This window comes from Brevundimonas sp. Soil_N_31, assembly GCF_057655995.1.
In genome coordinates, this window is record NZ_JBDGLE010000009.1 from 54,640 (window position 1) to 109,971 (window position 55,332).

At 66.7% G+C, this 55,332-nt stretch carries 58 protein-coding genes and 3 tRNA genes (1 of these 61 only partly in view); 35 read left to right on the top strand and 26 right to left on the bottom strand.

Annotated elements, in window-relative coordinates; genetic code table 11:
- Positions 1-104 precede the first annotated feature (104 nt).
- The gene (locus tag AC3A3G_RS14380) at positions 105-1,520 is read left to right on the top strand and encodes an amino acid permease (RefSeq protein WP_200165760.1); all 1,416 of its coding nucleotides are present in this window, start codon (positions 105-107) and stop codon (positions 1,518-1,520) included.
- Positions 1,520-1,873, top strand: a complete 354-nt coding sequence (locus AC3A3G_RS14385; protein WP_487488508.1) for an Hpt domain-containing protein — start codon at positions 1,520-1,522, stop codon at positions 1,871-1,873. Before AC3A3G_RS14380 ends, AC3A3G_RS14385 begins: the two co-directional genes overlap by 1 nt.
- Before the next feature lie 7 nt (positions 1,874-1,880).
- Here AC3A3G_RS14385 and AC3A3G_RS14390 read toward each other — a convergent pair whose 3' ends face one another.
- Both AC3A3G_RS14390 and AC3A3G_RS14395 read right to left on the bottom strand, forming a co-directional pair.
- On the bottom strand, positions 1,881-2,213 hold the full coding sequence (locus tag AC3A3G_RS14390) for a chorismate mutase (protein ID WP_368924608.1): 333 nt from the start codon (positions 2,211-2,213) through the stop codon (positions 1,881-1,883).
- A 4-nt stretch (positions 2,214-2,217) separates the two neighbouring features.
- Positions 2,218-3,033 carry a ferredoxin--NADP reductase gene (locus tag AC3A3G_RS14395; protein WP_368924607.1) on the bottom strand — a complete coding sequence of 272 codons (816 nt, stop codon included), beginning with the start codon at positions 3,031-3,033 and terminating at the stop codon, positions 2,218-2,220.
- A 263-nt stretch (positions 3,034-3,296) separates the two neighbouring features.
- On the opposite strand from AC3A3G_RS14395, the gene AC3A3G_RS14400 reads away from it, so the two are divergent.
- Together AC3A3G_RS14400 and AC3A3G_RS14405 are read left to right on the top strand one after the other, a co-directional pair.
- Complete coding sequence (locus tag AC3A3G_RS14400) at positions 3,297-5,579, top strand: S9 family peptidase (RefSeq protein ID WP_487488549.1); 2,283 nt, start codon at positions 3,297-3,299, stop codon at positions 5,577-5,579.
- A 51-nt stretch (positions 5,580-5,630) separates the two neighbouring features.
- Positions 5,631-6,047, top strand: a complete 417-nt coding sequence (locus AC3A3G_RS14405; protein WP_487488509.1) for a low affinity iron permease family protein — start codon at positions 5,631-5,633, stop codon at positions 6,045-6,047.
- A gap of 201 nt (positions 6,048-6,248) precedes the next feature.
- Here the strand turns inward: AC3A3G_RS14405 and AC3A3G_RS14410 are convergent, their stop codons facing one another.
- The 11 genes from AC3A3G_RS14410 to AC3A3G_RS14460 all read right to left on the bottom strand — a co-directional run bounded on the left by AC3A3G_RS14410 (position 6,249) and on the right by AC3A3G_RS14460 (position 17,196).
- Positions 6,249-7,373 (bottom strand): P1 family peptidase, encoded by a 1,125-nt coding sequence (locus AC3A3G_RS14410; protein WP_412875962.1) that lies wholly within the window; start codon positions 7,371-7,373, stop codon positions 6,249-6,251.
- A complete protein-coding gene (locus AC3A3G_RS14415; protein WP_487488510.1) occupies positions 7,370-8,986 on the bottom strand; it encodes an ABC transporter ATP-binding protein in 1,617 nt (538 codons plus the stop codon). The genes AC3A3G_RS14410 and AC3A3G_RS14415 overlap by 4 nt, the downstream gene beginning before the upstream one ends.
- A 2-nt stretch (positions 8,987-8,988) precedes the next feature.
- A complete protein-coding gene (locus AC3A3G_RS14420) occupies positions 8,989-9,846 on the bottom strand; it encodes an ABC transporter permease (protein ID WP_487488511.1) in 858 nt (285 codons plus the stop codon).
- The gene (locus AC3A3G_RS14425; protein WP_487488512.1) at positions 9,843-12,413 is read right to left on the bottom strand and encodes an ABC transporter substrate-binding protein; all 2,571 of its coding nucleotides are present in this window, start codon (positions 12,411-12,413) and stop codon (positions 9,843-9,845) included. The genes AC3A3G_RS14420 and AC3A3G_RS14425 overlap by 4 nt, the downstream gene beginning before the upstream one ends.
- A gap of 329 nt (positions 12,414-12,742) precedes the next feature.
- Positions 12,743-12,832 (bottom strand) — tRNA-Ser (locus AC3A3G_RS14430).
- A gap of 97 nt (positions 12,833-12,929) precedes the next feature.
- Complete coding sequence (locus AC3A3G_RS14435; protein ID WP_487488513.1) at positions 12,930-13,883, bottom strand: NUDIX hydrolase; 954 nt, start codon at positions 13,881-13,883, stop codon at positions 12,930-12,932.
- 7 nt (positions 13,884-13,890) lie between these two features.
- Positions 13,891-14,484 carry a YfbR-like 5'-deoxynucleotidase gene (locus AC3A3G_RS14440; RefSeq protein WP_125902101.1) on the bottom strand — a complete coding sequence of 198 codons (594 nt, stop codon included), beginning with the start codon at positions 14,482-14,484 and terminating at the stop codon, positions 13,891-13,893.
- A gap of 154 nt (positions 14,485-14,638) precedes the next feature.
- On the bottom strand, positions 14,639-15,520 hold the full coding sequence (locus tag AC3A3G_RS14445) for a methyltransferase type 11 (RefSeq protein ID WP_487488514.1): 882 nt from the start codon (positions 15,518-15,520) through the stop codon (positions 14,639-14,641).
- Between the two features lie 104 nt (positions 15,521-15,624).
- A complete protein-coding gene (locus AC3A3G_RS14450; protein ID WP_487488515.1) occupies positions 15,625-16,488 on the bottom strand; it encodes an AAA family ATPase in 864 nt (287 codons plus the stop codon).
- A gap of 70 nt (positions 16,489-16,558) precedes the next feature.
- Positions 16,559-16,765 carry a hypothetical protein gene (locus AC3A3G_RS14455; RefSeq protein ID WP_164918008.1) on the bottom strand — a complete coding sequence of 69 codons (207 nt, stop codon included), beginning with the start codon at positions 16,763-16,765 and terminating at the stop codon, positions 16,559-16,561.
- 8 nt (positions 16,766-16,773) lie between these two features.
- Positions 16,774-17,196, bottom strand: coding sequence for a hypothetical protein (locus tag AC3A3G_RS14460; protein WP_341023903.1), 423 nt, complete (start codon positions 17,194-17,196; stop codon positions 16,774-16,776).
- Between the two features lie 167 nt (positions 17,197-17,363).
- Between AC3A3G_RS14460 and flbT the strand changes: the two genes are divergently transcribed.
- On the top strand, positions 17,364-17,789 hold the full coding sequence (gene flbT, locus AC3A3G_RS14465) for a flagellar biosynthesis repressor FlbT (protein ID WP_087141383.1): 426 nt from the start codon (positions 17,364-17,366) through the stop codon (positions 17,787-17,789).
- A complete protein-coding gene (gene flaF / locus AC3A3G_RS14470) occupies positions 17,749-18,111 on the top strand; it encodes a flagellar biosynthesis regulator FlaF (RefSeq protein ID WP_368924599.1) in 363 nt (120 codons plus the stop codon). Before flbT ends, flaF begins: the two co-directional genes overlap by 41 nt.
- Positions 18,112-18,113: 2 nt before the next feature.
- On the opposite strand, the gene AC3A3G_RS14475 is transcribed toward flaF, so the two are convergent.
- The 8 genes from AC3A3G_RS14475 to AC3A3G_RS14510 form a co-directional block, all read right to left on the bottom strand.
- The gene (locus AC3A3G_RS14475) at positions 18,114-18,752 is read right to left on the bottom strand and encodes an exopolysaccharide biosynthesis protein (RefSeq protein ID WP_368924598.1); all 639 of its coding nucleotides are present in this window, start codon (positions 18,750-18,752) and stop codon (positions 18,114-18,116) included.
- An 82-nt stretch (positions 18,753-18,834) separates the two neighbouring features.
- The gene (locus AC3A3G_RS14480; protein ID WP_487488516.1) at positions 18,835-19,023 is read right to left on the bottom strand and encodes a DUF3008 family protein; all 189 of its coding nucleotides are present in this window, start codon (positions 19,021-19,023) and stop codon (positions 18,835-18,837) included.
- Positions 19,024-19,065: 42 nt separating this feature from the next.
- Positions 19,066-20,484 (bottom strand): hypothetical protein, encoded by a 1,419-nt coding sequence (locus AC3A3G_RS14485; RefSeq protein WP_487488517.1) that lies wholly within the window; start codon positions 20,482-20,484, stop codon positions 19,066-19,068.
- A gap of 1 nt (position 20,485) precedes the next feature.
- Positions 20,486-21,649, bottom strand: coding sequence for an isovaleryl-CoA dehydrogenase (locus AC3A3G_RS14490; RefSeq protein WP_125902088.1), 1,164 nt, complete (start codon positions 21,647-21,649; stop codon positions 20,486-20,488).
- 44 nt (positions 21,650-21,693) lie between these two features.
- Complete coding sequence (locus AC3A3G_RS14495; protein WP_487488518.1) at positions 21,694-22,566, bottom strand: lysozyme; 873 nt, start codon at positions 22,564-22,566, stop codon at positions 21,694-21,696.
- Positions 22,567-22,605: 39 nt separating this feature from the next.
- The gene (gene mgtE, locus AC3A3G_RS14500) at positions 22,606-24,024 is read right to left on the bottom strand and encodes a magnesium transporter (protein WP_200215769.1); all 1,419 of its coding nucleotides are present in this window, start codon (positions 24,022-24,024) and stop codon (positions 22,606-22,608) included.
- A gap of 62 nt (positions 24,025-24,086) precedes the next feature.
- Positions 24,087-24,171, bottom strand: a tRNA-Leu gene (locus AC3A3G_RS14505).
- Positions 24,172-24,278: 107 nt separating this feature from the next.
- Positions 24,279-24,530: a FliM/FliN family flagellar motor switch protein gene (locus AC3A3G_RS14510; protein ID WP_003164329.1), complete on the bottom strand. Its 252-nt coding sequence runs from the start codon at positions 24,528-24,530 to the stop codon at positions 24,279-24,281.
- A 65-nt stretch (positions 24,531-24,595) separates the two neighbouring features.
- Here AC3A3G_RS14510 and lipB point away from each other — a divergent pair, with 65 nt between their 5' ends.
- Complete coding sequence (gene lipB, locus AC3A3G_RS14515) at positions 24,596-25,312, top strand: lipoyl(octanoyl) transferase LipB (protein WP_487488519.1); 717 nt, start codon at positions 24,596-24,598, stop codon at positions 25,310-25,312.
- On the opposite strand, the gene AC3A3G_RS14520 is transcribed toward lipB, so the two are convergent.
- Positions 25,288-25,692: a DUF805 domain-containing protein gene (locus AC3A3G_RS14520; protein WP_368924591.1), complete on the bottom strand. Its 405-nt coding sequence runs from the start codon at positions 25,690-25,692 to the stop codon at positions 25,288-25,290. The two genes, lipB and AC3A3G_RS14520, sit on opposite strands and share 25 nt — an antisense overlap.
- Before the next feature lie 182 nt (positions 25,693-25,874).
- Here AC3A3G_RS14520 and AC3A3G_RS14525 point away from each other — a divergent pair, with 182 nt between their 5' ends.
- The 4 genes from AC3A3G_RS14525 to AC3A3G_RS14540 all read left to right on the top strand — a co-directional run bounded on the left by AC3A3G_RS14525 (position 25,875) and on the right by AC3A3G_RS14540 (position 29,392).
- The gene (locus AC3A3G_RS14525) at positions 25,875-27,359 is read left to right on the top strand and encodes a hypothetical protein (RefSeq protein ID WP_368924590.1); all 1,485 of its coding nucleotides are present in this window, start codon (positions 25,875-25,877) and stop codon (positions 27,357-27,359) included.
- Positions 27,360-27,431: 72 nt separating this feature from the next.
- Entirely contained in the window at positions 27,432-27,923 is a 492-nt protein-coding gene (msrB, locus tag AC3A3G_RS14530) for a peptide-methionine (R)-S-oxide reductase MsrB (RefSeq protein WP_046653013.1), read from the top strand.
- Between the two features lie 43 nt (positions 27,924-27,966).
- Positions 27,967-28,602 carry a hypothetical protein gene (locus tag AC3A3G_RS14535; protein ID WP_200165728.1) on the top strand — a complete coding sequence of 212 codons (636 nt, stop codon included), beginning with the start codon at positions 27,967-27,969 and terminating at the stop codon, positions 28,600-28,602.
- Positions 28,603-28,723: 121 nt separating this feature from the next.
- Positions 28,724-29,392, top strand: a complete 669-nt coding sequence (locus AC3A3G_RS14540) for a DedA family protein (RefSeq protein ID WP_200165726.1) — start codon at positions 28,724-28,726, stop codon at positions 29,390-29,392.
- Between the two features lie 185 nt (positions 29,393-29,577).
- On the opposite strand, the gene AC3A3G_RS14545 is transcribed toward AC3A3G_RS14540, so the two are convergent.
- Entirely contained in the window at positions 29,578-32,850 is a 3,273-nt protein-coding gene (locus tag AC3A3G_RS14545; protein WP_289647878.1) for an amidohydrolase family protein, read from the bottom strand.
- 225 nt (positions 32,851-33,075) lie between these two features.
- Between AC3A3G_RS14545 and AC3A3G_RS14550 the strand changes: the two genes are divergently transcribed.
- From AC3A3G_RS14550 to AC3A3G_RS14600, 11 genes are all read left to right on the top strand, one after another.
- Positions 33,076-33,624 (top strand): GNAT family N-acetyltransferase, encoded by a 549-nt coding sequence (locus AC3A3G_RS14550; protein WP_487488520.1) that lies wholly within the window; start codon positions 33,076-33,078, stop codon positions 33,622-33,624.
- Positions 33,625-34,059: 435 nt separating this feature from the next.
- Positions 34,060-36,741 (top strand): TonB-dependent receptor domain-containing protein, encoded by a 2,682-nt coding sequence (locus AC3A3G_RS14555; RefSeq protein ID WP_487488521.1) that lies wholly within the window; start codon positions 34,060-34,062, stop codon positions 36,739-36,741.
- Between the two features lie 78 nt (positions 36,742-36,819).
- The gene (locus AC3A3G_RS14560; protein ID WP_487488522.1) at positions 36,820-37,533 is read left to right on the top strand and encodes a hypothetical protein; all 714 of its coding nucleotides are present in this window, start codon (positions 36,820-36,822) and stop codon (positions 37,531-37,533) included.
- 9 nt (positions 37,534-37,542) lie between these two features.
- Positions 37,543-38,268, top strand: a complete 726-nt coding sequence (locus tag AC3A3G_RS14565) for a PepSY domain-containing protein (protein WP_487488523.1) — start codon at positions 37,543-37,545, stop codon at positions 38,266-38,268.
- 89 nt (positions 38,269-38,357) lie between these two features.
- Complete coding sequence (hutC, locus tag AC3A3G_RS14570) at positions 38,358-39,092, top strand: histidine utilization transcriptional repressor HutC (RefSeq protein ID WP_487488524.1); 735 nt, start codon at positions 38,358-38,360, stop codon at positions 39,090-39,092.
- A gap of 38 nt (positions 39,093-39,130) precedes the next feature.
- Positions 39,131-40,372 carry an NAD(P)/FAD-dependent oxidoreductase gene (locus AC3A3G_RS14575; RefSeq protein ID WP_487488525.1) on the top strand — a complete coding sequence of 414 codons (1,242 nt, stop codon included), beginning with the start codon at positions 39,131-39,133 and terminating at the stop codon, positions 40,370-40,372.
- A gap of 397 nt (positions 40,373-40,769) precedes the next feature.
- Positions 40,770-42,194 carry a tyrosine-type recombinase/integrase gene (locus AC3A3G_RS14580; RefSeq protein WP_487488526.1) on the top strand — a complete coding sequence of 475 codons (1,425 nt, stop codon included), beginning with the start codon at positions 40,770-40,772 and terminating at the stop codon, positions 42,192-42,194.
- Complete coding sequence (locus AC3A3G_RS14585; RefSeq protein WP_487488527.1) at positions 42,185-42,805, top strand: hypothetical protein; 621 nt, start codon at positions 42,185-42,187, stop codon at positions 42,803-42,805. The genes AC3A3G_RS14580 and AC3A3G_RS14585 overlap by 10 nt, the downstream gene beginning before the upstream one ends.
- An 87-nt stretch (positions 42,806-42,892) precedes the next feature.
- On the top strand, positions 42,893-43,060 hold the full coding sequence (locus AC3A3G_RS14590; protein ID WP_487488528.1) for a helix-turn-helix transcriptional regulator: 168 nt from the start codon (positions 42,893-42,895) through the stop codon (positions 43,058-43,060).
- A 177-nt stretch (positions 43,061-43,237) separates the two neighbouring features.
- A complete protein-coding gene (locus AC3A3G_RS14595) occupies positions 43,238-45,649 on the top strand; it encodes a phage/plasmid primase, P4 family (protein ID WP_487488529.1) in 2,412 nt (803 codons plus the stop codon).
- Positions 45,650-46,153: 504 nt separating this feature from the next.
- Positions 46,154-46,474: a hypothetical protein gene (locus tag AC3A3G_RS14600; protein WP_487488530.1), complete on the top strand. Its 321-nt coding sequence runs from the start codon at positions 46,154-46,156 to the stop codon at positions 46,472-46,474.
- Between the two features lie 47 nt (positions 46,475-46,521).
- On the opposite strand, the gene AC3A3G_RS14605 is transcribed toward AC3A3G_RS14600, so the two are convergent.
- The gene (locus AC3A3G_RS14605; RefSeq protein WP_487488531.1) at positions 46,522-47,544 is read right to left on the bottom strand and encodes a hypothetical protein; all 1,023 of its coding nucleotides are present in this window, start codon (positions 47,542-47,544) and stop codon (positions 46,522-46,524) included.
- Positions 47,545-47,593: 49 nt separating this feature from the next.
- Positions 47,594-47,809: a hypothetical protein gene (locus tag AC3A3G_RS14610; RefSeq protein ID WP_487488532.1), complete on the bottom strand. Its 216-nt coding sequence runs from the start codon at positions 47,807-47,809 to the stop codon at positions 47,594-47,596.
- 123 nt (positions 47,810-47,932) lie between these two features.
- Between AC3A3G_RS14610 and AC3A3G_RS14615 the strand changes: the two genes are divergently transcribed.
- The 6 genes from AC3A3G_RS14615 (at position 47,933) to AC3A3G_RS14640 (ending at position 50,768) form a co-directional block, all read left to right on the top strand.
- Positions 47,933-48,256 (top strand): helix-turn-helix domain-containing protein, encoded by a 324-nt coding sequence (locus AC3A3G_RS14615; RefSeq protein ID WP_487488533.1) that lies wholly within the window; start codon positions 47,933-47,935, stop codon positions 48,254-48,256.
- 67 nt (positions 48,257-48,323) lie between these two features.
- Positions 48,324-49,088, top strand: a complete 765-nt coding sequence (locus tag AC3A3G_RS14620; protein WP_487488534.1) for an ImmA/IrrE family metallo-endopeptidase — start codon at positions 48,324-48,326, stop codon at positions 49,086-49,088.
- Between the two features lie 50 nt (positions 49,089-49,138).
- A complete protein-coding gene (locus AC3A3G_RS14625) occupies positions 49,139-49,645 on the top strand; it encodes a hypothetical protein (RefSeq protein ID WP_487488535.1) in 507 nt (168 codons plus the stop codon).
- Positions 49,635-50,033: a hypothetical protein gene (locus AC3A3G_RS14630; protein WP_487488536.1), complete on the top strand. Its 399-nt coding sequence runs from the start codon at positions 49,635-49,637 to the stop codon at positions 50,031-50,033. The genes AC3A3G_RS14625 and AC3A3G_RS14630 overlap by 11 nt, the downstream gene beginning before the upstream one ends.
- A gap of 13 nt (positions 50,034-50,046) precedes the next feature.
- Positions 50,047-50,391: a hypothetical protein gene (locus AC3A3G_RS14635; protein WP_306003590.1), complete on the top strand. Its 345-nt coding sequence runs from the start codon at positions 50,047-50,049 to the stop codon at positions 50,389-50,391.
- Positions 50,388-50,768 carry a hypothetical protein gene (locus tag AC3A3G_RS14640; protein ID WP_487488537.1) on the top strand — a complete coding sequence of 127 codons (381 nt, stop codon included), beginning with the start codon at positions 50,388-50,390 and terminating at the stop codon, positions 50,766-50,768. Before AC3A3G_RS14635 ends, AC3A3G_RS14640 begins: the two co-directional genes overlap by 4 nt.
- 644 nt (positions 50,769-51,412) lie before the next feature.
- Here AC3A3G_RS14640 and AC3A3G_RS14645 read toward each other — a convergent pair.
- Positions 51,413-51,487, bottom strand: a tRNA-Thr gene (locus tag AC3A3G_RS14645).
- 98 nt (positions 51,488-51,585) lie between these two features.
- Between AC3A3G_RS14645 and AC3A3G_RS14650 the strand changes: the two genes are divergently transcribed.
- The 7 genes from AC3A3G_RS14650 to AC3A3G_RS14680 form a co-directional block, all read left to right on the top strand.
- Positions 51,586-51,771 (top strand): hypothetical protein, encoded by a 186-nt coding sequence (locus AC3A3G_RS14650; RefSeq protein ID WP_487488538.1) that lies wholly within the window; start codon positions 51,586-51,588, stop codon positions 51,769-51,771.
- A 111-nt stretch (positions 51,772-51,882) separates the two neighbouring features.
- Complete coding sequence (murA, locus tag AC3A3G_RS14655; protein WP_487488539.1) at positions 51,883-53,172, top strand: UDP-N-acetylglucosamine 1-carboxyvinyltransferase; 1,290 nt, start codon at positions 51,883-51,885, stop codon at positions 53,170-53,172.
- Complete coding sequence (locus tag AC3A3G_RS14660; protein WP_487488540.1) at positions 53,162-53,665, top strand: DUF2948 family protein; 504 nt, start codon at positions 53,162-53,164, stop codon at positions 53,663-53,665. The genes murA and AC3A3G_RS14660 overlap by 11 nt, the downstream gene beginning before the upstream one ends.
- On the top strand, positions 53,662-54,129 hold the full coding sequence (locus tag AC3A3G_RS14665) for a UPF0262 family protein (RefSeq protein ID WP_368925446.1): 468 nt from the start codon (positions 53,662-53,664) through the stop codon (positions 54,127-54,129). Before AC3A3G_RS14660 ends, AC3A3G_RS14665 begins: the two co-directional genes overlap by 4 nt.
- A 105-nt stretch (positions 54,130-54,234) precedes the next feature.
- A complete protein-coding gene (infA, locus tag AC3A3G_RS14670) occupies positions 54,235-54,453 on the top strand; it encodes a translation initiation factor IF-1 (RefSeq protein ID WP_003164348.1) in 219 nt (72 codons plus the stop codon).
- Between the two features lie 8 nt (positions 54,454-54,461).
- Entirely contained in the window at positions 54,462-55,061 is a 600-nt protein-coding gene (locus AC3A3G_RS14675; protein WP_487488541.1) for a Maf family protein, read from the top strand.
- Positions 55,061-55,332, top strand: partial view of a ribonuclease E/G gene (locus AC3A3G_RS14680; protein WP_487488542.1) — the beginning only. Its footprint extends 739 nt past the window's final position; 272 of the gene's 1,011 nt are visible here — the first part of the coding sequence; it begins with the start codon at positions 55,061-55,063; the stop codon falls past the right edge of the window. Before AC3A3G_RS14675 ends, AC3A3G_RS14680 begins: the two co-directional genes overlap by 1 nt.

Sequence of the window (55,332 nt, forward strand, 5' to 3'; positions counted from 1 at the left end):
TCGGGTGCAAGCGCCAAATGCGTCTTTTATCGCGATTGTATCGCGCGCTAAGGTCGCGCCTTGAATCAGCCGCCGAGAAGACGCGGCGAGGGGGAGTAAAGATTATGGCGTTCTGGAACCGTCGGCGCTCGATCGACGCGATGCTGGCCCCGCATTCGGGGCCGGGGCTCAAGAAAACCCTGGGGTGGCCGCATCTTATGGCGCTGGGCGTCGGCGCCATCGTCGGCACCGGCATCCTGACGCTGATCGGCGTCGGGGCGGGTCTGGCGGGTCCGGCGGTGCTGATCAGCTTCGCCCTGGCCGGTCTGGTGTGCGCCTGTGCGGCGCTGGCCTATGCCGAACTTTCGACGATCATGCCCGCTTCGGGCAGCGCCTATACCTATTCCTACGCCGCGCTGGGCGAGATCTTCGCCTGGGTCGTGGGGTGGAGCCTGATCCTGGAATATTCGCTGGTGGTGTCGACGGTGGCCGTCGGCTGGTCCGGCTACGCCGTGCCCTTCCTGGCGGGGCTGGGCATCGACCTGCCGTTCGCCCTGACCGTGGGACCGCACGTCGAGGGCGGGCTGATCAACCTGCCGGCCATCTTCATCATCGCCATCGTGACCGGCCTGCTGCTGCTGGGCACGAAGGAAAGCGCCACGCTGAACGCCGTGCTGGTGTTCGTGAAGATCGCCGCCCTGGTGGTGTTCGTGGCCATCGCCATGCCGCACTTCGATACGGCCAACTTCACCCCCTTCATGCCGCACGGCTTCGGCGCGCCCTTCGTGCAGACAGGGGTTATGGCCGCGGCCGCCATCATCTTCTTCGCCTTCTACGGCTTCGACGCCATCGCCACGGCGGCGGAAGAGACCAAGAAGCCCGAGCGTGACTTGGCCATCGGCATCGTCGGCTCGATGGTGGTCTGCACCGTGCTCTATATCGCCGTCGCGGCCGCTGCGATCGGCGCCGCCCCGGTCGCCAGCTTCGCCGACAGTCCCGAGCCGCTGGCGCACATCATGCGCGGCCTGGGCCAGGGCGTCGCCGCCCAATGGATCGCCGCCGCCGCCGTGATCGCCCTGCCGACCGTGCTGTTGGCCTTCCTGTTCGGCCAGAGCCGCATCTTCCTGGGCATGTCGCGCGACGGCCTGCTGCCCAACCGCCTAGCCAAGATATCCAAGCGCGGCGTTCCGGCCGTGGTGACGATCTTCACCGCCATTGTCGTGGCCTTCCTGGCCGGCATCATGCGTCTGGACGAACTGGCCTCGCTGGCCAACGCCGGCACCCTGATGGCCTTCATGGCCGTGGGCGTCAGCCTGATCGTGCTGCGCGTGCGCGAGCCGAACCGCGAGCGCAAGTTCAAGGCGCCGCTGTGGTGGCTGGTCGGCGGCATCGCCATCATCGGCTGCATCGTCTTCTTCTTCAGCCTGAAGAGCTCGACGCAGCTCTACTTCCTGCTGTGGAACCTGTTCGGCCTGGCTCTCTACCTGCTGTGGTCGTCGCGCAACTCGCGCCTGGCCAAGGGCGAAGAGGCCGAGGCCTGATGGCGAGACGCGACCTGTCGGGGGCGGTGGATTTCACCGTCCTCGAAGCCATGACGGCGGGCATGGATGATGTGACGGAAGAAGTGCTGGGCCTGTTCGCAGAACAGGCCCGCATGTGGTCGGCCATGCTGGACGCCTCCAGCGAGGGCTGGCGCGACGCCGTTCACACCATCCGCGGCGCCGGGGCGGGCATCGGGGCGAAGGCCCTGGCCCAGGTCTGCGAAGAGGTGGAGTTCGGAGAACAGGCCGCCGCGGCCGCCGGGCTGGAGCGGGTGAAGACGGCGCTGGACGCGGCCCTGGCCGATGTGGCGGCCTATCGCCATGAACTGGCGTTGAAGAGCCTGAAGGGCTGAAAGGTCGTCAGACCCGCGTCTTGTCCCAGGTTCCGAACTCGTGGGCGATGCAGCGGTCGATCAGCAGGCGCCAGACCGGCTCGGCGATGTCGGGCGACAGGCCGGCGGGCGCGGCCGCCTTCAGCACCTTGGCCACCACGTCGTCGATACGGGCCTGATCGAAGACGGCGTCGCGGTTCGGCTTGATGCGCGCGGCGGCGTCCATGTAGCGCTGGCGCTCGGCCAGCAGAGTCACAAGAGCGCGGTCAAGGGCATCCACGCCCTGACGCACGTCGAGCATGGTGGCGCAGTCTTCAGGCGCTTTGCGCGCGTCGATGGCGACAGCGGCGGGAGAGGTCATCAGGTCAGCCGACAAAGGCGCGCTCCAGAACATAGTCGCCGGGTTCGGCGTTCGAGCCTTCTTTCAGGCCGTAGGATTCCAGCAGTTCGCCGGTCTCCTTGATCATGGCCATCGAGCCGCACAGCATGACGCGGTCGCTGTTGGGCGAAAAGCCGATGGGGAGTTGCAGGTCGGCGAAGACGTCGCCCGACTTGATGCGGTCGGTGATGCGGCCCGGCGTCTCGAAGCGCTCGCGCGTCACGGTCGGATAATAGGTCAGCTGGGCCTTCGCCTCGTCGCCGATCAGGGGATCGTCGTGGATCTCGTGGCTGAAGAAGTCGCGGTAGGCCAGGTCGGCGACGTTGCGCACCGTGTGGCAGACGATGACCTGCTTGAAGCGCGAATAGGTCTCGGGGTCGCGCGCCACCGACAGCCAGGGCGCCAGGCCCGTGCCCGTGCCGATCAGCCACAGGCGTTCGCCGCCGGTCAGGGCGTCCAGCACCAGGGTGCCGGTGGGCTTCTTGCCCATCAGGACGCTGTCGCCCGCGACGATCTTCTGCAGGCGCGAGGTCAGGGGGCCGTCCTCGACCTTGATGGAGAAGAACTCCAGCTCCTCGGCCCAGAAGGGCGACGCGATGGAATAGGCGCGCAGGATGGGTTTGGCCCCGTCCAGGCCAGGCAGGCCGATCATGACGAACTCGCCCGAGCGGAAGCGGAAGTCCTCGGGCCGTTTGACGCCGAAGCTGAACAACTGGTCGTTCCAGTGGCGGACCCACAGGACTTCCAACTCATGAAACGGACTGGCCTTGACGGGCGGCGCGGAGAGGGAGGCGTCAGACATGGCGACTACCTAGGCCGTCGCGGGCGGTTGCGAAAGGTGGTGCGGCGATCCTTCTCCCCTTGCGGGAGAAGGTGGCAGGCGGAGCCTGACGGATGAGGGGGGCTGGCGCGACCTGATCAGCGATGAGGCCGGGCGGTCGCTTCGATCTTCAACCGTCACTGCGCCCCCTCATCCGGCCCTCTACGCGGGCCACCTTCTCCCACAAGGGGAGAAGGGAGAAAGAAGGGATGACGACGGAAGATTCCGTCTCTAGCTTCACCGGCATGCGCACTTTTCTTCTCGCCTCGACGATCCTGATGGCTGCGACCTCGGCCTTCGCCCAATCCTCGCCGCAGCCAGCGGCTCCGCCCGCCGCCACGGCGCCCGCGTCCTCGATCCTGACGGTCGAGCGGGTGTTCGCCAATCCGTCCCTGGCCGGGCCGGTGGCCAAGGGGGTCAGCCTGTCGCCCGACGGCGAGTTGGTCGCCTTCCTGCGCTCGCGCGAGGATGACGTGGACGTGCTGGACCTGTGGGCCGCGCCGGTGAAGGGGGGCGAGCCGTTCAAGCTGATCGACGCCCGCGCCCTGGTCCCCGATGCCGGCGAACTGTCCGAGGCCGAGAAGGCGCGGCGCGAGCGGATGCGGATTTCCCAGCGCGGCGTGGTTGAATATTCGTGGGACGAACAGGGCCGCTACATCCTGGCGCCGCTGGAAGGCGACGTCTTTCTGGCCAACCGCGCCGACGGCTCGGTGCGGCGTCTGACCGAGACGGCGGCCGATGAGATCGACGCCAAGGTGTCGCCCAAGGGGGGCTTCGTCAGCTTCGTGCGCGATCAGAACCTGTTCCTGGTCAATCTGGAGACGGGCGCCGAACAGGCCATCACCACGGACGGCAAGGATCTGATCACCTGGGCCACGGCCGAGTTCATCGCCCAGGAAGAGCTGGACCGCGACACCGGCTATTGGTGGAGCCCGAACGAACGCTACATCGCCCTGCAACGCACGGACGAGAGCACGGTCGACGTCATTCCGCGCCTGGACATCACGGGCGGCGGGGCCTCGGTCATCTCGCAGCGCTACCCCCGCGCCGGACGGCCCAACGCGGTGGTCGAGCTTTATGTGCAGGACGTGCAGAGCGGTCAGCGGGTCAATGTCGATCTGGGCGCCGACAACGACATCTATCTGGGCCGGGTGAACTGGGCGGCGGACGGTTCGGTCGCTTATGTCCAACGCCTGTCGCGCGATCAGAAGCGGCTGGACCTGCTCAGCGTCGATCCGGCCACGGGCGCCAGCCGGGTGATCGCCAGCCAGACCTCGAACGCCTGGGTCAACGTCACTCATGATTTCAAGGCGCTGAAGGACGGCAACTTCATCTGGTCCAGCGAGGAGAGCGGGTGGCGTCACCTGTATCTCCATAACAAGGACGGCCGTCGCCTGCGGCCGATCACGCGCGGCGACTACCCGGTCAAGGCGCTGGACGGCGTCAATCAGGAGACGGGCGAGGTCTTCTTCACCGCCTCCATGCGCGACGGCAGGGAATACCCGATCGAGCAGCAACTGTTCCGCGCCAGCTACAAGCGGACGTTGAGCCCCACGGAAGTCACCCCGCGCGGCGGCTGGTGGAGCGCGTCGGTCAACAACACCGGCACGGCCTATGTCGGCAACTACAGCGACGTGAACACCCCGGCGCAGTCGGCGCTGTACTCGATCGACGGACAGCGCGTGCGCTGGATCGAGGAGAACCAGCTTCAGCCCGGCCATCCCTTCTGGCCCTATGCCGAGCGCCAGCAGAAGCCGACCTTCGGAACCCTTCAGAGCCACGGCGAGACGCTGATGTGGCAGATGACGACGCCGCCGGGCTTTGATCCGTCGAAGACCTATCCAGTGGTGATGGAAGTCTATGGCGGGCCGTCGGGCGGCGGGGTGAAGAACGCCTGGCAGCCGGCCAAGACCCAGTTGCTGACCGAGGCTGGCTATATCGTCTTCCGCCTGGACAACCGGGGCGAAGGCGACCGTTCGGCGGCCTTCAAACAGGCCCTCTATCTGAAGATGGGTCAGCCGGAGATTGCGGATCAGGTCATCGGGGCGGACTATCTGCGCTCGCTGCCTTACGTCGACGACAGCCGCATCGCTATGATGGGCTGGTCCTATGGCGGGTTCATGAGCCTGATGGCCCTGACCGAGCCGAAGATGGGGCTGGCCGCCGCCCTGGCGGGCGCGCCGCCGACGGAGTGGGGCCTGTACGACACCGCCTATACCGAGCGGTACATGTCGACGCCGCAGGCCAATGTGGACGGCTACGCCGCCTCGGACGTGGTGAACCGGCTCGACAATCTGACGGGGCGTCTGCTGCTGATGCACGGCATGGCCGACGACAACGTCATCTTCGAGAACACCACGCGGGTTCTGAACGCCCTTCAGGAAAAGAGCATCCCCTTCGAGACCATGCTCTATCCGGGCCAGCGCCACGGCATTCGCGGCAATGATCGTCAGCTGCATCAGTGGCGGACCTATCTGGACTTCCTGGATCGCACGATCGGCACGCGGGCGCCGCATAAGGCGGACTGAGGCGAACTCTGATCCGGCGGAACCCGGCCCTGCGGCCGCCGTTCCGCCGGAATGGAAAAGCTGTTCAATCATCTGGCGAACGCGACGGCCAAGCTGGCGGGGCGGCCGTGGACCTTCATCGTCTGCCTGGCGGTGGTGCTGATCTGGGCCGTGACGGGGCCGGTGTTCAAGTTCAACGAGACCTGGCAGCTGGTGATCAACACCGGCACGACCATCGTCACCTTCCTGATGGTGTTCCTGATCCAGAACACCCAGAACCGCGACGCCGCCGCCATGCACGCCAAGATGGACGAGCTGATCTATGCGGTGCAGCGGGCCGACGCGGGCTTCATCGGCATCGAGCACCTGACCGACAAGGAACTGGCGGTCATCCTGCAGGAGGTCGAGCGGCGCGGCCGCGACATCCACGCCGGCCAGCCCGCGCGGGCGGTCAGGAAGCGCCCGGCGTCGCGGGTCGAGGAAGGCTGAAGGTTCGGACTCGAAAAAACAGAGTCCAATTCGTCTGAATCGTCTGAAACCCCTCCGCGGCCTGAACCGAGAAGGCAGGGTGACGCATCGGCGGGACGCGGCGCGCAGATTCAGGCGAACCGCGCGCAACTCCCGTCTTTTCCCGGGATTGGAGCGACCTGATGCGCGGGCTGGGCGCCTGAATCAGGGGCGGATCGCCGTTTACATCTCGCGCCAGGTCTTGCCGGTCACGCCTTCATAGTTGGTCGCGTGATAGACGCCGCGCGCCACGGCGCGGGCCAGGACGTCGGCGGCGACGTTGCCCAGTTGCGCTACGGCGACCTGACGGGCGGCGGGGTCTTCGATGACCTTCTTGCCAGTAGACAGGCTGAACAGGGTGTCGCCGTCGAACGGCGCGTGGGCGGGGCGGATGGCGCGGGCCATGCCGTCCTGCGCCATGATGGCCACGCGCTGAAGCTCCACGCGGGTAAGGGCCACGTCGGTGGCGATGCAGGCGATGGTGGTGTTCTCGCGCGGCTGAGGCCGAAATTTCGCCGCCCCCCAGTCTTCAGCCGAGGCGTGCAGTCCGGACGAGCCGAGGCCGCCGAACTCGTCGCCGATCTCATAGGGAGCGGCCCAGAAGCTCTTGCCCCCGGGCGCCACGACCGAGCCCACGCTGTTGACCGCGACGATGGCGCCGATCGTCCAGCCCGAGACCATGACGGCCGAGGCCGAGCCGACGCCGCCCTTCAGTGCGCCCGCCTGGGCGCCGTAGCCCGCGCCCGCCGTGCCCAGGTCGAAGCGGTCGCCGGCGGCCTCCAGCGCCTGAACCGACAGGCGGCGATAGGGCGGCTCCATCTCCCACTGCTTGTTCCCGCCGTTGGCCAGATCATAGAGGCAGGCGGTCGGGATGATGGGCGAGGGGGGCACGCCCGGCGCCCCGCCCATGCCGTAGCCGCGCCCGCGCATGCCCATCCAGGCGGCGACGCTGTCGGCCGAGCCCAGGCCGTAGACCGACCCGCCCGACAGGATGACGGCGTCCACCTCCTGCACTAGGTTTTCGGGGCGCAGCACGTCGGTCTCGCGTCCGGCGGGGCCGCCGCCGCGCACGTCCACGGCGGCCGTGGCGGGCTTTTCGGCGAGGATGACGGTGACGCCGGTACGGACGCCCGCGTCATGGGCCTGACCGACCTTGATGCCCTCGACGTCGGTGATCAGGTTCAGCGGGCCGGTGCGGCCGGACGCGCGGGCGGCGTTCTGAGCCGCAGGCTTGGCGCTTGCGGCGGTTCCGGTCGCGGAAGCGGCGGCGCCGATCAGGGCGGAGCCGAGGACGGTTCTGCGGTTCATCCGAAGGTTTCCTTATCCAGGGCGCTATTGCGGACCAGATCCGGCGTCGCCGCCAGAAGTTTCTGCGTATAGGGGTGCGACGGGGCGGCGAAGACGGAGGCGGTGAGGCCCTGTTCGACGATCTTGCCGGCCTGCATGACCAGCAGCCGATCCGTCACCGTCCGCGCCACGGCCAGGTCATGCGTCACAAACAGATAGGACAGACCGAGGCGCTCCGACAGTTCGGCCAGCAGATCCAGCACCTGGGCCCGCACCGAGACGTCGAGCGCCGACACGGGCTCGTCCAGGCAGATGACCGACGGCTCCGTGATCAGGGCGCGGGCGATGGCGATGCGCTGGCGCTGGCCGCCTGAGAACTCATGCGGGTAGCGGTCGGCGGCGTTGCTGTTCAGCCCTACGCGCTCCAGCATTTCATCAACGCGGCGACGGGCCTCAAGCGGGCTGGGGCGCGCGTCCAGCAGGTGGAAGCTTTCGGCGACCAGATCGCTGACCTTCCAGCGCGGGTCGAAACCGCCATAGGGATCCTGGAACACCACCTGGATGTCGCGACGGATGGCTTTCAGGGCGGCGCCTCTGGCTGCGGTGATATTGCGGCCCTTGACCTGGACGCGGCCCGCCTGCGGCGCTTCCAACGCGAGGATGGCGCGCAACAGGGTGGACTTGCCGCTACCGCTTTCACCGACCAGGCCGACGCTTTCCCCCGGTTGGATCGACAGGCTGACCTGATCGACGGCGCGGAAGGGCTTGGCTCTGCCGAAGAGGGGGCGGGCGCCGGGGTATTCGCGGACCAGGCCCTCGACCTGAAGCACGGGGGCTGCCTCGGCCTGGGGGCGACCGTGGCGCGCGGGGACATAGGCGGCGTCGGCGAGAAGGCGGCGCGAATAGGGATGCGTCATGCCGGTTCGAAGACGTTCGATCGGCGCCTGCTCGACCAGTTCGCCGGCCTTCATCACCGCCAGACGGTCGGCGGTTTCGGCTGCGACGGCCAGGTCATGGGTGATGAGGATCAGGCCCATGCCGTCCTCGCGCGCCAGTCGTTTCAACAGGTTCAGCACCTGAGCCTGGGCGGTAACGTCCAGCGAGGCCGTGGCCTCGTCCGCGATCAGCAGCCTGGGAGTCAGGGCGATGGCGATGGCGATGGCGACGCGTTGTCTCTGGCCGCCTGACAGTTCATGCGGATAGCGGCTCAGCGGGAATCGCTCGGCGGGCAACCCGACGCGGTCCAGTACGGCGCGAGCGACGGCCAACGCCGCCTTGCGCGAGGCCTGGCTGTGCACGCGCACCGTCTCGGCGACCTGATCGCCGATGGTCATGACAGGGTTCAGGGCCGTCATCGGCTCCTGAAAGATGACGCCCACGTCGCGGCCGCGCACCTGCTGCATCACGGCGTCCGAGACGCCGGAGATGATCTTGCCGTTCAAACGAATGTCGCCGGACATCGTCGCGCGCGGCGGGGTCAGGCCCAGCACGGCCAGGGCGGTCATGGACTTGCCCGAGCCGCTTTCGCCGACCAGGCCGAGGATCTCGCCGGGGGCGACGGACAGGCTGACGTTCTTGAGGATCGGCGTCGAACCGATCGACAGGCTGAGGTCGCGGACGTCGAGGACGTTCATGCTCAACGCTCCCGCCGCACGCGCGGGTCGAACAGGTCGCGCAGGCCGTCGCCGGCGAGGCTGAACCCCAGGACGGTCAAGAAGATGGCGAGGCCGGGCATGACGGCCAGCCACGGCGCGAAGCCGATCATGGTTTGGGCCTCGGCCAGCATCCGGCCCCAGCTGGGCGCAGGCGGCTGGGCGCCGAGACCGACATACGACAGGCCCGCCTCGGCGACGATGCCGACGGCGAGCTGAATCGCGGCCTGCACGACCAGCAGGCTCATCAGATTGGGCAGGATGTGCTGGATCGAGATCAGGGCCTTGGACTTGCCCGCCGTGCGGGCGGCCAGGACGTATTCGCGGGTCCAAAGGCCCTGCGCCGCGCCGCGTGCGACGCGGGTGAAGACGGGGATGTTGAAGACGCCGATGGCGATGACGGCGTTGATCGCGCCCGGTCCCATGACGGCGGTGATCATCACGGCCAGCAGCAGGGCGGGGAAGGCGAAGATCAGGTCGTTGCCGCGCATGACCACTTCGTCGATCCAGCCGCCGCGCGCCGCCGCGGTCAGGCCCAGGGGCGTGCCGACACCGACGCCTATGCCGACGGCGACGAAGGCGACGATGAGGGAGTTCTGCGCGCCCGCCATGATCATCGACAGGACGTCGCGGCCGAAGTGGTCCGTGCCGAACGGGTGGGCGGCGGAGGGGGCGGTCAGCTTGGCGGCGATGTCGACCGCCTCGACGTCATAGGGCGTCCAGACGAGGGCCAGCAGGGCGGTCGCCAGTACGACGGCGGTCAGGGTTGCGCCGACGATCAGCGACAGCGGCCAGCGCACGCGGGGCTTGGCGGAGGCGGTAATGGCGGGGGCGTCGGTCATGCGCGGCGTCCCCTCAGGCGCGGATCAGCGAACAGGTAAGCGAGGTCGATCAGGAAGCTGACCAGGACCACGGCGAAGACCAGAACCACCACCACGCTCTGCACCACGATCAGGTCGCGCTGGGTGATGGCCTGGAAGACCAGTCGGCCGAGGCCGGGCAGGGAGAAGACGTTCTCGATGATGATGCCGCCCGCCAGCAGGAAAGGGAACTGAAGGCCGAGGATGGTCAGAACCGGAATCCAGGCGTTGCGCAGGGCATGACGCCACAGGGCCTGATTGACCGACAGGCCTTTGGCGCGGGCGGTGCGGACATAGTCCTCGTTCATGGTGTCGAGGAGGGCGGTTCTCAGCACGCGGGCGAGGATGGCGGCCTGAGGCGCGGCCAGCGCCACGGCGGGCAGGATCAGGGCCTTGAAGCCGGGCCAGAAGCCTTGGCTCCAGCCGGGGAAGCCGCCGGCCGAGAACCAGCCCAGGTTCACCGAGAACAGCAGGATCAGCAGCATGGCGATCCAGAAGTTGGGCAGGGCGACGCCGACCTGGGTGACGCCGATCAGGCCGGTGTCGACGGCGGTTCCCCTGCGACTGGCGGCGGTGACGCCGATGGGCAGGGCGACCAGCAGCGACAGGACGGTGGCCATCAGGGCCAGGGGCGCGGAGACGGCCAGACGTTCCGCGATCAGGCCGCCGACCGGCACCTGATAGGTGTAGCTGGTCCCGAACTTTCCGGTCAGCAGGTCGCCTAGCCAGGCGAAGTAACGTTCGACGCTGGAGCCCTCCAGGCCCATCTGCTGGCGCAGGGCGGCGATGGCCTCCGGGCTGGCGTTCAGCCCCATCATGTAGCTGGCCGGATCGCCCGGCACGACCTGCAGCAGCAGGAATATGACCACGGTCGCCGCCGCCAACGTCAGGGCGTGGCCCCCCAGCTTTTTCAGCAGCCAGGCCGCGCCGAAGCGCCAGGCGACGAAGGCCAGCAGGCCGACGCCCGCGATCAGGCTGATCCAGCCCCAGGGCGGGCCGCCGCCGGTGCGCTCAGTGCTGGCGGTCGTCGCCGCGCCCGCGCCGGTCCAGTAGGCGCCGGTGACGTCATTGGCGGCGATGGGGCCGTTGATCCACAGGCCGTTCACGTCCGCCTTCCACACGCCGATGCGCGAGGACTGGAACAGGAAGCCGTTGACCGCGTCGTCTGCGATGCGGCGTTGCAGGTCGCCCAGCAGCCGCAGGCGCGTCGGTTCGTCCGGGGCGGCGTTGACCTGGGCCAGCAAGGCGTCGAAGGCGGGGCTGTCGTAGCCGAAATAGTAGTCCTTGCGGCCGTAGATGTCGTAGTCCATCGGCTCGACGTGTTCGACGATGGTCAGGTCGAACTGGCGGCGCTTGAACACCTGATCCAGCCACTGGGCCCATTCGAGGTTCTCGATCTTGGCGCGGACGCCCGCCTGAGCCAGCTGCGAGATCAGCACCTCGCCGCTGCGCCGGGCGTAGGGGCGGGGCGGCAGGCGCAAGGTCACGTCGATGCCGTTCGGATAGCCCGCCTCGGCCAGCAGGGCGCGCGCTTTGGCCGGGTCGTGGGGAGACAGGCCGGTCAGGTCGACATAGCCCGGCGCCTGACGCGAATAGTGGCTGCCGATCGGCTGGCCGAAGCCGAACATGGCCCCCTGGATCAGGGCTTCGCGGTCGATGGCGTAGGACAGGGCGCGGCGCACCCGCACGTCGTTGAACGGCGCCCTGGTGTTGTTGATCCCCAGAATGACCTTGCCTTCGGACGCGCCGACGATGACGCGGAAGCGCGGGTCGCGTTGGAACTGGGCCACGTTCTCGGGGGCGGGATAGTTGGGGAAGGCGTCCACATCGCCTGCGCTGACGGCGGCGAAGGCGGCGGTCGGGTCGCTGATGAAGCGGAAGACGACGGTGTTCAGGCGCGGCGGCGTTCCCCAGTAGCCGTCGCGACGCACCAGGGTCAGCTGGCTGCCGCGCTGCCAATTCTGCAACTTGAACGGCCCGGTGCCGACGGGGGTGACGGCGTTGGTCGCGGCGGTCTTGGGCGAGACCATGACCGCGTCGCCCCAGGCCAGAAGGTAGGGCAGGGTCGCCATCGGGCGGGACAGGTGGATGCGCAGGATCGCCGGATCGATGACCTCAACCTCGCGGATCGGCGCGAACAGGGCCTTCTGGGCGTTCGTGGAGCCTTCGGCGGTGATGCGGTCGAGAGAGAATTTGGCGACGGCGGCGTCGAACGGCGAGCCGTCGGAGAAGGTCACGCCGCGTCGGAGGTGGAAGGTCCAGATCAGGCCGTCAGGCGCGACTTCCCACGACTCGGCCAGGGAGGGGGCGACCGCGCCGTTTTGGGTCAGGCGGGTCAGGCCCTCGAAGACGTTGGCATAGACGACTTCATCCACCGCCGCCGCCGCGCCCGAGGTCGGATCGAGGTTCGGCGGCTCGAGCGGCAGACCCAGCATCAGGCGGTCGCGTGCGGGCTGGGCCGGTGCTTGCGCTTCGGTGGCGCCGGGCAGGGCCGTGGTCAGGCTCAGCATCAGCGCGAAGGAGGCCAGCGCGCGCCGGATGCGTCGCAAAACCTGTCTTCTCATGCCCGAAGTCACGCGGTCACGCCTCCCGTCCTGCAGCATCGCTCAAATCGGCCACGGCGTCAGGGCGTGCCGCACCCTCGATATCACGCAAAGTCTTGTTTGCGCGGCAGAGGGCTGGATCGACGGTAGCACGAGAAGAGAAAATGCGGCGGGCGCCGCGCGGGCTGCGGATGACAAGGGAGCTCCGCCTGCGTAGCGGATGAAAGAACGCGATAGCTCGGCGACCAGACGGCGAGCATGCGGCGCCTGCAGACCGTAGCGCCGGAGCCGTGGGCGACGAGCACTCCGGGTGAGAGGAAAATGTCGGAAGTTAATGGCGGAGAGGGGGGGATTCGAACCCCCGGTACGCTTCCACGTACGCCGCATTTCGAGTGCGGTACATTCAACCACTCTGCCACCTCTCCGCGGGTCGGTAGTCCCTAATGGGGCTGAGCGAGCGGCTTCTGTAATGAAAGCCGTCCCGGGCTGCAAGCCGTATGTCGAAGAAAATCGACTGGCGCTTCAACGCTGTCCGGGAAGGGCCAAGCCAGAGGGGGCGCCGCCGGACGGTTCGGGGCCGATGTAGCGGAAAAGTTCGGCCGGACGGCCGCCTGTGTCGCTGGCGAAGACGCCCGTGGGCTGGACCAGGCCGGTGCGCTCAACGCCGCGGCGGAAGTTCTGCTTGTGCAGCGACAGGCCCGCCACCGCCTCGGCCGCGTTCTGCAGGGCGGACAGGGTGAAGGTCTGGGGCGTCAGGTCGAACAGGACCGGGCGGTACTTGAGCTTCGAGCGCAACCGGCCCAGCCCGGTGGCGACGATACGGCGGTGGTCGGAGGTCATGGACAGGTCGCCCAGGGGAGCGGGGATCGGCCGGTCGTGATCGCGGGCGGATTCTGCGACAAGGCCCGCTTCGTAGAGCAGTTCATAGCGTTCCAGCACGCGCTCCTCGTTCCAGCGCGCGTCGGGCGATAGGGCGAACAGGGACTCGGCGCGGCCGAGTCGCGCCAGATCGTCGCCCGCCCACTCGGCCAGGTCCGAACACAGGCTGGCGAGCACGGCGGGGCGGCCCTGGCGCCAGTCCTCCCAGGGAAAGATGTCGAAGACGGGCGTCCAGGCGGCGTCCCGGCCCGAGGCGAAGCCGGGGGCGTCGGGCGCCTCGGCGGTCAGCGCCAGATAGCCGACTGAAACTTCGCGCGCGCGTTCCGGCCCCGGCGTGGCGCGGGGCGAGGCGCGGCCGGCGTCGCCGAAGGTGTAGAGCTGCTCGACGAAGCCGAGGGGAAAGCCGGTCTGTTCGGTGACGAAGGCGCGCAGAGCCAACTCGAACGTGCGATCTCGAGCCGGATCGAAAGGACCGAAAGGCAGGGCGGACGCTCCGTCCGCCGCATGGGTGGTCAGCACCACGGCCTGACGGTCGCGCAGGGCGATGACCACGGCCGACAGGCCGATTCGCACGCCCTGTTCGCCCCCCTGCGTCATGCGCGTCCTATTCCGTGTGCCAGGCGTCGGCGCCGGGCAGGATGCCGACAGCTTCGGCCAAAACGCGATAGCGGTCCAGATAGCGCTGCTGGGCGATGGCCGCAGGCTGCGGCTCGATGATCAGATCATAGCCGGGCGGCGGGGCGCCGAAGATCTGCAGCGACTCGCGGCGGGTGAAGCCGGCCAACTGGGTCGCTTCATAGAAGGCGCAGGCCTTGTCGGCCTTCTTGATCAGGGACTTGATCGTCTGCGGCGTCTTAGGCGGCAGTTGGAAACGGACGTGGATGGCGGCCTCAAGCCGGGCCTCGAAGTCCTTGTAGCCGGCGCCCAGCGCCGATTTGAACGGCGAGATCATGTCGCCGATGACGTATTCCGAGGCGTCGTGCAGCAGGGCGGCCAGGCGCCATTTCGGTTCCAGCCCCGGCCGGATGTGGGCGGCGATCTCTTCGACCACCAGCGAGTGCTGGGCGACCGAGAAGGCGTGCTCGCCGATCGTCTGGCCGTTCCAGCGGGCGACGCGGGCCAGGCCGTGGGCGATGTCCTCGATCTCGATGTCGAACGGCGAGGGGTCCAGCAGGTCCAGGCGACGGCCGGACAACATGCGTTGCCAGGCGCGAGGCGGCTTGGGTTTGCGGACTCGGGGCGCGGGGCCGGCGTCTTCGATTTCTTCGGCCAAGGTCTTAATGCTGCGCATGCTCAGGCTGGTGACTCAGACCGAACGCGCGATCAAGGGCGGCCGTTGCGATAGATGGGGGTTAATCGCCGACGTTCAGCGTCACCAACGCCTTGGCCGCGTCGAACAGGCGGTCCGGGTCGCGGTCCTTGCTGCGGACGGTGGCGACGACGATGGGGCCGCCGACCGGGCCGCGCGCCTCATACCCCACAGTGCGCCAGCCGCTGGCCGAAGGTTCGTCCGCCGTCATCAGGAAGGTCGAACGGACGGACTCGCCGGCGGCGCTGGTGCGAATGCGGGCGGCGCCGTCGGTCGCTTCGATTTTCACGGCGTCGTCTCCGGACGAGACGTCGACGCGGCTCGACTTGTCGTCGGCGCGAATGGTCAGGCCGCCGATGCGAATGTTGGCGCGGTCGCCGTCGGCGTCGATGCGCATGCCCGGCAGGCGGACCGTGGCCTTGTCGCCCTGGGCGTCGACGCGCACGCCGGGCGCGCTGACGTGGGCGGAGTCGCCGGAAGCGGCGTCGGCCGCTGCACGAGAGGCGTCGGCCTCGGCGCGAGCCGCGTCCGCCTCGGCCCTGGCGACGTCGGCCTCCGCCCTGGCGGCGTCAGCTTCGGCGCGGGCGTTCTCGGCTTCGACCTGGGCCATGGCCTCGGGCAGGTCGGCGGTCAGGCGGGTTTCGAAGGGCTTCAGGGCGTTCTGCGCCGAACGGCCGTCCAACTGGACCAGTTGCAGGATGACTTCAGAGCCGCGAGGCCCGCTGTAGACGCAGGAGCCGTCGGCGCGGGCCGAGCCCTTGCGCGTCAGCACGCCCTGGGTCTGGGGGCATTGCAGGGCGTCGACCACCCTCAGCACGCCCGAGGAATCCGAGGTCGTGGAGGTGGTGATGCGCACCGCGCCGCCGTTGTCGCAGGCGGCGGTCATCAGCGCCAGGGCGATAACGGGCCAGGTGATGTGTTGCATGGTCGGCTCCACTCCAGGCCCCGATTGTGCGCCATAAGCGCAGCGGGACCAGTGAAATCGCGGTAATCGAAAGACGACGGGAAAGCGGCTGAAATCAGCCGCCTCTACCAACCGCCAGGACGGGCGCCTTCGCGGCGGGCCATGAAGGCCAGGCGTTCGAACAGATGCACGTCCTGTTCGTTCTTCAGCAGGGCGCCGTGCAGCGGCGGGATCAGCTTGCCCGGCGTCTTCTCGCGCAGAGTTTCCGGCGACACGTCGTCGACCAGCAGCAGCTTCAGCCAGTCCAGCAGTTCGGACGTCGAAGGCTTCTTCTTCAGACCCGGCGTGTCGCGGATTTCATAAAAGGTCTTCAGCGCCTCAGAGACCAGGCGCGGCTTGATGCCGGGGAAGTGGACCTCGACGATGTCCTGCATGGTCTCGGCGTCGGGGAAGCGGATGTAGTGGAAGAAGCAGCGGCGCAGGAAGGCGTCCGGCAACTCCTTCTCATTGTTCGAAGTGATGACGACCACCGGGCGGATCTCGGCGCGGATCGTCTCGTCCGTTTCCTGAACGTAGAACTCCATGCGGTCGAGTTCCTGCAGCAGGTCGTTGGGGAACTCGATGTCGGCCTTGTCGATCTCGTCGATCAGAAGCACGGGGCGGGCGGGTGCGGTGAAGGCCTCCCACAGCTTGCCCTTTTTCAGATAGTTGCGGACGTCGTGGACTCGTTCGTCGCCCAGCTGGCTGTCGCGCAGGCGGCTGACGGCGTCGTATTCATACAGGCCGTTGTGGGCCTTGGTGGTTGATTTGACGTGCCAGGTGATCAGCGGCGCGTTCAGCGCGCGGGCCAGTTCATAGGCCAGAACCGTCTTGCCGGTGCCCGGCTCGCCCTTGATCAGCAGCGGCCGTTCCAGCGCCACGGCGGCGTTGACAGCGACCTTCAGGTCGTCTGTGGCGATGTAGTTGGACGTGCCTTCGAACCGGCTCATGCGAAACCTGCTCCATTCCGGGGGAAAGGAGCAGGTAGCTTAAAGAGATGCGCGTGAACAGGCGGCAGCGTCAGGTGATGCGCTTGGCCGATACCGGGTCGCTGGCGGGGAAGGTCTCTTCGACGCCTTCGTCGATCAGGGCTTCCTGGCGGTTCTCGGCTTCCTTTTCCTTGTCCTTCAACTGGTCGGGCTTGCCGTGTTCGTGAGGCGCGCGCTTGGCCGGGGGGGTGTTCGGGTCGGCGTCTTCCTGGGCCTTGGTCGGATGATGTTCGGTCATGGAATCCCTCATTGCTCAGGGCCGTAGCCCAGATCCTCGATGTCGTCGTCGGACAGACGCTTGGCTTCCCAGTGGGCGGCGCTGGCCTGAGCGCCGCGCTGGTTGCGCATCAAGCCGGCGTAGACCAGCTCGATCTCGTTCGCGCCCGAGGCCGTGGCGCCGTCGCCGTCCGTCTCGTTCAGCCGCACGCCGTTAACGCCCAGCAGGGCGTCGGCCTCGGCCTCTATGCCGTCCAGCGCCAGGTCGGCGTCCAGATCGGCGTCGTCCTCGTCAAAGGGTTCGGCGTCGGCGTCCCCGTCCAACTGGGTGACGTCCAGCACGTCGTCGGCTTCGTCGAACGACAGATCGCCGTCGCCTTCATCGTCCAGATGGGTCTCGTCGTAGACCTCGGCCTGGTCCTGGCCGTCGGCCTCGAATTCCGGTCCTGCCATCGTCGTCTCCCTTCCGAAAGGTCAACGGCTCTGCTGGGCGGGGCGTTCCCGTCTGCGCGATCGTGACGCTGGGAAGCGCCTGAAGTGAAGGGATGGTTAACCACGTCGCTTTACAGTTCTTCAGCGGCCGGCCGTCACGGTGAGGGCGGCGCCACGGAGACCTTCCCTTGCCTCTGAAACTGTCGCTGAAGCCCGGCGAGAAATTCGTGCTGAACGGGGCCGTCGTGCAGAACGGCGACCGTCGCGGCGTGCTGGTCCTGCAGAACAAGGCCAGCGTTCTGCGCGAGAAGGACATCATGCAGCCCGAGGACGTGACCACGCCCGCGCGCCGCATCTATTTCCCCGTCATGATGATGTACCTGGATGAGTCGGAAGCACCGAAATTCTATGATGAATTCGCCCTTCGCCTGACGGAGTTCATGGGGGCGGTGCGCAACCCTGACATCCTGACGGAATGCGTCGCCTGCTCCAAGCACGTGCTGGCGCGCCAGTATTACAAGGCCCTGATGGGCGCTCGCAAAATCGTTGATTACGAAGACCAAAGGCTCGGCAATGTCGCTTCAGGCGTACAAGACGGCGGCGACGCGGGCTGAATCACCGCGTGAAATGGAATACCGGCTGTTTGGCCAGGTGACGCGCGCCCTGATGCACGCCTCGACCCTGGACAAGTCGGATGTCGCCGGGCGGATGGACGCCCTGGACTGGAACCGCCGCCTGTGGTCGACGCTGGCGACCGCCTGCTCGGACCCCGACAACGCCATGTCCCAGGCGATGCGGGCTCAGTTCATTTCCCTGAGCCTGTTCGTCAACCGCAACACCTCCGAGGTCATGCGCGGCGAGGACGACTTCTCGACCCTGATCGACATCAACCGCATGATCATGCAGGGCCTCAGCGGCCAGACCGACGCGGGCTGAACCTAGAAGAGGTTCGTCGCCCATTCGGCGATGCCGGCGACGACGGCGACCACCGTGGTCCACACCAGGGTCAGATAGATCCCGCAGACGGCCGTGCCGAAGAAGCCGGCCAGGATGAAGGCGCCGTCGCGCTGGATGATTCCCAGGCCGAACAGGGCCAGGGTCAGGCCGGGCAGCGCGTCGCCGAACGGCACCGGCAGGGCCATCATCAGCGCCAACAGAATGCAGATCAGGCCGATGACCACATCGGCCGCTTCGCCCGTCAAGGCGGGCCAACGCGGGCGAGTCAACCGTTCGACCCGGCGCAGGCGCGGCAGAATCTTGTCGGCGGCGGATCGATAGGAGTTGCGGTTGACCGACAGATTCAACAGCCAGCGAGGCAGCCAGACCTTCTCGCGTTGCAGCGCCAACTCGGCGGCGATTAGGATGATGGGCACGGAAAACACGGCCTTGCCTCCAGGCGGCCAGGGCACCAGCGCCATCAGCGCCAGCATCAGGATGACGGCGCCGAAACCGCGCTCACCAAAGGCTTCGACCATTTCGCGGAGAGACAATTTGTCGGCCTGGCCCTGACCCAGGCGCTCCAGCACGTCGGAGAAGGTCCGCCCTTCATCGGGCGGCGGCGTGGAAACAGGCGTCATCAGGCGAGACTCAGGGAGCGAAGGTCCGTCAAAGTTAGGGGCGCTGCGAACCGTGCGCCATCCCTGAGGCGTGGTGGAACGTCTATTGTTTTGCAACGTGCTCGGGTTTGCCCTTGCGCCGGGTGTGGGCGAACTCTTCCAGCTGTCTTTCGGTCATCGATTCCATCATGGATTTCGACGCGCCTTTGAGCTTGGATTTTGGCGTATCGCCGCGCTTGGCCGACAGGGCGGCTCCGGCGGCTTTCTGCTGGGCGGCGGATTTGGCGGGCATGACGACGATCTCCTTCGAATGAAGGGCAACCTTCCGCTCGCTTTAAGGTTCCTGGGGCAGGGTCAGGCTGATCCGGGTCTGGCCGGCTTGCTGATGGATTTCGCCCGGCGCGGTGATGTGCAGCGACAAGTCCTGGTTGTTGAGAAGGATCGTTTCGCCGGCGCAAAACTCGCGCAGTTCGGCCAATGAAACAGGCAGCGTGACGGTGTGGATGGTCATGCCTTCCGCAGCCACGCCTGTAGGGACATCAATCAGGGCCGGGGCTCCTTCACTCTTCAGCGCGAAACCCGGAGCCTCCATGACCACCGTGCCGTGGGGCAGGGCGATGCCGCCGTCGGCCAGCGGGGTCATCGCTCCCGCTGAAAAAGACAACTGGACGTCCTTGCCGCGAACGCCGGGCGCTTTCAGTTCGAGAACCAGCCAATGTGGAGCCTGGTCCAGGAAGGCTTCGCGGCTCGTGACGCCTTTGGGCGCCTGGTTCAGTCGCTCGGCGGCCTGAGCCTTGAGCGCGGGAAGGTCGAAGCGCGCGGCGGCGGCCGAGACATCCTCGTGCGAACCTTCGCCGATCGTCTGGCGCAGAAGAACGTCCAGAGGGACGCCTCGGCTGATATGCGTTCGCCACTGGTCCGCGTCGAGGTCAGCAAGCAGCCAGGTCAGGGCAGCGCCGACGGGATAGGCGCGCCAGCGGAACAGCTCGGAAACCAGGCTCATGTCGTCATCGCCCGGAACGCCGAGATTCCTGGCGATGGCGCGGGGCAGGGCCTCGTCGGGGCGATCGGCGATCAGGTTGCCGGCCTGCAGGCCGATGAACTCGGCCGTGCCTTCTGACCACTCTCTTTGCTGCTGCACCGCCAGGATTTCGGAGGGAAGCTCGGCGCTTCGTGCTGACCTGAGCGCCAGATAGGTTCGCGCCAGACGTCGCCGGGCGGTCGCGTCGGGCTCCAGCAAGGCGGCTTGCAGTACGAGGCGCTCCAGATCCAGGGCGGCGATGAATCCGGCCAGGTCGGAAATCGCATTCAGATCGACGAATTCCTGATGCCCGTCGCCCGACATCCAGCGGAAGGCCGTGTTCTGGTAGTCGTGGAACTGTTCGTGGAACAGGGTCGACAGGTCGTCGTCGGGGCCGTCGGGGCGCAGCAGGACAGTGTCCGGGCGGCCGGACGGATAATCCAGGACGAAGTGGAATTCAGCGCCCTCTAGCCGGCCAGGCCTGAAGCGGGGCGTGTCGGGCAGACGATCGCCGCCGAAGACGGCGCCGACGTTCGGCGCATAGAGGATGAAGGGTTGGGTTTGCGGCCAGTATCCGGGCCACAGGCGGCTGAGCGCGTCTGCGTGGCGTTCGACGCGCTCAGCCTGCGCCGTCAAGGCGGCCTGATCGAGAAGAGGGGCGGGGGCTTGAGCCCAGGCGGCGGAGGCGAAAAGCGCGCCCAGGCCACCCAGCAAAGCCCCCCGTCCGATCACATCAGCTTCCCAGCAGTTCGCGGCCGATCAGGAAGCGGCGGATTTCGTTGGTGCCGGCGCCGATGTCGTAGAGCTTGGCGTCGCGGACCAGGCGCTCGACCGGCCATTCCTTGGTGTAGCCGGCGCCGCCTAGGGCCTGGACGGCCTCCAGCGAGACCTTCACCGCGTTCTCGGAGGCCAGCAGGATGGCGCCCGCCGCGTCGTAGCGGGTGGTCTTGCCCTGGTCGCAGGCGCGGGCCACGGCATAGACATAGGCGCGGGCGCTGTTCAGGGCGACGTACATGTCGGCCACCTTGGCCTGCATCAGCTGGAAGCTGCCGATGGCCTTGCCGAACTGCTTGCGGTCGCGGACGTAGGGCAGGACCACGTCCAGGGCGGCCTGCATGATGCCCAGCGGACCGGCCGACAGGACTGCGCGCTCATAGTCCAGGCCGCTCATAAGCACGGCGGCGCCGCGGCCTTCGCCGCCCATGATGTTCTCTTCGGGGACTTCGCAATCCTCGAACACCAGCTCGGCCGTGTCCGAGCCGCGCATGCCCATCTTGTCCAGCTTCTTGGAGACGCTGAAGCCCTTCATGCCCTTTTCGATCAGGAAGGCGGTGACGCCGCCGTTGCCCTCGCCCGTGCGGGCGTAGACGACCAGGGTGTCGGCCGAGGGGGCGTTGGTGATCCAGAACTTGGTGCCGTTCAGGACGTAGCGGTCGCCCTTCTTCTCGGCACGGGTGCGCATGGACATGACGTCCGAACCCGAGCCGGCCTCGGACATGGCCAGGGAGCCAACGTGCTCGCCCGAGATCAGCTTGGGCAGGTATTTCGTCTTCTGCTCGGGCGTGCCCCAGCGGCGGATCTGGTTGACGCACAGGTTGGAGTGAGCGCCGTAGCTCAGGCCGATCGAGGCCGAGGCGCGGGAGACTTCCTCCATCGCCACGACGTGTTCGAGATAGCCGAGGCCGAGGCCGCCGAACTCTTCCTCGACGGTGATGCCGTGCAGGCCCAGCTCGCCCATCTCGGGCCACAGGTCGCGGGCGAACGCGTTTTTCTCGTCGATTTCGGCGGCGCGGGGGGCCAGCCGTTCGGCGGCCCAGCGGGCGGTGGTGTCGCGGATGGCGTCAGCGGTCTCGCCGAGGCCGAATTCCATGGATTGGGGCGCGAAGGGAATGCTCATGCCGCAAGGCGTAGCATCGCGCGCGAGCTTCGCAAAGACTGCTGTCAGTGCGACTGTTTCTGCTCTGCGGGCATGTTCTTGCCGCGCAGGAAACTCCAGGCCGCCACGCCGATGAAGACTAGGCCGGCCGTAGCGAGACCTGCGCCTATCAGCACTGTGGCGTCGCCCGAGGCAGGGGCGCTCAGCGCGCGCCCGAAGGCGGCGATTCCCGCCAGGAAGGCCAGGGCGCCGATCCCGCCAATGAAGAGGACCGCGCCTCGGTCGCCCAGGGCTGAATCGCCCGCTGTCGGCGCGGCGCGTTTCTCATGACGCATGACGGGCACGCTTGGCGGGGGGGCGTCGACGGGCGGCTCTGCGGCGCCTGGGCCGCGCACGGGCGCGGTCAGCAGGGCGTCCAGCGGGGCTGGCAGGTCCGGCGCGGTGTCGAACAGGGCGCGCTCGGCCGAGCGACGGCGATACAGGGCGTCGACCGGCGGCGAGGCGCGCTCGGGCCAGGCGGACAGGGCGACGGCGGCCTCGGTCGGCGCGTTGGCGTCCAGCTTGGCCTGGACGTCCGAGCCCTGGAATCGCTCAAGACCGATGGAGAAGATGAAGCTGGCCAGGGCGTCGAACTGATGCTGGTTCAGCGGCAGGCGCACGCGCTCGTTCAGCAGGGCGACGATCGGCATCAGGTCGTATTGCAGCAGCAGTTCGGCCTCGGCCTCGCTGACCACGGCTCCGGGGCGGGCCGAACGGGCGTGGCCGTAGCCGATGACGGGCGTGCCGTCGCGGCGCAGCACGGTGCGCGGGCGGAAGCCCTCGAAGCTCTTGATCAGCAGAAGGCCTTCTCGAGAGACCTTGCGGCGTTGCGGCGCGGCTGCGGACACGGATTGACCCAATTCGAAACGGGCGTTCTCGCCCTGGCTGGGGCGGAGCAAGCCTCGTTCCGAAATCGGCGGGGCCGTTTCAGGTCAGATTTACAGCAGGACGATGGTCGCCAGGCCGAGGAAGATCAGGAAGCCGAAGAAGTCGGTCGTCGCCGTCACGAACACGGCCGAGGACACGGCCGGGTCGAACTTCAGCTTCGACAGGGTCAGCGGGGTCAGCACGCCGACGCTGGCCGCGACCAGCAGGTTCAGGATCATGGCCGCCGCGATGACGGCGCCGATGCGCCAGTCCTGGAACCAGAAGCCCGCCGCCAGACCGATCAGCGGCGCCAGGACGAAGCCGTTGGCCAGGCCGACGGCCATCTCGCGCCAGAAGGTTCTGAGGGCGTTGGAGGCGTTCAGCTCGCGCGTCGCCAGGGCGCGCACGGTGACGGTCAGCGCCTGGGTGCCGGCGTTGCCGCCGATGGCCGAGACGATGGGCATCAGCACGGCCAGGGCCACGATCTGCTGGATGGTGCCTTCGAACAGGGCGATGACGCTGGCGCCCAGCATGGCGGTGAACAGGTTGATGCCCAGCCACGGCACGCGGCCGCGCACGATTTCGAACACGCTGGACGAGCGGTCCTCGTCGGCGACGCCGGCCAGGCGCAGGATGTCCTCGCGGTTCTCTTCCTGAATGATGTTGACGACGTCATCGACGGTCAGCTGGCCGACCAGCCGCCCGCCCGTGTCGACCACGGGGGCGGAGATCAGGTGGTATTTCTCAAAGATGTAGGCGACTTCTTCCTGGTCGACGTCCACCTCGATGGCGTTGACCGGCTCCATCAGCTCGATCAGGGGCGTAGCGCGCGGGCTGCGCAGCATGCGGCTGATGGCGACGCCGCCGATCGGCCGATTCATCGGATCGACCACATAGATGTCGAAGAACAGCTCGGGCAGGTCGTCGCCCTGGGCGCGGACGTGGTCGATGGTGTCGCCGACGTTCCAGAACTGCGGCGCGGCCATGAACTCGCGCTGCATCAGACGGCCGGCCGAATCCTCCGCATAGCCCAGCGAGGATTCGATGGCGGCGCGCTCGACCTCGGGCATGGCGGCCAGCACGCGCTCGCGCTGGTCGTCCTCCAAGTCTTCGACGACCGAGGCGGCGTCGTCCGAATCCAGCTCCTGCAGGGCTTCGGCCAGGGTGGCGGAGGGGACGCGCTCCAGCACCTTCTCGCGGATGCCGTCGTCCATCTCGGGCAGGGATTCCGCCAGCAGTTCGGGCGGCAGCCACTGGACCACGACCGAGCGGTGCTCGGCGGTCAGGAAGCCCATCAGATCGGCGACGTCGGCGGGGTGCAGGTCTTCCAGCAAGCCGCGCAGACGCATGCCGTCGCCGTCGTCCGCGGCGTCCACGACCTTTTCGACGAAGGCCGCCGTCAGGGCGTAGTCTTCGCCGAGAGCGGCGTGATCATCGTCTTCGAGATGGGGGTCTTCGGGGCGCAGAGGGGCAAGGTCCGTGTGGGTCACGTATCTGCCTCCTCTGAGATGATTTCAGCCTATCTAGCCGAGATTCGCCCTGTCAGATCAGATGGTGCGGTCGAGAAGACTCGAACTTCCACGGGTTGCCCCACAGCGACCTCAACGCTGCGCGTCTACCAATTCCGCCACGACCGCTCGCATCGGAGGGCGGGCAATAGCGGAGAGCTGACGGAAAGAAAAGAGCGTTTTGCGGAAATAGCGGAGACAGGCGCAATTCCTTCTCCTGACAGGCGAGGGATGGCTCAGGCGGCCCCAGCCATGAAGTCATAGACATCGGCCGGGCGCGTCACCGTGATGGCGATGCGGTCGTCGCGAATCTCGATCTCGCCGCGCGCGACCGGATGGTTGTTGGCCAGGATCCAGACCTCGTCCTTTTCCGAGGCGTCCAGCGGGATCACCGCGCCGCGGCCCATGCGCAGCAGTTGCTGCATCGGCAGGACCGAACGGCCCAGCACGACCGAAATCTCGACATCGACGGCTTCGATCTGGCTCAAGACGGTACTCGCAAATCAACGGGCGGCCCTTGCGCCGCCGCGTTCGGCCCCACATTGAGGGCATCATGCTTGCCGACCCGTTAAACTCTTCCCAACGCCGCCTGTTTCGCGAAGACGGCCGTCCTGTCGAATGGGCGCTGTCGTCCGGCTATGTCGACTATGCCGCCGCCGAGGCCGCCATGGAGGCGCGCGTCGCCGCCATCGCGGCCGGACAGGCCGAGGAGCTGATCTGGCTGCTGGAGCATCCGCCGCTCTATACCGCAGGCGTCTCGGCCAAGGACGACGACCTGCTGTCGCCTGATCGCTTTCCGGTGCATCGGACGGGGCGGGGCGGGCAGTTCACCTATCACGGGCCGGGCCAGCGCGTGGCCTATGTGATGCTGGACCTGAACCGGCGCGGCAAAGATGTGCGCGGCTTCGTGCATGGGCTGGAGGACTGGATCATCGGCGCCCTGGACCGCTTCGGCGTCGAGGCGGGGATGCGCGAGGGCCGCGTCGGCGTCTGGGTCGAGCGCAAGGGCGCGGGCTGGAGTCGCGAGGACAAGATCGCCGCCATCGGCGTCAAGGTCCGCAAATGGGTCAGCTTCCACGGCATCAGCCTGAACGTGGAGCCGGATCTGGACCATTTCGGCGGCATCGTGCCGTGCGGCATCACCGAACATGGCGTGACCAGCCTGGTCGATCTGGGCGTGCTGGCGACGATGGACGAGGCGGACGATGCGTTGAAGTCGTCCTTCCAGTGGGTGTTCGGGCCGGTTCAGGCGGGCGTCGCGCCGCTCTGACGGCGGGCGCCGGGGGCGGCTCCGTAGCGGTTGAACGCCTTCTGACCCGGCAGGACCACGAGGTCGAAGGCGACGAGCACGAGCGCGGCCGCCGCGACCCAATCCAGAAGCGTCAGCGGTTGCGGCCACGCCAGGGCGAAGGCCAGCAGGATCAGTCCGCTCCACCACCCTGAACGGCCCCGGTCATGCAGGCGTTGGGACAGGACGCAGAAGCCGCTGTAGAGCAGGGCGGCGGCGATCAGGGCGTGAAGCCAGCCTGGCGTCGGCGCCAGGATATCCGCCGCAATCCAGACGCAGATCAGACACGCTGCGCTCAGGAAAAAACGGACCCGGCCGATACGTCCCGTGGAGTTCAAAAAAAGATCGGCCAGGGCGGTCATTCGGAATCACGCGGCATTCAGCGCCTTTTGCGCCTGCGGATTTCATGGCCTAGTCAGGAAACGGGCGCGCGTAAACGCCGCGCCGTCAGAAGCTGCACAATTCGCGACAGGGGTGGCGACGGCGCCGTTAATGGGTCTAAAACACGCCCAAACCGCACTTTGACGGACCGGGAGAAACCCCTATGCAACGCCTGCTTTCCGCCTCGGCGGCCGTACTGGCCCTGAGCTTCGCCGCCTCGGCCGCTTCGGCCCAGAATTTCAGCGATCTGGCGCGGCAAGACCTTCAGGCCATGCACACGGCCCTGCGCGACAATCATCCCGCCGCCGTGGTGCCGGGCGACGCCAGCGCCCCCTTCCGCGCCTGGCTGGACACGGGCCTGCAGCAGGCCCAGGCCAAGGCCGGTCAGGTCAACAGCGGCGACAGCCACGCCTATCTGCTGCGCTGGTACGCCAACGGCTTCCGCGATTCCAACATCGCCGCCCGCCCGACCTATGAGGGCCTGGGTCCGTTCTTCGCCACCAGCTGGCCGGGCGTGGCCACAGCCTGGCGCAATGGTCAGTACGTCGTCTCCTATGTTCAGGAAGGCGTGCGCGGCGCGCCGCCGCTGGGCGCCGTGCTCAAGAGCTGCAACGCCGAGCCGATCGAAGATCTGGCCAAGGCCAAGCTGGATCAGTTCGAGGGCGACCTGACGACCGAGGCCGGCCGCGTCCGCAGCGCGCCCTATCTGCTGTGGAACCGCAACAACCCGATGACCACGGGCGTGCCCGGAACCTGCGAGTTCCAGGTCGGCCGCCGCACCCGCGACTTCACCCTGTCGCCGCAACCGGCCACGGCCCAGAACCTGGAAGCCGCCTATCGCGCCTCGGTCTATACGCCGTCGGGCGCGCCGCTGTCGGTCGAGACGGTGAACGGCCGCCCGTGGATCAACGTCCACTCCCTGGCCGATGACGCCGCCTGGGACGCCTTCTTCGCCCAGATCGAAGCCCAGTCCGCCGCTATTCGCGGGCCGCAAGGTTTTGTGTTGGACCTGCGCGGCGCCAACGGGTCGTCGCTCAACGCCACCACGCGCGGCTATGGCCTGGCCAACCGCATCTGGTCGCCGGAGTTCACCGTCAGTCGCCAGCCGGAAGCGGGTCAGATCACCTATCGCGCCACCGCCGCCAACCGTCAGTGGTTCGCCGACACCCTGAACCGCATGGTGTCGGACCCGCGCTTCGTCCAGGAATCGGGCGCGGTGATCGAGCAGACCCAGGCCATCGTCGCCGCCTTCGACAGCGCCATCGCCGCCGGTCAGCCGACCTTCGTCATGCCGGGCCGACCGGCGACCCCGGACACCGGCGCCGCCAACCCGGTTCAGGGCCAGGTGATCGTGCTGGTCGACGCCGGCTGCTCGGGCGGCTGCCTGGACACGCTGGACCTGTTGAGCCGCCTGCCGAACGTGCGCGTCGCCGGCTCGACCACGGCCGAGGACACCATCTTCATCGAGCCGACGACCCTGCGTCTGCCGTCCAACTACGCCGATCTCAGCTATGGCCATAAGGCCTGGACGACGCGCCAGCGCGGCAACAACGCGCCCTACGCCCCGGCCGGCGCCCTGGCCTATGCCGGCGACGCGACCGACGAAGCGGCCGTGCGGACCTGGGTGAACGGCCTGTTCGGCGCCTGATCCGAACGATCATCTCAGGCTATTGAGGGCCGGACGGTGGAACGACCGTCCGGCCCTTCCTATTTTGAGATCATGACCCAGACCGAATCCGCCGCCCCGATGCGCTCTGCCTCCGGCTATGACCTGACGCCGCCGACCGACAGCCAGCGCGTGGCGCTGGAGGCCGACCTCTCGCCGGAAGAGAAGCGCGTGCTTCTGGCCCACGGCACCGAGGCGCCCTTTTGCGGAACCCTGCTGGGCGAAAAACGGGCAGGGGTCTTTTGCTGCCGCGAATGCGGCCTGCCCCTGTTCCGCTCGGGGACCAAGTTCGAGAGCGGCACCGGCTGGCCCAGCTTCAACGAACCCGTCGATCCAGCTCACGTCCGCGCCGTGCGCGACGACAGCTACGGCATGGTGCGGGTCGAGACGCGCTGCGCCCGTTGCGACAGTCATCAGGGCCACGTCTTCCCCGACGGCCCGCCGCCGACGGGCCTGCGCTATTGCATCAACTCGGTCGCGCTCAGTTTCGTGGCCGAAGGCGAGCCTCTGCCTGATCCTTTAGGGCGCGACGACGGGACGGCCTGACCTTGGCCGCATTTGGGGTTAGGGTGCTTGTGAACGGGAGTAGATGCGTATGCTGATCGAACTCATGGCCGCCTCCCTCTTGCTGGCGAGCAGTGATCCCGAGGGCGTGGTGTCGACGGCGCCGCGCGCTGGTCCGGGCGCCGTGCCGACCGCGAGCGCCGACGCCTTGGCCGCGACGGTCGGCGACGCCTCGCCCGCCGTGACGCTTCAGACGGCGGCGCCGCACGGTCTGACGACGGAAGAGCAGATTTCCCGCTGGATCGGCGAGCGAAAGGCTGACGCCGGCGCATCTCCGCCCTGGGCGGACGCCTGGGAGGATGAGCAGCCCCTCAGGATGCACGGCGAGGTCAGCGCGGGAATCGGCACGGGCGGCTATCGTGACTTCGCCGCCGCCGTCTCCATGCCGATCGGCGAGAACGGCACGCTGAACCTCAGCGTCAGCCAGACCAAGAACGCGCCCTGGGCCTACGGCTACGGCCCTTATGGCTATTCGCCCTACGGCTATGGGGCGGGGCGCTATGGCCTGGACGGCTACGGCTGGCGTGACGCCTACGGCGCAATGCCGGGACCGCTGGGCGTACGCAGTCCGCGCGACCGGCCCAGTCGCATTCGCCCCTTCAGCGTAGACGAGAAGCACGCTGAGCCTGCGCGCGACCGGGCGGACGACGTCAGCCGATAGGCTGGACACGGGCAAAGTGCGGCCCATCCGCCACGCAGACCTGTTTTTTCGGGTCGGGCGTCGCATCGCCGCATTCCCTTTATAGGCGCTGATCCCATATGCCCTTGGGCAAAGGATCAGTATGGACAGCTTGCTTACCTCGGCCGCCGACTTCATCGCCCGCAACGCCATGTGGGCCGGTGTGATCCTTGGCGTCGTGACCTTCTTTGAGTCCCTGGTCGTCATCGGCGCCTTCGTACCGGCGACGGGCTTGCTGGTGGCGGCGGGCGGGTTGGTGGCTGCGGGCGTGCTGGACCCCTTCACCGTCATCGGCGGCTGCGTCATCGGCGCCGTCATGGGCGACGCCATCTCCTACTGGATCGGTCGCCGTCTGGGCACGCGGGTGCTGCGTCACCATCTGCTGGTCCCGCACCGCCGCAAGCTGGCCTGGACGCGCCTGTACTGCCGCCGTTACGGTGTGGCCTCCATCTTCATCGGCCGCTTCTTCGGACCGCTGCGCGCCTTCGTGCCGGTGATGGTGGGCGTGCTGCAGATGCGACAGCGCGTCTTCCAGATCGCCAACGTTTCTTCGGCTTTCGTCTGGGTGCTGGCCATGCTGGCGCCCGGCTATCTGGCGGCCAAGGGGTTGGCCAAGCTGGAGATGATGAGCGAGGCGCACAATCCGACCCTGTGGCTGCTGGCCTTCGGCGCGTTGGTGCTGGCGTTGGTGCTGGCCATGCGCTGGTTGAAAGGCCGTGCGGCGCGGCGCAATGCGTTGCTGGAAGCCTCGGTGCGCGGGCTGGGGGAATAACCTCCTCGCCCCGTTCGCGCATCAGGGCGCAAGCCGCGAGATTTCTATCTTTCGTCACCCTTGGGCTTTCACACTGTCCGCCGGGATGAGCGGAGGTAGGCAATGACCAATGCTCAAACTGAACTGCTCACGAAAAAGGGCCCGGCGGATGTCGGGCCCTTTCGCGTTCCTGCCTGGCGGCGGGATCAGTCGTGGGTGTGGCTGTGGGTCTCGGCGGCCGAGGCTGTGCCCGAGGCGCTCCAGGCCTGGCCGTCTTCGCTCTCGAACCAGAACGGCTTGCGCTCTGCGCCGCCGACTTCGTTCATGTGGTTATCGAACAGACGGCCGTTGATCATGGTGTAGCCGATCTTGGTCGAGTCCCGCAGGTTCTCGAGCGGATTGGCGTTCAGCACGACCAGGTCGGCCAGCTTGCCGACTTCCAGCGAGCCGATGTCCTTGTCCATGCCCAGGGCGCGGGCGCCGTTGATGGTGCCGACGCGCAGGGATTCGTGGGCGCTCATGCCGCCCTGTTCGAACATCCACAGCTCCCAGTGGGCGCCGAGACCTTCACGCTGGCCGTGGGCGCCGATCTGGACCGAGACGCCCTGATCCATCAACCGCTTGGATTCACGCGCGATGGAGATGTGGTTCAGCTCCTCCGGCGGGGTCTTCACCGGACGACGCGAGCGCGAATCCAGGATGCGGCGCGGCACGTACTGGGTCAGGATCGGATCCTTCCAGACGTCCGTCGTCTCGTACCAGTGGTTCTCGCCCCAGGCGCCGCCGAAGCCGACGATCAGGGTCGGGGTGTAGGACGTCCCCGTCTGCGACCACAACTGCACCGCGTCGTCGTACATCCGCTCCACCGGCACCGAGTGCTCGATGGTGGTGTGGCCGTCGACCAGCATGCTCATGTTGGCGTGGTACAGCGAGCCGCCTTCCGGCACGACCATCATGCCCAGTTCGCGGGCGGCCTGCATGATCTGCTGGCGCTGGTCGCGGCGGGGCTGGTTGTAGCTCTTGACGCTCCAGGCGCCGATGGCCTGCATCCGGCGCAGGTGCGAGCGCGCGTCGTCCAGGTTGTTGACCACGGCCGTCGTCGGCGTGGCCGCCCCGTACAGGATGGTGCCGGTCGAGAAGATGCGCGGCGCCACCACGCGCCCGGCCTTGGCCAGTTCGCTGTGGGCGAAGATCTCGCTGTTGTCGTTCGACGGGTCGTGCAGCGTCGTCACGCCGAAGGCCAGGGCGGCGTAGTTCACCCAGCTCTGCTGCGGGATGATCTCGTCCGAACCCATGCGGCCGTGCCAGTGGGCGTCGACCAGGCCGGGAATGATGGTCTTGCCGGCCATGTCCATGACGCGGGCGCCGGCCGGAACCGTCACCGAGCCGCGCGGGCCGATGGCCTCGATGCGGTTGCCGTTGACGACCACCACGCCGTCCTCGATCACCTCTTCGCCCTTCATGGTGATCAGGCGGGCGCCGGTCAGGACGGTGACGCCGCTGGGGCGGGCGTAGTCGGCGCTGAAGCCGATCTTGATCCCGTGTTCGGCGGGCTTGGGCAGGTCAGCCGGCGCGCCGTCCATGAAGGCGAAGCTTTCGCTCAGCGGACGCGAGAACAGCTCCGGGCCCATCGACCACTGCAGGCGGCTGGAATCGCCGGACCAGTGCAGCCACTCGCCGGCGTCGCGGGTGACGCGCGTCTGCGGCAGGGCCTTGGCGTCGGCGCCGACGGTGATCGGGCGGCCCGTCGGGACGAAGGGGGCGACATAGGCGTTGAAGCGTTCGGTCCAGGCGATCCACCGCTCGTCCGGCGAGATGGAGAACTCGGCCGCCCATTCGCTGCTCAGGTGGGTGCGCTCGTCCTCGCCCGACAGATTGACGGACTTCAGGACGCGCTTCTCGCCGTCGCGGGCGCTCAGGAAGATGCGGTCGTTGCTGGCGCCGAACTGCGGGTTGGCGCCGGAATCGGTGATCTTGACCGGCTCGCCGCCGCGCACGGAGACGCGGTAGATGCCCGGTTCGCGGCTCCACATGGCCGAGCGCAGATAGCCGTCGCTGGAGGTGCGATAGACGACCGTCTGGCCGTCCGGCGAGAAGCGCGGCTCCAGATAGTGGCCGGGGTTGGTCGTGATGGTGCGGCCTTCGCCGCCCGCGACGGGAACCACGCGGATGGAGCCCAGGTTTTCGTCGTTCCAGGTCGTGTAGACGATGGAGCGGCCGTCGCGCGACCAGGACGGATACAGCTCGAAATGGTCGCTCTGGCGCGTCAGGCGGCGCGGCGTTCCGGCCACGCCGTTGCGCAGGTCGCGGACCCACAGATTGCCCAGGGCTTCGAACACCACCTTGGAGCCGTCGGGCGAGGTCTGCGCCCAGCGGATCATCTTCACGTCGAACTGGGCCGGGGCCACGTCGACGGGGAAGCGGGCGGTTTCCTGCACCCGGCGGGTGTCGGTGACGCGGAAGGGCACTTCGCTGACGGCCTTGGAGGCCACGTCGATGCGGCGGATCTTGCCGCCCGCCCAGATGACGATGGAGCCGTTGTCCGGCGTCCAGGCGAAGCCCGGATAGACGCCGTGGATGGCCCAGGTCTCCTGCATGTCGCGGTCCAGGGCGTCGTAGATCGGCGTCTCACGCCCGGACTCCAGATCCATGACGTAGAGCACCGACTGGTAGCGGTCGCGGCGCACGAAGGCGAGCGACTTGCCGTCCGGCGACGGGGTGGGGCGCACTGAGCCGCCCGGCCCGGTGACGAAAGGCTTGATCTCGCCCGTCTCGCGATCCAGGCGACGGATCACATAGAGCTGGGTGTTCGGATCCTTCGAGTATTCAAAGACGCCGCCCGGCGTGGAGTCGTCGCTGAAGTACATGTAGCGGCCGTCGGGCGAGAAGGCGGGCTCGCCCGTGTCCTTCTGCTGGGTACGGCGCTCGGTCAGCTGCACGCCGCTGCCGCCGCCCGAGCGGTGGTACATCCACATCTCGCCCGCGCCCAGCGAGCGCGAGGAGGTGAAGTGCTTGCGCCCGACGATGAACTGGCTGTCCGGCGTCCAGGCGGGGGAGTTCAGCAGGCGGAAGGTCTCGCTGGAAACCTGGCGCGGGTTGGAGCCGTCGCGGTCCATGACCCACAGGTTATCGCCGCCCGCGCGGTCCGAGGTGAAGGCGATGAAACGGCCGTCCGGCGAATAGCGCGGCTGCATGTCCCAGGCCACGCCCGAGGCGATGGGGCGGGCTTCGCCGCCGCCGATCGGCATCACATAGATGTCGCCCAGCAGGTCGAAGATGATCTCGCGGCCGTCGGGGCTGACGTCCAGCGCCATCCAGGTGCCTTCGTCGACGTTGATGTTGACGTCGCGCTGGGCGCCGATGGGGTTCTGCACGTCCCATTTCGGCGTCGCTTCGGCCCCGCCTGCCGCGGGCGTCTGTGCGAACGCCGGAAAGGCCACGGTCAGCGCCGCAGCCGTGGTCATCAGAATACGCTTCATGAAAAGCCCCTCAGCCCCTCGAACAAAACTTGATGGGGCGAAGCTAGCGGCGGGCAGACTGGGTTGACCAGTCGGGATAATGACGCAAAGGCCGAATAATCTTCGGCGACTTGTGGCGCGGGTGGCGGCGAGCGCCTGCGCGATTTCGTCGTCTTGCCGTCAAGCTTCAACTGACGGAGCTTTTCGCGGGCGCTCTTTATCGGGCGACGAACAATGGAGTTCAGAGTGAGCGCGTCGAATGAAGCCCCGAATGCGTCGGCTTGGACGATTGTGAGCGCGCAGGCTGCTGACGCCGACGCCCTGGCCTTGATCGGGGCGGCGACCTTTCTCGAAACCTTTGCAGGGGTGCTGGACGGCCTGGCCATCGTTTCGCATTGCGGCGTCGCGCATGCCTCCGGCTACTACGCGGAACGACTGAAGGCGGGGGCGGCGGCGTGGCTGGCGCGGGTCGAGTATGGCGCGCCCATAGGTTATGCGCTGCTGGACAAGCCGCAGTTGCCTGAGGTTGAGATTCGCGAAGACGATCTGGAGCTGAAGCGGATCTACGCCCTGAGCCGATTCCAGGGCGGGGGATTGGGCCGCGCCTTGATGGCGACGGCGCAGGACGAGGCGCGGCGTCGGGGCGCGCAGCGATTGCTGCTAGGCGTCTATGCACAGAACCAGCGGGCCTTGGCCTTCTATGCCCGGACCGGATTTGTCGGGCTCGGCCAGCGACGCTTCAGCGTGGGCGGTCGTGAGTACGAAGACATGATCCTGGCGTGCGACCTGGCGTGATCCATCGGCGCCGAACGGCGAAGCAGAGCCGTCGCAGGATTCGATCTTGTGACGTTCTTTTGTGCGTTTCCGAAAACATGATGCTTATCCCCACATTGTTTTGAGGGGTAAGGCGTTTGGCCGCGTATTGCCGTATCTCAAGTATAAATATGAAATAATCTACGACGCTGTTTAAAGCGCATGATCATTTGGAGCAACGAAAAATAGTCATGTACGGCCCAACTTCCTTGGGGGTTTGGCGAGTTGCAAGCGATCAGAACGTTTTCTGGGGATTTTGTTGCCGTTATTTCAGTAAATTCGGCATAAATATTACCGATTTTTGAGCCGCCATATGTATATACATGACTTGACGCTCAAGACGCCTCCCGCACAGGTTCCACCGCAGTCAGGGCTCGAAGTTCTGCGCGAATACCTAAGCGGGAAGGCATGGGGACGATGAAAAAGAGGCTTTTGTTGGCGGGGGCGGCTGTCGTCGCGACGATGTACGGCGGGGCGGCGTCGGCTCAGGAAGTCGATGTGACGAATGTTGACGACATCGTCGTCACCGGCAGCCGGATCAAGCGTCAGGACATCAGCGGGGTCGGCCCCGCCACGGTCGTGACGGGCGAGGACATCGAGCGCACCGGCATCACCAACGTCGAGACCCTGTTGCAGCGCCTGCCGGCGTCGGCCGGCGCGGCGGGCAATCAGACGAACTCCTACTGGACCGGCAACGGCTACGGCACGGCGCAGGTGAACCTGCGCGGCCTGGGCATCAACCGGACCCTGACGCTGATCAACGGTCGTCGCGTGGTCAACGGCGGCACCGGCGCCAACAGCGCCCCCGACCTGAACATGATCCCGACGCCGATCATCGCCCGCATGGACGTGCTGAAGGACGGGGCCTCGGCCATCTACGGCGCGGACGCCGTAGCCGGGGTGGTGAACATCATCACCGTCAACGGCTATGAAGGCCTGAAGGTGTCGGGCAAGTACGGCATCACCGATGAAGGCGACGGCCAGGATGTGACCTTCGACGTCCTGTGGGGCATCAAGAACGACCGGGGCAGCGTCACCGCCGCCCTGACCTATCAGAAGTCCGAAGAGGTCAACCTGGCCAGCCGCGCTCCGTGCGGCCTGGGCGAGGTGAACGGCGCCCTGACCTGCATCTCCAGCGCCACGACGCCGGGCGGCCGCGCGGTCCTGCCGAACGGGCAGATGATCAACTTCAACCAGACGCCGGGCGGGGACGGAAACTTCTACGAGTCGTATGATCCGGCCAAGCACAACCACAACTCCAACGGCTATCTGAACGCCTCCTCGCCGATCGAACGCTTCAGCACGGCCGTGCTGGCCGACTATCAGTTGACCGACAAGGTCAGCCTGTTCGGCGAGCTGTTCTTCACCCACCGCGAGAGCAGCCAGATGGCGGCGCCGGGCGCTCTGCGCGACATTCGCATCGCGGCCGATCATCCGACCAACCCGACAGGCCAGGATCTGCTGCTGATCCGTCGTCTGCTGGTCGAGCCGGGCCAGCGCCAGTTCTTCCAGGAAACGGACACCTACCGCTTCGTGGGCGGCGCGCGCGGCGACATCGCCGGCGACTGGACCTGGGAGGCTTCGGCCAACTGGGGCCGCAACACCGGCGTCGACGGCATGACCAACATCGTCAACCTGCAACGGTTGGGTGATACGCTGAACACCTCGCTGTGCAGCCCGACGCCCGGCGCGGCCGTGCCGTGCGGCGATTATCTGGGCATGGGCGACGTCAATCAGGACGTGCTCGATTACATTCTGTTCAACTCGCGCGACACGGGCGGCAACGAGCAGAAGAGCTTCACCGTCGACGTCAGCGGCACGGTCATGGAACTGCCGGCCGGCGCCCTGGCGATGGCGGCGGGGCTCGTCTATCGCGAAGAGAAGGGCTGGCGTGATCCCGACGCCCTGACGGTGCTGGGCATCTCCAACACCAATCAGCAGGATCCGATCGCGGGCGAGACCAAGGCCAAGGAAGCCTATGTCGAACTGTCGGCGCCCTTGCTGAGCGACCTGCCGTTCGTGCAGCGGCTCGATCTGGATGCGGCCGTCCGCTACTCGGACTATGATCTGTTCGGCGGCAACACCACCTACAAGCTGGGCCTGAACTGGTCGGTGGTCGACAGCCTGCGACTGCGCGCCACCTATGGCACGGGCTTCCGTATTCCCAGCGTGCCGGAACTGTACGGCGGCGTGGCCGAGGGCAACCTGACCACGACCGATCCGTGCAGCCGCTACAGCGACAGCGGCGACGCCGTGCTGATCGCCAACTGCGCCGCCTCGGGCGTTCCGGCGGGTTATGTGCAGATGGGCAACAGCATCCTGACCACGGTCGGCGGCAATGAGATGTTGCAGCCGGAAAGCACCGAGACCCTGACCCTGGGCCTGGTGTGGCAGCCGACGCAGATCAGCGGCCTGACGCTGACGGCCGACTATTTCGACATCAAGGTCGAGGACGCCATCCGCTCCATCCCCGGTTCGACCAAGCTGGCGATCTGCTATGCGACGCCGAACATGGACCACCCGTTCTGCAAGCCGGACAGCTTCACCCGCAACCCGCTGACGGGCGAGGTCAACTATCTGTCGGCCCAGCCCACCAATACGGGTCTGGAGACGATGAAGGGCGTGGACATCGGCGTGCGCTACGCATTCGACATCGGCCAGCGTCGCGCCAGCCTGGACTGGAACACCACCTATCTGGACGAATACGTCATCACGCCTTTCGAGGGCGGCGATCCGATCATCTTCGACGGTCACATCGGCGGCGGAAACGGCGGCTATCCGCACTGGCGCTCGAACGCCAGCCTGACGGTCATGGATGAGCGCTGGGCCGGAACCTATTCGATCCAGATGATCGGCGAGGCGACGGACTTCAACGCCGCGCCGGGCGACATCGGCTATCAGACCGACGCTGTCTTCTACCACAACGCCCAGTTCTCTTACCGGGTGAACGACAACGTCGACGTGGCCTTCGGCATCGACAACCTGTTCGACAAGAAGGCCCCGTTCATCCAGAGCTGGACCGACGGCAACACCGACACGATGACCTACGATCTGATGGGCCGTCGCGGATATGTCCGCCTGACGTATCAGTTCAACTAAAACCGATGTGAGGTGCGTCAGGCGCGAGTTCTAGAGCGCCGCCTGACGCAGCCTTCTCTCACAAGACGTGAGTATAAAATGATACGCTGGCCTCTATTGGCGCGTAGAACCCACAAGTGGTTTTCGCTCATCATGGGCGTCCAGGCCCTGTTCTGGATCGTGAGCGGTCTCTACATGACCGCCATCCATATCGACATCATCCACGGCGACCACCTGATAAGGACGCCGGACGCCAAGCCGATTGCGACGGACGGTCTGGTGGAGCCGTCGACCATCCTGAAGAGCGCCGACCGGGCCAGCAGCCTGCGTCTGGTGCAGCAGCTGGATCAGCCGCTCTACATCCTGACGGATGCGAGCGGGCAGGCGCTGTTCGACGCCCGGACAGGCCAGAAGCAGCCGCTGATCGACGAAGCGGGCGCTCGCCGGCGCGCAGAGCGAATCTACGCCCCCGAGGGCGGGATCGTGAAGGCCGAGCTTTTGACCGAGATCCCCGGCGAGATCCGCGGCCGCGCCGCGCCGATCTGGCGCGTCGAGTTCGAGGGGATGTGGAAACCGACCCTCTACCTTTCGCCGCACACCGGAGAGCTGTTGTCCCGGCGCCATGACCTGTGGAGAGGCTTCGACTTCTTCTGGATGCTCCACATCATGGACTACGAGACCCGCGACAACATGAACAACGCCCTGCTGAAGGTCGCGACCTGGATGATGGTGGCGACGTCCCTGTCGGGCGCCTGGCTCCTGATCTTCAGTTTCCGCCGCAAGCGCCGCGTGCGCAAAAAAGCCGCTGCGTGAGGACCGCCCATGTTTCTACTTCGCAGACTTCATAAGTGGTTCGGCCTGGTTCTGGGCATCCAGCTCCTGCTGTGGGCGATCAGCGGCGCCGTCATGGCCATGATCGACCACCACAAGGTGACGGGCGGTCACGTCCTGGCCGAGGTGAAGCCGACGCCAGCGCCGACCCAGGTGCTGTCGCTGGCCCAGGTGTCCCAGGCGATCGGCGCGCCCGTGTCGCAGATCGAACTGCGGCCGCTGCAGGACCAGTGGGTCTTCGCCGCGACGACCGCCGAAGGGATCAGGCTGGTCGATCCGGTCAGCGCCGCGCCGGTGGTTGTCGACGCCGAGCGGGCCAAGACCCTGGCGACGGCGGCCTTCAACGGCTCGGCGGCGATCACCTCGGTGACGCGGGTCGAGAAGCCGACACTGGAGACCCGCGATTTCGCCCTGCCGGCCTGGCGGGTCGAGTTCGCCGACAAGGAGCGTTCGACCTTCATCCTCAACGCCGCCACCGGCGAGCTGGCGGGAGCCAAGACCAACACCTGGCGGCTGTGGGACGTGTTCTGGATGATCCACATCATGGACTACACGGATCGCCAGAGCTTCAACCACCCGCTTATCATCATCATCGCCACGGGCTGTCTGTGGCTGGCGCTGAGCGGTTTCATCATGCTGTTCCAGGCCTTCCGCAGGCAGGACTTCGCCTATCTGCACGACGGCATCGAGTGGCTGCAGGAGCGGCGTCGCCGCTGACCACCAAAGGCCGGGGCGCCCGTGACGGCGTCCCGGCTTCTTCATGATTCAGAGCCTGAAGAAGGCCGCCATGACCTTGGGAGGGGCGCATGGACAGTCCGCTTCACCGGCGCATCCGGTCCGACATCGCCGAGCGCATCCTGTCGGGCGAGTGGCCGCCGGGCTTCCGCATTCCCTTCGAGCATGAGCTGATGGCCGACTACGACTGCTCGCGCATGACGGTCAGCAAGGCCCTGGCGCCCCTGGCCGAGCGGGGCATGATCGTCCGGCGCAAGCGGTTCGGCTCCTTCGTAGCGCGGCCGCGCATTCACTCCGTGCTGCTGGACATCCCCGACATCCAGGCGGAGATCCAGAAGCGCGGCGAGCCCTATGACTATGAGCTGCTGCTGCGGAAGGTCCGCGCGGCCCATCGGCGCGACGCCAGCGAACTGGGACTGACCGCGTCCGGGGAGGTGATCGAGCTGCGCTGCCTGCACAAGGGCAGCGGCCGCGCCTTCGCCCTGGAGGAGCGGGTGATCTGCCTGACCTCGGTTCCCCAGGCCAGGGATGCGGCGTTCGACGAGATTCCGCCCGGAACCTGGCTGCTTGAACGGGTTCCCTGGACCGAGGCCGAACACAAGATCAGCGCGGTGAACGTGTCGCGGGCGACCGCCCTGACGCTGGGCGTGGAGCCGTCGGCGGCCTGTCTGTCGTTGGAGCGCCGAACCTGGCGGCGAGCCGAGGGCATCACCTTCGTGCGGCTGACCTTCCCTGGCGAGGCCTATGACCTGGGCGCGCGATTTGCGCCCTCCGAGCCGGACCCGGCCGTTCCCACGGGGGCGTAACGGTCGCTGCAAACAGTTTGAGTATGAAGGAAAAAGTCATGTCGGCTGATGGCTCGGCTTTGCCGTCCAAGGTTGTGATCATCGGCGCGGGACACGCGGGGGGCTCGGCGGCGGCGCTGCTGAGGCAGTATGGGCATGAGGGCGAGGTCGTCCTGGCGGGGCAGGAGAGCGCGCCGCCCTATCAGCGGCCGCCCCTGTCCAAAGCCTGGCTGAAAGGGGAGGCGGGTCTGGAAGACCTCCTGCTGCGTCCCGAGCGCTTCTACGCCGAGCAGGACATCGCCCTGCGCACCGGCGTCACGGCGACGGCTATCGACGCGGGCGCCAGGATCGTGACCTTCGCCGACGGAACGGTCGAGACCTACGACGTGCTGATCCTCGCCACCGGCTCGACGGCGCGCAAGCTGACCCTTCCCGGCGCGGACAGGCCCGATCTGCTGGAGCTGCGCACCCTCGACGACGCCGAGCGACTGAAGGCGGTTCTCGCCCCCGGCAAGCGGCTGGCGGTGGTCGGCGGCGGCTATGTCGGGCTGGAGGCGGCGGCCTCGGCCCGCGCCCTGGGCGCCGGGGCGGTGGTGATCGAGCGCATGGACCGGGTGCTGGCACGCGTGGCGTCTCAGCCCCTGTCGGCCTTTTTCACCGACCTGCACCAGAAACAGGGCGTCGAGATCCTGACCGGCGTCGAGGTCGCGGGGTTCGAGGATGCAGGCGTGCGGCTGGCCGACGGGACGCTGATCGCGGCGGATGCGGTGCTGGTCGGCGTCGGCGCCTTCGCTTGCGAGGCCCTGGCGCGCACGGCCGGATTGACGTGCGACAATGGCGTGGTGGTCGATGAGACGGCCCGCACCAGCGATCCGGCCATCTACGCCATCGGCGACGTGGCGCGGCGGCCGATCCCGGTCCACGGCGGCGTCATGCATCGGCTGGAGAGCGTGCCCAATGCGCTGGAACAGGCGAAGCAGGCGGCCTCGGCCATCGTCGGCCGCCCCGCCCCGGCGCCGGAAGTGCCGTGGTTCTGGTCCGACCAGTATGACGTCAAGCTGCAGATCGCGGGCGTGCCCTTCGACGCCGACCGCCAGTTGGTGCGCGGCGATCCGGCCGGCGGCGCCTTCTCGGTCTTTCACCTCAGGGGCGACAGGATCGTGGCGGTGGAGGCGGTCAACGCCCCGGCCGACTTTATGGGCGGGCGGATGCTGATCGGGAAGGGGGCGCGGGTATCAGCCGAACGGCTGGCTGATTCTGCGACGTCCATGAAGGCTGTCGCCCTGTCCCGAGACGGGTGATGGAATGGCGATGTCGGTCAGGCGAGCGGGCCTGTCTGCATCGCCGGCATCCAGGAACGATTCCAATCTGCCTGATCGAGGCGTGAAGACGCCTGCGCCGGACGTGACATGTCCAGGCGGTGAAACAAGTGCTTGATTGAAATGGAGAGATTGGCCCCAGCCCTTGCCGATCCGGGATCAGCAAGGGCTGGGATGGTGCCGCCGGGCAGGATTGAACTGCCGACCTCAGCCTTACCAAGTACCAACTGACTGGTATTCCCGGGTTCGTTCGGGTAAGGTCCGACCTGAAAACATTAGGTAAAACCGTGCCTTGACGTTAGATCGGGTAACGTGCGGTTCGGGGCGGTTCGGTCGAATAGCCCTTGGCCGCGTTACCCGATAGTTACCCGGAGAGACCATGACGGCGAGGGCGGAGAAGCAGAAGGCGATTGTGAGGCTGACGGAGAAGTCGGTCGAGCGTTACTCGCTCGCGGTCGGTGAGGAGCGCCGGGAGGTGTACGATGAGTACCTCCCCCGCCTTGCGCTGAGGATCGGGCGAAGGAGCAAGTCGTGGTCGGTCATGTACCGGGTTGCGGCGGCGGGCGAGGTCAGGCGCGGCGAGCTCAAGCGGTTGTCGCTTGGCTCCTGGCCGGTGGTGGACCTCACGACCGCTCGCGAGAAGGCGCGGGAGGCGCTGGAGGCGGCGGACCGGGGCATCGACCCGGCAGCCTTGAAGACGGCCGAGGTCGAGGCGCGCCAGACCCGCACCTTCGAGGTGGTCTTCGGGAGGTTCGTCGAGCTCCACGTCAAGCAGAACACCAAGGAGGGGCGCTTCGCTCGCGACCGCGCCGCCGCCCTCGCCGAGGCCGCCGCCGCAGGTGACGCCTTGGCGCAGAGAGCTGTTCCGGGCGTCGAGCTTGCGGCTGGCGGGCCGACTTCACCACTGGCTCGGTCGCTCAAGGGACCGAAGGCGAGGCTCGGCCGCGTGGCGGCGGAGCGCATCATCGCCGACGACGCGCTGCCGCGCTGGACAGGCCGCCTCATCGAGACGATCAGCCGAGCCGAGATCAACGACCTCCTCGACGATGTGATCGAGGAAGACGGGGTCGCCCGCGCGCGGGAGCTCAGGAAGCACCTGTCAAAACTCTTCAACTGGTCGGCGGACCGGGGCCACATCGTCGCGAGCCCTATGACCGGGATGCGTCGCCCCGAACTCGGCTATCGAGCCCGCGAGAGGGTGCTGTCGATGGAGGAGCTTCGACGGATTTGGGACGCCGCCGGGGCGCTGGGGAGGAGGCCGGGGGAGGGGTCCTACCCCTTCGGCCCTGCGTACAGGCTCCTGATCCTCACGGGTCAGCGCCGGTCCGAGGTCGCGGAGCTTCAGCGGCCGTGGGTCGAGGCCGCGAGGCGCGCGATTGAGATACCGGCGTCGCACTACAAGACGAAGCGGCCGCACGTGATTCCCCTATCAAGGCCCGCATGGGACTTGGTGCAGTCGATGCCCCGGTGGAACGGCGGCGACTACGTGTTCTCGACGGACGGCGGGCCGGGGCGCCCGGCGGGCTCCCGGCCGATAAGCGGCTTCTCGAAGGCGAAGGAGTTGATCGAAGCCAAAATCGCCGAGCTCGGCGCTGCCGACGGGCTCCCGCCCATCGAGGACTGGACGGTCCACGACATTCGGCGCTCTGTCGCGACACACATGGCGCGTCTGGGCGTGCCGATTGACCACATCGAGCGCGTCCTCGGCCACGTCCTCGGGGGCGTGAAGGGGACCTACCAGCACCACGCTTTCTTCGAGGAGAAGCGCTCGGCACTGGAGAAGTGGGGCGAGTTGTGGAAGTGACCCCCGAGGCACCGGAGGATGTGCGAGATGCGGCGTACTGGGCCTTCGTCGCCGCGAGAGAGCCGGTGGATGGCAGTTCCCGCTCCGCTCGCGCCCGAGACCGTATCCGCAACATCAAATCGCCGCGCGGAATTGCGGGCCTGTCACCTGAATTGCGCGCACTCTGGGACTGGCACGCTGCGAATCAATCGGGGTTCGCTGCCCTCTCGTTCGAGGAACAGCACGACGAGTTCATGCGCATACAGGCCGACGAGGCCGCGCCCGATCTGGGCATTCCTGCCCAAGTCGGGCGGCGGGGTCACGACGCTTTCCACGCAGCCGGGGCACCACTGTTGGACTGGTGGGAGGGGCAGGGGATGGCGGTCACAGCCAATCTTGGTCCAGATCGGGCAAACCCCGTCCCGTGCGATACAGTCCGATTTCTGGCCGCCGAGTTCCTCCGCATTGCTGAGCGGTATGACGGTGTGCCGCTGACAATGTTCGACGCGCCCGATGCTGAGTTCTCCGACCCAGAAGCGTCAAAACTGGCTCGACGGGTCCACCACAGCGCTTTCAGCATCGGGTTCGACGTTGCGGCTCGCTACAACCAAAATCGCACCGCAAAGCGGTAAGTTACCGACCGCCCTTACCGCCGTAACCCCGTCCTTACCCCGCCGAACGAGGAGGACGCAGTGGACCCGAATGATCGCCTTTTGAGCATGACCGACGTCGAGCAGATGGTCGGTTTCTGCAAAGTGACAATCTACAAGCTGATCCGCGAGGGCGACTTCCCGGCTCAAGTCAGGCTTGGCCCCAACAAGGTCGCTTGGCTCCGATCCGAGGTGCTTGATTGGATCGGGCGGCGTGTCGCCGCCCGCGCCGCCTAATCGGTCCCACCGCCGACAGCGGCGCTGACGGTGGGACCGGCTCAGGAGTGGCACCAGCAAGAAGCGCCGAGGGAGAGAATAACCGTCCCTGCGCCCGGAGCAGAGCTCCGATCCTTGAACGTGATGGTGCCGTCCTGATCGACCCACCCGGCTGCCCGGCCGAGATGAGTTGATGAGATGATTGACGACCTGACCCCCGATGACGGAGCCATTCGGGCATTCCTCGAAGATGTAGTGGGCGGCGACCGTATCGCTCTCACGGCGATACCTCCAGAGGGAGGTCGGACTGAAACCAAGACCTTCGACAGCGCCGAGGCTGCGGTGCGCTGGGCTGCCGGTAAGAATAGCGCGGCCGGGATGAACCTGTATTGGACGGTCAACACCGTCGCTCGGGCCGTCTGTAGCAAGCCTAAGAAGGAGGACATGGAGGCACTGAGATTCCTCCACGTCGACATTGATCCCCGCAAGGGTGAGCACGCGACCGGGGCGCGCACCCGCATCCTGACGGCACTGGAGGCCTTCGAGCCCAGACCCACGTTCGTGGTCTTCTCTGGCGGCGGCTATCAGGCGTTCTGGCGTCTGGAGGAGCCGGTCTATGTCGGCGGCGACGCCAACCGGATCGCTGAGTCAGAGGCCTACAACCGGCAGCTTGCGACTGACTTGGACGGCGACCACTGCTGGAGCATCGATCATTTGATGCGCCTGCCGGGGACGGTGAACTGGCCGGGAGAGACCAAGCGCAAGCGGGGGAGGGAACCCGGCCTCGCAGAGCTCGTCTGGTCGGGAGGTCCAACCTACCCGCTCCACGACTTCACCCCGGCGCCGGAGGTTCAGTCGACGAAGGGGACGGGCTCCGCCAACAAGGTCGTCATCAGTGGCAACCTACCTCGCCTGAAGGACCTCGACGAGTTGCCGGAGGCCGTGACGCAGCGGACCCGCATGCTCATTGTCCAGGGCGACGACCCCGACGACCCGACGCGCTACGGCTCGAAGTCTGAGGTGATGTGGGCGGTCGTCTGCGAGCTCGTCAGGGCGGGCTGCGAGGACGACATGATTGCATCCGTCCTGCTCGACCCCGACTTGGGCATCAGTGACCACCCCCTCCGCCAGAAGCGCTCGGTGGAATACGTGGCGCGCCAGATCGAACGGGCGAGGGTGGAAGTCGACAAGGACGAGGTCGGCCCGAACGGCCGCCGCGTGCTCGACCCTGCCGCCCCATTCTCAAATGCGAAGCGCCTCCGCGACGAGCTATTCCCCGACGCCATTCATACGAACGATGACTGGCTCGCATACGAACGCGGCGCCTACCGGGTGGTTGAGGACGCCTCTATGCGAAGCGTCGTCTGGGAGGCTCTCGACACGGCGACCGTTCGGAAAGTGAAGGACGGTGTCGTCACCTTCGTCCCGTTCAAGCCGATACCGGGCCAAGTGAGCGGGGTTCTCGATGCTATGGAGGCGGTTGCCCACCAGCCCGCTGATCGCATGGCACCGCCGGTATGGCTTGACGGCGACGGCCCACCTCCCGGCGAGATCATCTCTTGTCGCAACGGCCTCCTCCACGTCCCAACTGGGGAACTGCTGCCCCCGACGCCGCGCTTCTTCACCCGCAATGCGCTGGATCTGGACTTCGATCCGGGCGCACCGGAGCCGACAGAGTGGCTTGCGTTCGTCGAGCAGACCTTCCCTGACGGCGACGCAGCGACGCTTTTGCAGGAATGGTTCGGCTATCTCCTGCTGCCGGACATGACGCAGGAAAAGATGCTGCTGATGGTAGGGCCACCCCGCTCGGGCAAAGGCACCATTCAAAAGGTGCTGACGGAGCTCGTCGGCCGCTCGAACATCTGTGCGCCGTCGATCAAAAGTCTTGGCGGCGACTTCGGGCTACAGCCGATGATCGGCAAGCAGGTCGCATTCCTCTCTGACATCCGCCTTGGCAGCAGCTCCGACCGTGCCGCGATCACGGAGACTCTGCTTCGGATCACTGGACGCGATTCTGTGACCGCTGACCGTAAGCATAAGGACCAGTGGACCGGGAACTTGGCCGTGCGCTTCGTCATCTCGACGAATGAGCTGCCGAGCCTAAATGACAATAGTCCCGCGCTCTCCAATCGCTTCGTCCCGCTGATTCTTGAACAGAGCCACCTCGGCCGCGAAGACCACGGCCTCGCTGACCGACTTATTGCCGAGCTCCCGGGCATCTTGAACTGGTCGCTTGCGGGCTGGCGGTCGCTGCGTGATCGGGGGCACTTCAAGCTCCCTGCAGTCTCGGTGAAGGCGGTGAGTGAGATCATGGAGCTCGGATCGCCGACGGCGCGCTTCATCAGCGAGTGTTGTGTCCTTGGCCCGTCGCTTCGTATCGAGAAGGGCCGACTGTTTGCCGCTTGGCGGCGGTGGTGCGAGGACAAGGGTGAGCGCGTCTCCGGGGAGAGCCACTTCGCCAGTAATCTTCGCTCTGCCACAAGCCAGACTGTGAAAGGGTCTCGGCTCCGAGACGGCGGGGGGCGGCTGAATGTGTATCTCGGCATCGCCTTGGCAGACGATGGCGAGCGCGAGATGGCGGCACCCAGCGACCTGTTCGACCCCTACTAGCCCGCGCGGTCGGGGTCCGGGTTGGGCGCGGTCGGGGTGCCGGTCGGGGTCGTAGCCCACAGGAGGTTGGGGCGGTCGGGGCGGTCGGGGTCGTTTTCGACATTCGTCGAAATGGAGAGAGCAGAGATGGAAGGGGGAGGAGACCGGGAGAGAAGCAGGCCGCAGTAGGGCTCGACCCCGACCGCCCCGACCGCGCTTGGATTTTGTGGGTTTTTGGTCCGACCGGCACCCCGACCGGCTGCTTGGGCATCGGTCGTCCGCCCAAACCGATGAGACTTACGCGCGCGGGCGCCCGACACGCTGTCGACCTGGGCCTCGGCTAGGCGCGGGTTGCGCCCCCTTGAACCAATGTTTCGTGGATGGGAGTTGCCCCCGCTCAGCCTTCGGGTAACGGGCGGGTAACGTCGGCCACAATCGCACGACATTTCGGTGAGTTTCAGCGGCGTCTCTTCCTGCGAACAGGGGTGGGCCGACACCCTCGTCGGCATCAGCAAGGAGGTCGTCGTGACCGATAAGTTCACCCCCGCATTCGGCAGCTTCGAGGACTGGAACTGGCAGCCGCCGATGGTAGCGCATGTCATGAATGAACTTGCTCGCGTCCACTGGGATGATGAAGGAGAGACGTATCCCGGGTTCGCTGCCGCGAGCGGTGGCCTCCGGCTGGCCGTGGCCGCTGATACCATAGGACCGGACACCGAAAAGGCTGCCCATGTCTTGCACCACCTAGGCTGGATCGCTGCGTACATGACCAGTCTCGATGTCGACGATGACCAGCGCGGTGCCTTCGGTGCTATCATCGCAGCAACTGAGAAGTGGAAAAGCTGAAATGCTCGTGCTCCCTCGCCGACCCTATCGGCGAGGGAACTTCGCCCTTAGCGCCGTCCCTTCCCTCGACGCCGTGCGGAGAGCTCCATCCTCATGATTTTGTCGAACTGGAACTGCCAGTCGGCCGTATGGACGACGCGGTCGAACTTGGCATCATGATCCCGCAGGAGGTCGAGGCGAGAACGCTTAGAGATGTCGCCCCAATCATCGTACAGGATGTAAAGAGCATTGCCGTAGCGGAGGTTCTCGAAGACGACGAGGTCGTCGGCGAACTTGGCTCCAAAGTAGGAGCCGAACTGGCCTGATCCCCGGATGTAGGACTGAGGTTGCAGCTTGTTGAAGGCGGCGGTCCGGTCCCGGAGATGTTTGTCGAAGTCTGGCGAGCGCGAGGCGGCGCTCGGCTTCGAGGTGAACCACGAAACGACGTCATCAATCGTCCCGGGCGGGAATATGTCCCAATCCAGATGAATGGTGCCGAGATAGTCTTCTTTCGTGGCTGTGCTCGGATAGACACCGGCCACGCCGGTGTTCTCTTGCAATACATTGAGAGCCCAAAGCAGCATGAGCTCAAACTCAGGCTGAGTTCGGCTTAAGAACGGTGTGAGAGCAAACCGCACCACGACTTTGTCGCTGCCCGTTTGTGACAAGACGGTCGGTTCGATCATCATGCCTTGAGCCTCGAAGACCTGATGCTGGTAAACTTGGCGAGTTTGGTGGTGGGGATGGGTGCCGTAAGTCGATGCATCGCCGAAGTTTGGCGACTCCCAAACGAAGCTCTTTGGGACCATCGGGAGGTCGGGACGCTTCCTGTCCCAACCACGCGCATTACGAAACGACCACTTCCCCGCGTCCTCTGGCGGCCGCCTCGGGCCGTTGACGACGATGGAGCCATCGAGGAGGTCGGTCTCAAGCCCGAGGTGCGCGTACAGCCCGCTCTGGACGTCCGCGACACTGACCGACTTGACGGCGGCGATGGCGATGAGATCGCCGTCAATCTTGTCGAGGTCCGCGCGCACCTTGGGCGGGACCTTCAGGAAGTTACCCTTCCAAGGAAAACGCTTCGTACCCATGCCGTGTCTCCGAGATTGCTGCGCCGCCTTTCGACGGCGCAGCTAGTTGCTACTTCTCATGCGTAGTGGTGTTCGGGCTGCGCTTGCCGTACGCCGTCGTCACGAACCGCCCCGAGATGGCGCTGCGATAAGCGCCCCCCGTGCTGCCGCTCGTTCCCCCGGCCTCCCGCACCGTCGTGCGGGGGCTGCGCTGCCCGTGGGCCTTCGTCACATAACGACCCGAAATGGCGCTCCGAAACGAACCGCCGCCTTTACCCTTAGCCATGATGGCCTCCTTTCCGGCAGAGTTCGGTACTGCCATATCTGCGGTATGGGGACACCGAGTTCGGTTGTCAAGCACAGGAGATCAGGTTATCACCGAACTCGGAAAACAAAAGCAGGAGAGCCCATGCCATCGAAGCTCGGCATCAAGATCAATGAACTCCGTCGTCAGAAGGGGCTGACGCTGGAGCAACTGGCTCAGGCGACGGACAGCTCGAAGAGCTACATGTGGGAGATCGAGAACAAGGAGGTGGCTCGGCCCTCCGCCGAGAAGCTGGACCGCATCGCCGAGGTTCTCGGGGTCACGGCGAGCTTTTTGATCGACGCGTCCCAGACGAAGCCGACTGATCGCGACCAGAACGAGGCCTTCTTCCGAAAGTTCGAGAAGGCGGACCCGGTCGTCAAGGACCGCCTCAAGCGCATTCTCGACGTGCTCGAAGATGAGGGGTGACCCCACCACCCCATGTGCCTGGGCCAACGCGCTGGTTCGGGCGTGGGGGCCTCGGTTTCCCGTAGACGTGAAGCAGATCGCTCTGGAGTACTCCAAGCGCTTCGATGACCCCGTCCGCAAGATCGGCGAGGCCGACATCCCGACCTTCGAGGGCGCGCTCTACCCGATGCCAAAGGGCGGCTGGGCCATACTCTACAACCCGTCGATCACCTCGCCGGGACGGACGAACTTCACCCTCGGCCATGAGTGGGGGCACTACCTCTGCCATCGCCACCTGCGACCCGACGGGATCGAATGCGGGGTCCGCGACGTGGTCGGAGGGGGCCGCGACATAGAGCAGGAGGCGGATCGCTTCGCCTCCTATCTCCTCATGCCGCTGGACGATTTCCGGACACAGGTGCGCGGCCATACTATGGACGCCGACCTCCTCCGTCACTGCGGTGATCGTTACGAGGTCTCCCTGACCGCCGCCGCCCTCAAGTGGCTGGAGGCGACGGACGAGTGCGCGGCCTTGGTCGTGGCGACCAATGGCTTCATCCGGTGGTTCAAGCGCAGCGCCGCCGCCGAGAAGGCGAGGCTGTTCTTCCCGCCCGGCACCGAGCTACACCCGCGCTCAGTCGCGGCCAGCGGCGATCAGACCAGCGCCTCGGCAGGCGTCAACCTGCCAGCGGGCGTCTGGGCCGACCGCGCCGTCCGGGAGGTTGCCATCTTCGCGGACAAGTACGAGATGACAATCTCGCTACTCGTCTTTGAGGAGAGGGACTTCTCTCCGAGCAGCTGGGACGCCGACGACGAGGGCGACGTCCTCGACCGGTTCCGCTTCCGGGGATAGCTCAAGCCTTAGCCGTCGGGTTCTGACCGGTCGGCGGCTAATCTCTGTGGATGGCCCGCCACCCCCTCAGCGCTGAACGCAAGGCCGCCTTCGTGGCCGAGTTGGCCCGCCACGGCATCGCCATGCGCGCGGCCCGGTCTGCGTCACCCCATTCAGCTTCCGGCGCCCTCTCGACCTTTCAGGATGAGCGCCAGCGCGATCCCGACTTCGCAGCGGCGTGGGACGACGCCGTGGAATCAGCTCGCGCCGACGTCGAACATGAGATCTACAGGCGTTCGACTGAGGGTTATGAGGAGCCGGTCTACGGCGGAAAATACCGTGAGACGGTCGTCGGGACCGTCCGCAAATACAGCGACCGCCTCCTAGAGCTCCGGGCGCGAGCCCTGCTGCCGGCTTACCGGGACGCCGCCGCCCTCAACGTAAACAAGCGCGTCACCCACGATGTCGAGCCCGGTCTGCTGGGCAACGCCGTCGCCTCGGTGGCGACCCGACTGGCGCAGTCGTTCCGGCCCGAGCCGCTCAGGGTGATCGAGGGGAGCTTCTCCGATGACGCCTGACGCCGCCCTCGACCGCGTCGCCTTCCTTGTTGGGCTACGCCTCATGGGGCCTGATGCGCGCCGCCGCCTCCGCCTTGCTCTGGTCCGCAGCCCTGATTTCGTCGGGCAGCCCGGCTTCGACGTCGCCGCCCTCGACCGCTTGGACGCCCTGATCGACGGCCGCCGCCCGCCGGAGACGAGCCAGGACCATGTCGATTTGGCCCGGGCCGAACAGGAGCGGCTGAAGGCCCCCTTCGACGAGGCCTTTTGGTTGAGCCGGGTCTCCGACCTGATCGGCGCGGGCTTCGGCGCGCAAGAGGCTGCCCAACTCGTCCAGACGGTGCGGGCGCAAGTGGACGTCAGGCCCGAACCCATAAGTCAGGAACACCACAATGCTTATCAGCCTTAAGCGCAAGCGCATCATGTCTGAGCGGCGCGAGGCCGTCGGACAGCGTCACGCTGCCGCCCGCGATCTTGTCGCCGCCCTGAGGGAGGCGGAGGCCGCAGTCGAGGCACTGAAATCGGCAAACGACCGCTTCTATCGATCCGACGTTCAGGCGGAACAGGCGGGTCTCAGCAGTCTGCGCCGGTCGCGCGAACGGATGTTCGCTTTTCTCACCGCTGGTGAGCTCATCGCCGAGGCCCCCATCCTGAGCCGCATTCTCGGTCTGCGCGTCAGCGTGGCGCGACCCATGCCCCTTATCGAATGGGTCGACCACACATCAAATCTTGATCTCGGCGACGCCGGGGGAGGAGCCCAAGCATGAACCCGATGAAGCGTCACCGCGTCAGAAACCTCTCGCTGTCTGAGATCAGCAGCGTGGACCTACCCGCCCAACTCGGCGCCCGCGCCGTCCTCATCAAGTCAGCAGGAGAAGCCCCCATGACCGACACCGAAATCCGCAAGAACGCCGCAGCCGTGGCCTCAGGTGCCCAGCCCACCTACTCCGCCAGCACCTTCGAGGACTCCATGCTGCGCCGCGCTGACGAGCTCGCCCTCCGGCAGAACGTCACGCCGGAGCAGGCCTTGGCGAAGAACCTGTCGAGCGACCGCGAACTCATGGATCTAGCCCACGCCGCCGAGGTCGCCCGTTGCGCCGCCTACGGCGTCGAGGTTCGCAAGCGTCAGAGCGAGCGAGCCTGATGGGGCAAGGCGCGCTCACGGCCGATGACATCGTCGAGGGCTATGAGGTCCTCTTCGATCCGCTTATGCGGGCGGCCCACAGGGCCTGCTTCGAGCGCGCCAACCTGACACGACCCGAGCGTTGGCCCACGGTGTCTGACTGTCTGGCCTTCGCAAAACTGTATGGAGTCGATGCCGCTGAGCTCGCCGCCTTCTTTGGGCATTTGTGCTGGGGAGAGCGTGGTCGGACAGTCTGGGTGGACGCTCTCAGAGGCGACGTGCCGACGTGGCTCGCGCGGCAGCGCTCGACCCGGGGGCAAGCAATCGCCTTCGGCTTCCAGCGTGCGTTCGCCGAGACCGTCCGCTCAGAAAGGAGGCTCCACTGATGCCCTGGGGTGCCTGGTATGGCGGAGACCGACAGTTCAATGACCCCGACGGGCTACCTCGCCCATTGAAGCGGCGTCCGTGCCTCTGCTGCGGGAAGCAGTTTGATTCAGAGGGCCCGGGCAATCGGCTCTGCGCGCCGTGTCGGATCAAAGTGTCGGACGTGAGCCCATTCGCAATCTGATTTTCGGCAGTTACCCGCTAGATTACCCGAGCTTAGAAAGTAGAAAGGCCGCTCCCTGAGGAGCGGCCTTTTTATTCCATCAGTTCATCTAGTTAGATGGTGCCGCCGGGGGGAATCGAACCCACGACCTCAGCCTTACCAAGGATGCGCTCTACCACTGAGCTACGGCGGCGGGTCACTGAGGAAGCGGCCGTATAGCCAAAGGTTTCGGCTGGGCCAAGCCAAAAATGCATGCTTGATCAAAATCTTTGCACGCGGTCTGCTGCCGTCATGGACAAGCCGACCAAAGACGCCGACGAGACGGGGCGAGATGCAGACTCGTCCCCTTCCGCCAGCCCCGCAACCTTGGCCAAGGCCGAGCGCGCGGCGCGTCTGGCGGCCGCCCTGCGGACGAATCTGCGCCGCCGAAAGGCGCCGGGCGCGGGCGGCGCGCGGCTGCCGAGCGAAAGCAACTGAAAGTCATCCGTCTTGCGACGTTACGGCCTTTCGCGGGCGCCGTCCGACTTGCTAGATAACCGGTTCGCCGGGCCGTAGGGGTCCGGGCCTCCCAGGACTTCCCCGACACCCATGGACAGCATCGTCATTCACGGCGGCAATCGCCTCAACGGCTCCATTCTGGTCAGCGGGGCCAAGAATTCGGCGATCAAGCTGATGGCGGCGTCGATTCTGACGGATCAGCCCCTGCTGCTGACGAATATGCCGCGTCTGGCGGACACGCGATTCCTGGGCCAGCTGCTGCGCCAGTTCGGCGTGCAAGTGACCGAGCGTGACGGCGCCGACGGGCAGGAGACCCTGTTTCATGCGCCGGAGCTGACCTCGACCTTCGCCCCTTATGACCTGGTGCGTCAGATGCGGGCCTCGTTCAACGTGCTGGGGCCGCTGCTGGCGCGCACGGGGAACGCCAAGGTCTCCCTGCCGGGCGGCTGCACCATCGGCGCGCGGCCGGTCGACCTGCACCTTCAGGCCCTGACGGCCATGGGCGCGGCGATCGAGCTGGAAGAGGGCTATGTCAGCGCCACCGCGCCCAAGGGCCTGCGCGGGGCGGAAATCGAGTTCCCGTTCGTGTCGGTGGGCGCGACCGAGCACGCCTTGCTGGCCGCCGTTCTGGCGGACGGCGTGACGGTGCTGAAGCGGGCCGCGCGCGAGCCGGAAATCGGCGACCTGGCCCGCTGCCTGATCGCCATGGGCGCCAAGATCGAGGGGCTGGATACGGACGTGCTGACGATCACCGGCGTCTCGTCCCTGTCGGGCGCGACCTGGTCGGTGATTCCCGATCGAATCGAGATGGGTTCCTATGCGCTTGCTGCGGCGATGGCCGGGGGCGAGGTGCGTCTGACCAAGGGGCGCGCCGACCTGATCACCGCCCTGACCGACAAGATGGTCGAGGCGGGCGTCGAGATCGAACCGACGCAGGACGGCCTGATCGTCCGTCGCGACCCGACGCAGCGGCTGAAGGCCGTCAACGTCACGACCGAGATCTATCCGGGCTTCGCCACCGACCTGCAGGCGCAGTTCATGGCCCTGATGACGACGGCCGAGGGCGAAAGCGTCATCCACGAGAACATCTTCGAGAACCGTTTCATGCACGCGCCGGAACTGGCGCGCCTGGGCGCCGACATCACCGTCCATGCGGGCGAGGCCGTGGTGCGCGGCGTCGAGGGGCTGAAGGGCGCGCCGGTCATGGCGACAGATCTTCGCGCCTCCATGTCTCTGGTCATCGCCGGTCTTGTGGCCGAAGGTGAGACGACGGTCGGCCGCGTCTATCATCTGGATCGCGGCTTCGAGCGGATGGAAGAGAAGCTGGGCGCCTGCGGCGCCGATGTCCGACGGATCAAGGGGGAGGGCGATGAGCACTGACGGCGAACCGATCTCGGCCCTGACCGACGAGGTGGCGGACGAAGGCGCAGCGGGCGAAAGCCTGGCGCCGATGACGCCCCTTCGCCTGCTGGCCGAGGATGCGGACGACCTGCAGATCATCTCGGCCGCGCTTCAGGACGCCATCATGCGTCCGGTCGACATCCGTTGGGAGAAGGAGGCGCGGCGCCTGACGGTCGTCCTGTCGCGCTTCTGCTGGGAATGCGGCGGCACGCGCGTCATGGCGGCCATGCAGTTCGGCGACGTCCAGGCGGTCAAGAGCCGCCGCCTGCCGCGTCTGCCCGAGGCGGCGCTGGAGCTGTTGGCGCTCGACTTCCTGCCGACCGAGGCGCCGGGCGGTCAGGTGATGATGATGTTCGCGGGCGGCGGCGATCTGCGGATCGACGTGGAGTGTCTGGATGCGGTGCTGACCGACCTGTCCGAACGCTGGCCCGCGCGGGTGGCGCCGACCCATCTGGACGGAGCGGCGGAATGAGCGGGCCGCACAAGCTGACCGCGATCGAGATCGACAACGCCTCCCTGCCGGCCGCTACGGCCGAGATCGAGCATCAGCGCCGGGTCGCCATCTTCGATCTGGTCGAACAGAACAGTTTCATCCCGGACGGCGCTGAAGGCGGCCCCTACACCCTGGCCCTCTCGTCGCAGGATAATCGTCTGGCTTTCGATATCGCCGGACCGGATTTCAGCCGGACGCATGTCCTGTCGTTGACGCCGATGAAGACGGTGATCCGTGACTACGGCCTGATCTGCGAAAGCTACTACGAGGCCCTGCGCGGCTCTTCGCCCAGCCAGATCGAGTCGGTCGATATGGGGCGGCGTGGGTTGCATAATGAAGGCGCGGCCCTGCTGAAAACCCGGCTGGACGGCAAGGTGGAGATCGACCAGGAGACGGCGCGCCGGCTCTTCACCCTGGTCTGCGCCCTCTACCGTCGGGGCTGAACTCGACTATCTAAGCGTTTTGGTGCATTAGGCGCCCTCACTTTCACGGCTCGCGCTCACGCTCGGCGCGGGCCCGTAGCTGTTCACACGGGCGAGAGAGGCCGCATGGCTAAGGAAGAACTGCTGGAATTCCCCGGCGTGGTCAGCGAACTGCTGCCGAACGCGACGTTCCGCGTGACGCTGGAAAACGATCACGAAATCATCGCCCACACTGCGGGCAAGATGCGCAAGAACCGCATTCGGGTGCTGGCCGGCGACAAGGTGCTGGTCGAAATGACGCCCTATGACCTGACCAAGGGTCGCATCACCTACCGCTTCAAGTAAGGACGCGCGTGTCGCGTCCTGACGCCTTGGCTCCGAGGTTGATTCTGGCCTCGTCGAGCCCGCGCCGCATCGAATTGCTGGCGCAGATCGGCATTACGCCCGATCTGGTCGATCCCGCCGATATCGACGAAACGCCCCAGAAGGCCGAGACGCCGCCGCGTCTGGCCCAGCGTCTGGCCTGCTCCAAGGCGGCCGTCGTGGCCGAGCGTCATCCCGATGACGTGGTCCTGGCGGCTGACACCGTGGTGGCCGTGGGGCGCCGCCTGCTGGAAAAACCCGCTGACGAGGCGGAGGCGATCCGCTTCCTGAAACTGCTGTCGGGGCGCAATCATCGCGTCTTCACCGGCGTGGCCGTGATCTGCGGCGGGCGCATGTCCTGGCGCGTGGTCGACACCCGCGTCAGCTTCAAGCCGTTGTCGCAGGACGAGATCGCCGCCTATGTCGCTTCGGGCGAATGGCGCGGCAAGGCCGGAGGCTATGGGATTCAGGGCCGGGCCGCCGCCTTCATCACCCGAATCGTCGGCAGCCATCCCGCCGTCATGGGCTTGCCCCTTTATGAGGCGGCGAATCTGCTGCGCGGAGCCGGCTGGAGAGGCGAGGCGGCCTGATGGCCGATGTCGAGGTCTTCCTGGACGCGGCTCCGGGCGAGACCCGTGGCATGGTCTTTCGCGACGGCCGCGCCTGGACCCTCATTATACATAGAGACGGCGATCGGCCCGAGCATCGCCTGGGGGCCCGCGTCGTCGGCCGTGTGGCGCGCCTGGCGCCGGGCCTGCACAGCGCCTTCGTCGATCTGGGCTGCGGCGAACCGTTCGGCTTTCTGCCGTTGGGCAAGGCGGATCGTCCGGCGGAAGGCGCCAAGCTTGAACTTCTGATCAC

Bases quoted from the DNA above. Each gene is read 5' to 3' on its own strand.
- AC3A3G_RS14380 (WP_200165760.1), top strand. From the start codon at position 105: ATGGCGTTCTGGAACCGTCGGCGCTCGATCGACGCGATGCTGGCCCCG.
- AC3A3G_RS14385 (WP_487488508.1), top strand. From the start codon at position 1,520: ATGGCGAGACGCGACCTGTCGGGGGCGGTGGATTTCACCGTCCTCGAA.
- AC3A3G_RS14390 (WP_368924608.1), bottom strand. From the start codon at position 2,213: ATGACCTCTCCCGCCGCTGTCGCCATCGACGCGCGCAAAGCGCCTGAA.
- AC3A3G_RS14395 (WP_368924607.1), bottom strand. From the start codon at position 3,033: ATGTCTGACGCCTCCCTCTCCGCGCCGCCCGTCAAGGCCAGTCCGTTT.
- AC3A3G_RS14400 (WP_487488549.1), top strand. From the start codon at position 3,297: ATGCGCACTTTTCTTCTCGCCTCGACGATCCTGATGGCTGCGACCTCG.
- AC3A3G_RS14405 (WP_487488509.1), top strand. From the start codon at position 5,631: ATGGAAAAGCTGTTCAATCATCTGGCGAACGCGACGGCCAAGCTGGCG.
- AC3A3G_RS14410 (WP_412875962.1), bottom strand. From the start codon at position 7,373: ATGAACCGCAGAACCGTCCTCGGCTCCGCCCTGATCGGCGCCGCCGCT.
- AC3A3G_RS14415 (WP_487488510.1), bottom strand. From the start codon at position 8,986: ATGAACGTCCTCGACGTCCGCGACCTCAGCCTGTCGATCGGTTCGACG.
- AC3A3G_RS14420 (WP_487488511.1), bottom strand. From the start codon at position 9,846: ATGACCGACGCCCCCGCCATTACCGCCTCCGCCAAGCCCCGCGTGCGC.
- AC3A3G_RS14435 (WP_487488513.1), bottom strand. From the start codon at position 13,883: ATGACGCAGGGGGGCGAACAGGGCGTGCGAATCGGCCTGTCGGCCGTG.
- AC3A3G_RS14440 (WP_125902101.1), bottom strand. From the start codon at position 14,484: ATGTTGTCCGGCCGTCGCCTGGACCTGCTGGACCCCTCGCCGTTCGAC.
- AC3A3G_RS14445 (WP_487488514.1), bottom strand. From the start codon at position 15,520: ATGCAACACATCACCTGGCCCGTTATCGCCCTGGCGCTGATGACCGCC.
- AC3A3G_RS14450 (WP_487488515.1), bottom strand. From the start codon at position 16,488: ATGAGCCGGTTCGAAGGCACGTCCAACTACATCGCCACAGACGACCTG.
- AC3A3G_RS14455 (WP_164918008.1), bottom strand. From the start codon at position 16,765: ATGACCGAACATCATCCGACCAAGGCCCAGGAAGACGCCGACCCGAAC.
- AC3A3G_RS14460 (WP_341023903.1), bottom strand. From the start codon at position 17,196: ATGGCAGGACCGGAATTCGAGGCCGACGGCCAGGACCAGGCCGAGGTC.
- flaF (WP_368924599.1), top strand. From the start codon at position 17,749: ATGTCGCTTCAGGCGTACAAGACGGCGGCGACGCGGGCTGAATCACCG.
- AC3A3G_RS14475 (WP_368924598.1), bottom strand. From the start codon at position 18,752: ATGACGCCTGTTTCCACGCCGCCGCCCGATGAAGGGCGGACCTTCTCC.
- AC3A3G_RS14480 (WP_487488516.1), bottom strand. From the start codon at position 19,023: ATGCCCGCCAAATCCGCCGCCCAGCAGAAAGCCGCCGGAGCCGCCCTG.
- AC3A3G_RS14490 (WP_125902088.1), bottom strand. From the start codon at position 21,649: ATGAGCATTCCCTTCGCGCCCCAATCCATGGAATTCGGCCTCGGCGAG.
- lipB (WP_487488519.1), top strand. From the start codon at position 24,596: ATGCTTGCCGACCCGTTAAACTCTTCCCAACGCCGCCTGTTTCGCGAA.
- AC3A3G_RS14520 (WP_368924591.1), bottom strand. From the start codon at position 25,692: ATGACCGCCCTGGCCGATCTTTTTTTGAACTCCACGGGACGTATCGGC.
- AC3A3G_RS14525 (WP_368924590.1), top strand. From the start codon at position 25,875: ATGCAACGCCTGCTTTCCGCCTCGGCGGCCGTACTGGCCCTGAGCTTC.
- msrB (WP_046653013.1), top strand. From the start codon at position 27,432: ATGACCCAGACCGAATCCGCCGCCCCGATGCGCTCTGCCTCCGGCTAT.
- AC3A3G_RS14535 (WP_200165728.1), top strand. From the start codon at position 27,967: ATGCGTATGCTGATCGAACTCATGGCCGCCTCCCTCTTGCTGGCGAGC.
- AC3A3G_RS14540 (WP_200165726.1), top strand. From the start codon at position 28,724: ATGGACAGCTTGCTTACCTCGGCCGCCGACTTCATCGCCCGCAACGCC.
- AC3A3G_RS14545 (WP_289647878.1), bottom strand. From the start codon at position 32,850: ATGAAGCGTATTCTGATGACCACGGCTGCGGCGCTGACCGTGGCCTTT.
- AC3A3G_RS14555 (WP_487488521.1), top strand. From the start codon at position 34,060: ATGAAAAAGAGGCTTTTGTTGGCGGGGGCGGCTGTCGTCGCGACGATG.
- AC3A3G_RS14560 (WP_487488522.1), top strand. From the start codon at position 36,820: ATGATACGCTGGCCTCTATTGGCGCGTAGAACCCACAAGTGGTTTTCG.
- AC3A3G_RS14565 (WP_487488523.1), top strand. From the start codon at position 37,543: ATGTTTCTACTTCGCAGACTTCATAAGTGGTTCGGCCTGGTTCTGGGC.
- hutC (WP_487488524.1), top strand. From the start codon at position 38,358: ATGGACAGTCCGCTTCACCGGCGCATCCGGTCCGACATCGCCGAGCGC.
- AC3A3G_RS14575 (WP_487488525.1), top strand. From the start codon at position 39,131: ATGTCGGCTGATGGCTCGGCTTTGCCGTCCAAGGTTGTGATCATCGGC.
- AC3A3G_RS14580 (WP_487488526.1), top strand. From the start codon at position 40,770: ATGACGGCGAGGGCGGAGAAGCAGAAGGCGATTGTGAGGCTGACGGAG.
- AC3A3G_RS14590 (WP_487488528.1), top strand. From the start codon at position 42,893: ATGACCGACGTCGAGCAGATGGTCGGTTTCTGCAAAGTGACAATCTAC.
- AC3A3G_RS14595 (WP_487488529.1), top strand. From the start codon at position 43,238: ATGATTGACGACCTGACCCCCGATGACGGAGCCATTCGGGCATTCCTC.
- AC3A3G_RS14605 (WP_487488531.1), bottom strand. From the start codon at position 47,544: ATGGGTACGAAGCGTTTTCCTTGGAAGGGTAACTTCCTGAAGGTCCCG.
- AC3A3G_RS14610 (WP_487488532.1), bottom strand. From the start codon at position 47,809: ATGGCTAAGGGTAAAGGCGGCGGTTCGTTTCGGAGCGCCATTTCGGGT.
- AC3A3G_RS14615 (WP_487488533.1), top strand. From the start codon at position 47,933: ATGCCATCGAAGCTCGGCATCAAGATCAATGAACTCCGTCGTCAGAAG.
- AC3A3G_RS14625 (WP_487488535.1), top strand. From the start codon at position 49,139: ATGGCCCGCCACCCCCTCAGCGCTGAACGCAAGGCCGCCTTCGTGGCC.
- AC3A3G_RS14630 (WP_487488536.1), top strand. From the start codon at position 49,635: ATGACGCCTGACGCCGCCCTCGACCGCGTCGCCTTCCTTGTTGGGCTA.
- AC3A3G_RS14635 (WP_306003590.1), top strand. From the start codon at position 50,047: ATGTCTGAGCGGCGCGAGGCCGTCGGACAGCGTCACGCTGCCGCCCGC.
- AC3A3G_RS14640 (WP_487488537.1), top strand. From the start codon at position 50,388: ATGAACCCGATGAAGCGTCACCGCGTCAGAAACCTCTCGCTGTCTGAG.
- AC3A3G_RS14650 (WP_487488538.1), top strand. From the start codon at position 51,586: ATGGACAAGCCGACCAAAGACGCCGACGAGACGGGGCGAGATGCAGAC.
- murA (WP_487488539.1), top strand. From the start codon at position 51,883: ATGGACAGCATCGTCATTCACGGCGGCAATCGCCTCAACGGCTCCATT.
- AC3A3G_RS14660 (WP_487488540.1), top strand. From the start codon at position 53,162: ATGAGCACTGACGGCGAACCGATCTCGGCCCTGACCGACGAGGTGGCG.
- AC3A3G_RS14665 (WP_368925446.1), top strand. From the start codon at position 53,662: ATGAGCGGGCCGCACAAGCTGACCGCGATCGAGATCGACAACGCCTCC.
- infA (WP_003164348.1), top strand. From the start codon at position 54,235: ATGGCTAAGGAAGAACTGCTGGAATTCCCCGGCGTGGTCAGCGAACTG.